The sequence below is a fragment of the Burkholderia sp. MS455 genome, assembly GCF_016899445.1.
Lineage (GTDB): Bacteria > Pseudomonadota > Gammaproteobacteria > Burkholderiales > Burkholderiaceae > Burkholderia > Burkholderia pyrrocinia_C.
Map to the genome: position 1 here is coordinate 2851744 of NZ_CP041778.1, position 56799 is coordinate 2908542.

General features: G+C 67.5%; 49 protein-coding genes and 2 pseudogenes (2 of these 51 cut by a window edge). 26 read left to right on the top strand and 25 right to left on the bottom strand.

The window, feature by feature from the left end:
- The 4 genes in view from FPJ27_RS17110 to FPJ27_RS17125 are tightly spaced (at most 30 nt apart) and all read left to right on the top strand, a layout consistent with a single transcriptional unit that may run on beyond the window.
- Positions 1-689 carry the 3' portion of a DUF2827 domain-containing protein gene (locus FPJ27_RS17110; protein WP_204421906.1) on the top strand. 457 nt of this gene lie to the left of the window's left edge, so only the last 689 of its 1146 coding nucleotides appear in the window; its start codon lies off the left edge, out of view; it ends in the stop codon at positions 687-689.
- Between the two features lie 14 nt (positions 690-703).
- On the top strand, positions 704-1858 hold the full coding sequence (locus tag FPJ27_RS17115) for a DUF2827 domain-containing protein (protein ID WP_072443686.1): 1155 nt from the start codon (positions 704-706) through the stop codon (positions 1856-1858).
- A gap of 25 nt (positions 1859-1883) precedes the next feature.
- The gene (locus FPJ27_RS17120; RefSeq protein ID WP_204421907.1) at positions 1884-2351 is read left to right on the top strand and encodes a DUF4019 domain-containing protein; all 468 of its coding nucleotides are present in this window, start codon (positions 1884-1886) and stop codon (positions 2349-2351) included.
- A 30-nt stretch (positions 2352-2381) separates the two neighbouring features.
- A complete protein-coding gene (locus tag FPJ27_RS17125) occupies positions 2382-3518 on the top strand; it encodes a DUF2827 family protein (protein WP_204421908.1) in 1137 nt (378 codons plus the stop codon).
- A 172-nt stretch (positions 3519-3690) separates the two neighbouring features.
- Here the strand turns inward: FPJ27_RS17125 and FPJ27_RS17130 are convergent, their stop codons facing one another.
- The 3 genes from FPJ27_RS17130 to FPJ27_RS17140 form a co-directional block, all read right to left on the bottom strand.
- Positions 3691-4107 (bottom strand): hypothetical protein, encoded by a 417-nt coding sequence (locus tag FPJ27_RS17130; RefSeq protein ID WP_204421909.1) that lies wholly within the window; start codon positions 4105-4107, stop codon positions 3691-3693.
- A gap of 93 nt (positions 4108-4200) precedes the next feature.
- On the bottom strand, positions 4201-5004 hold the full coding sequence (locus tag FPJ27_RS17135) for an EAL domain-containing protein (RefSeq protein ID WP_034180853.1): 804 nt from the start codon (positions 5002-5004) through the stop codon (positions 4201-4203).
- A gap of 786 nt (positions 5005-5790) precedes the next feature.
- A complete protein-coding gene (locus tag FPJ27_RS17140; protein WP_204421910.1) occupies positions 5791-6933 on the bottom strand; it encodes a DUF2827 domain-containing protein in 1143 nt (380 codons plus the stop codon).
- A 181-nt stretch (positions 6934-7114) separates the two neighbouring features.
- Between FPJ27_RS17140 and FPJ27_RS17145 the strand changes: the two are divergent.
- Positions 7115-7306 (top strand): annotated as a pseudogene (locus FPJ27_RS17145) (galactosyl transferase GMA12/MNN10 domain protein); the annotation flags it as partial.
- A gap of 72 nt (positions 7307-7378) precedes the next feature.
- Here FPJ27_RS17145 and FPJ27_RS17150 read toward each other — a convergent pair.
- The 6 genes from FPJ27_RS17150 to FPJ27_RS17175 all read right to left on the bottom strand — a co-directional run bounded on the left by FPJ27_RS17150 (position 7379) and on the right by FPJ27_RS17175 (position 15720).
- On the bottom strand, positions 7379-9493 hold the full coding sequence (locus FPJ27_RS17150; protein ID WP_204421911.1) for a phospholipase C, phosphocholine-specific: 2115 nt from the start codon (positions 9491-9493) through the stop codon (positions 7379-7381).
- A gap of 42 nt (positions 9494-9535) precedes the next feature.
- Positions 9536-9739, bottom strand: coding sequence for a hypothetical protein (locus FPJ27_RS17155; RefSeq protein ID WP_204421912.1), 204 nt, complete (start codon positions 9737-9739; stop codon positions 9536-9538).
- A 322-nt stretch (positions 9740-10061) separates the two neighbouring features.
- The gene (locus FPJ27_RS17160; protein ID WP_204421913.1) at positions 10062-12059 is read right to left on the bottom strand and encodes an acetyl/propionyl/methylcrotonyl-CoA carboxylase subunit alpha; all 1998 of its coding nucleotides are present in this window, start codon (positions 12057-12059) and stop codon (positions 10062-10064) included.
- A gap of 39 nt (positions 12060-12098) precedes the next feature.
- Positions 12099-12884 (bottom strand): enoyl-CoA hydratase/isomerase family protein, encoded by a 786-nt coding sequence (locus tag FPJ27_RS17165; protein ID WP_204421914.1) that lies wholly within the window; start codon positions 12882-12884, stop codon positions 12099-12101.
- Positions 12885-12899: 15 nt separating this feature from the next.
- Positions 12900-14507, bottom strand: coding sequence for a carboxyl transferase domain-containing protein (locus FPJ27_RS17170; RefSeq protein WP_204421915.1), 1608 nt, complete (start codon positions 14505-14507; stop codon positions 12900-12902).
- Positions 14508-14538: 31 nt separating this feature from the next.
- Positions 14539-15720: an isovaleryl-CoA dehydrogenase gene (locus FPJ27_RS17175; RefSeq protein WP_034180867.1), complete on the bottom strand. Its 1182-nt coding sequence runs from the start codon at positions 15718-15720 to the stop codon at positions 14539-14541.
- 170 nt (positions 15721-15890) lie between these two features.
- Between FPJ27_RS17175 and FPJ27_RS17180 the strand changes: the two genes are divergently transcribed.
- On the top strand, positions 15891-16637 hold the full coding sequence (locus tag FPJ27_RS17180) for a TetR/AcrR family transcriptional regulator (RefSeq protein WP_204421916.1): 747 nt from the start codon (positions 15891-15893) through the stop codon (positions 16635-16637).
- A gap of 69 nt (positions 16638-16706) precedes the next feature.
- Here FPJ27_RS17180 and FPJ27_RS17185 read toward each other — a convergent pair whose 3' ends face one another.
- Positions 16707-17195, bottom strand: a complete 489-nt coding sequence (locus FPJ27_RS17185) for a MarR family winged helix-turn-helix transcriptional regulator (protein ID WP_204421917.1) — start codon at positions 17193-17195, stop codon at positions 16707-16709.
- A gap of 198 nt (positions 17196-17393) precedes the next feature.
- Here FPJ27_RS17185 and FPJ27_RS17190 point away from each other — a divergent pair, with 198 nt between their 5' ends.
- The 5 genes from FPJ27_RS17190 to FPJ27_RS17210 all read left to right on the top strand — a co-directional run bounded on the left by FPJ27_RS17190 (position 17394) and on the right by FPJ27_RS17210 (position 23243).
- Positions 17394-18473, top strand: a complete 1080-nt coding sequence (locus FPJ27_RS17190) for an aromatic ring-hydroxylating dioxygenase subunit alpha (protein WP_204423243.1) — start codon at positions 17394-17396, stop codon at positions 18471-18473.
- A complete protein-coding gene (locus FPJ27_RS17195) occupies positions 18470-19435 on the top strand; it encodes a PDR/VanB family oxidoreductase (RefSeq protein ID WP_072443704.1) in 966 nt (321 codons plus the stop codon). The genes FPJ27_RS17190 and FPJ27_RS17195 overlap by 4 nt, the downstream gene beginning before the upstream one ends.
- A 48-nt stretch (positions 19436-19483) precedes the next feature.
- Positions 19484-20545 carry an aromatic ring-hydroxylating dioxygenase subunit alpha gene (locus FPJ27_RS17200; protein ID WP_072443705.1) on the top strand — a complete coding sequence of 354 codons (1062 nt, stop codon included), beginning with the start codon at positions 19484-19486 and terminating at the stop codon, positions 20543-20545.
- Between the two features lie 157 nt (positions 20546-20702).
- Entirely contained in the window at positions 20703-22046 is a 1344-nt protein-coding gene (locus tag FPJ27_RS17205) for an MFS transporter (RefSeq protein WP_204421918.1), read from the top strand.
- Between the two features lie 102 nt (positions 22047-22148).
- On the top strand, positions 22149-23243 hold the full coding sequence (locus FPJ27_RS17210; protein WP_204421919.1) for a porin: 1095 nt from the start codon (positions 22149-22151) through the stop codon (positions 23241-23243).
- 20 nt (positions 23244-23263) lie between these two features.
- Here FPJ27_RS17210 and FPJ27_RS17215 read toward each other — a convergent pair whose 3' ends face one another.
- Complete coding sequence (locus FPJ27_RS17215; protein ID WP_204421920.1) at positions 23264-23710, bottom strand: hypothetical protein; 447 nt, start codon at positions 23708-23710, stop codon at positions 23264-23266.
- A gap of 412 nt (positions 23711-24122) precedes the next feature.
- Between FPJ27_RS17215 and FPJ27_RS17220 the strand changes: the two genes are divergently transcribed.
- Entirely contained in the window at positions 24123-26324 is a 2202-nt protein-coding gene (locus tag FPJ27_RS17220) for a TonB-dependent siderophore receptor (protein WP_204421921.1), read from the top strand.
- A 63-nt stretch (positions 26325-26387) separates the two neighbouring features.
- On the opposite strand, the gene FPJ27_RS17225 is transcribed toward FPJ27_RS17220, so the two are convergent.
- From FPJ27_RS17225 to FPJ27_RS17235, 3 genes are read right to left on the bottom strand one after another with little or no spacing between them, the layout of a single operon-like run.
- A complete protein-coding gene (locus FPJ27_RS17225) occupies positions 26388-27419 on the bottom strand; it encodes a Zn-dependent oxidoreductase (RefSeq protein ID WP_072443811.1) in 1032 nt (343 codons plus the stop codon).
- 29 nt (positions 27420-27448) lie between these two features.
- Positions 27449-28657, bottom strand: coding sequence for a D-mannonate dehydratase ManD (manD, locus tag FPJ27_RS17230; protein ID WP_204421922.1), 1209 nt, complete (start codon positions 28655-28657; stop codon positions 27449-27451).
- 21 nt (positions 28658-28678) lie between these two features.
- Positions 28679-29407, bottom strand: coding sequence for a GntR family transcriptional regulator (locus tag FPJ27_RS17235; protein WP_072443713.1), 729 nt, complete (start codon positions 29405-29407; stop codon positions 28679-28681).
- A 158-nt stretch (positions 29408-29565) separates the two neighbouring features.
- On the opposite strand from FPJ27_RS17235, the gene FPJ27_RS17240 reads away from it, so the two are divergent.
- The 6 genes from FPJ27_RS17240 to FPJ27_RS17265 all read left to right on the top strand — a co-directional run bounded on the left by FPJ27_RS17240 (position 29566) and on the right by FPJ27_RS17265 (position 36180).
- The gene (locus FPJ27_RS17240; protein WP_072443813.1) at positions 29566-31032 is read left to right on the top strand and encodes a mannitol dehydrogenase family protein; all 1467 of its coding nucleotides are present in this window, start codon (positions 29566-29568) and stop codon (positions 31030-31032) included.
- 126 nt (positions 31033-31158) lie between these two features.
- Positions 31159-32433 carry an MFS transporter gene (locus tag FPJ27_RS17245; RefSeq protein WP_204421923.1) on the top strand — a complete coding sequence of 425 codons (1275 nt, stop codon included), beginning with the start codon at positions 31159-31161 and terminating at the stop codon, positions 32431-32433.
- A gap of 212 nt (positions 32434-32645) precedes the next feature.
- Positions 32646-33437: a transcriptional initiation protein Tat gene (locus tag FPJ27_RS17250; protein WP_204421924.1), complete on the top strand. Its 792-nt coding sequence runs from the start codon at positions 32646-32648 to the stop codon at positions 33435-33437.
- A gap of 8 nt (positions 33438-33445) precedes the next feature.
- Positions 33446-34489 carry a substrate-binding domain-containing protein gene (locus tag FPJ27_RS17255; RefSeq protein WP_204421925.1) on the top strand — a complete coding sequence of 348 codons (1044 nt, stop codon included), beginning with the start codon at positions 33446-33448 and terminating at the stop codon, positions 34487-34489.
- Positions 34490-34549: 60 nt separating this feature from the next.
- Positions 34550-35236, top strand: coding sequence for a c-type cytochrome (locus FPJ27_RS17260; RefSeq protein WP_072443719.1), 687 nt, complete (start codon positions 34550-34552; stop codon positions 35234-35236).
- On the top strand, positions 35233-36180 hold the full coding sequence (locus FPJ27_RS17265; RefSeq protein WP_072443721.1) for a c-type cytochrome: 948 nt from the start codon (positions 35233-35235) through the stop codon (positions 36178-36180). Before FPJ27_RS17260 ends, FPJ27_RS17265 begins: the two co-directional genes overlap by 4 nt.
- 25 nt (positions 36181-36205) lie before the next feature.
- On the opposite strand, the gene FPJ27_RS17270 is transcribed toward FPJ27_RS17265, so the two are convergent.
- The 3 genes and pseudogenes from FPJ27_RS17270 to FPJ27_RS17280 all read right to left on the bottom strand — a co-directional run bounded on the left by FPJ27_RS17270 (position 36206) and on the right by FPJ27_RS17280 (position 40028).
- The gene (locus FPJ27_RS17270; RefSeq protein WP_204421926.1) at positions 36206-38131 is read right to left on the bottom strand and encodes an SMP-30/gluconolaconase/LRE-like region family protein; all 1926 of its coding nucleotides are present in this window, start codon (positions 38129-38131) and stop codon (positions 36206-36208) included.
- A gap of 500 nt (positions 38132-38631) precedes the next feature.
- Positions 38632-38778: pseudogene (locus FPJ27_RS17275) on the bottom strand (aldehyde-activating protein); the annotation flags it as partial.
- A 56-nt stretch (positions 38779-38834) separates the two neighbouring features.
- Entirely contained in the window at positions 38835-40028 is a 1194-nt protein-coding gene (locus tag FPJ27_RS17280) for a porin (protein WP_204421927.1), read from the bottom strand.
- Positions 40029-40331: 303 nt separating this feature from the next.
- Here FPJ27_RS17280 and FPJ27_RS17285 point away from each other — a divergent pair, with 303 nt between their 5' ends.
- The 4 genes from FPJ27_RS17285 (at position 40332) to FPJ27_RS17300 (ending at position 43001) form a co-directional block, all read left to right on the top strand.
- Positions 40332-40964: a LysE family translocator gene (locus FPJ27_RS17285; RefSeq protein WP_072443725.1), complete on the top strand. Its 633-nt coding sequence runs from the start codon at positions 40332-40334 to the stop codon at positions 40962-40964.
- A gap of 12 nt (positions 40965-40976) precedes the next feature.
- Positions 40977-41513 (top strand): GNAT family protein, encoded by a 537-nt coding sequence (locus FPJ27_RS17290; protein WP_204421928.1) that lies wholly within the window; start codon positions 40977-40979, stop codon positions 41511-41513.
- An 88-nt stretch (positions 41514-41601) separates the two neighbouring features.
- Complete coding sequence (locus FPJ27_RS17295; RefSeq protein WP_072443729.1) at positions 41602-42336, top strand: metallophosphoesterase family protein; 735 nt, start codon at positions 41602-41604, stop codon at positions 42334-42336.
- Positions 42337-42389: 53 nt separating this feature from the next.
- Complete coding sequence (locus FPJ27_RS17300; protein ID WP_204421929.1) at positions 42390-43001, top strand: alpha/beta fold hydrolase; 612 nt, start codon at positions 42390-42392, stop codon at positions 42999-43001.
- Between the two features lie 66 nt (positions 43002-43067).
- Here the strand turns inward: FPJ27_RS17300 and FPJ27_RS17305 are convergent, their stop codons facing one another.
- A complete protein-coding gene (locus tag FPJ27_RS17305) occupies positions 43068-44390 on the bottom strand; it encodes an ATP-binding protein (protein ID WP_204421930.1) in 1323 nt (440 codons plus the stop codon).
- Positions 44387-45127 carry a response regulator gene (locus FPJ27_RS17310; protein ID WP_072443734.1) on the bottom strand — a complete coding sequence of 247 codons (741 nt, stop codon included), beginning with the start codon at positions 45125-45127 and terminating at the stop codon, positions 44387-44389. Before FPJ27_RS17310 ends, FPJ27_RS17305 begins: the two co-directional genes overlap by 4 nt.
- Positions 45128-45360: 233 nt before the next feature.
- On the opposite strand from FPJ27_RS17310, the gene FPJ27_RS17315 reads away from it, so the two are divergent.
- The gene (locus FPJ27_RS17315) at positions 45361-45942 is read left to right on the top strand and encodes a thioredoxin family protein (RefSeq protein WP_204421931.1); all 582 of its coding nucleotides are present in this window, start codon (positions 45361-45363) and stop codon (positions 45940-45942) included.
- Between the two features lie 48 nt (positions 45943-45990).
- Here the strand turns inward: FPJ27_RS17315 and FPJ27_RS17320 are convergent, their stop codons facing one another.
- The gene (locus tag FPJ27_RS17320; RefSeq protein WP_204421932.1) at positions 45991-46629 is read right to left on the bottom strand and encodes an FMN-binding negative transcriptional regulator; all 639 of its coding nucleotides are present in this window, start codon (positions 46627-46629) and stop codon (positions 45991-45993) included.
- Between the two features lie 123 nt (positions 46630-46752).
- Here FPJ27_RS17320 and FPJ27_RS17325 point away from each other — a divergent pair, with 123 nt between their 5' ends.
- Complete coding sequence (locus FPJ27_RS17325; protein ID WP_204421933.1) at positions 46753-48288, top strand: PLP-dependent aminotransferase family protein; 1536 nt, start codon at positions 46753-46755, stop codon at positions 48286-48288.
- Between the two features lie 97 nt (positions 48289-48385).
- Complete coding sequence (locus FPJ27_RS17330) at positions 48386-50611, top strand: transglycosylase domain-containing protein (RefSeq protein ID WP_204421934.1); 2226 nt, start codon at positions 48386-48388, stop codon at positions 50609-50611.
- Between the two features lie 36 nt (positions 50612-50647).
- Here the strand turns inward: FPJ27_RS17330 and add are convergent, their stop codons facing one another.
- Positions 50648-51748: an adenosine deaminase gene (gene add, locus FPJ27_RS17335; RefSeq protein WP_204421935.1), complete on the bottom strand. Its 1101-nt coding sequence runs from the start codon at positions 51746-51748 to the stop codon at positions 50648-50650.
- 46 nt (positions 51749-51794) lie between these two features.
- Positions 51795-53144 carry an NCS2 family permease gene (locus FPJ27_RS17340; RefSeq protein WP_034180898.1) on the bottom strand — a complete coding sequence of 450 codons (1350 nt, stop codon included), beginning with the start codon at positions 53142-53144 and terminating at the stop codon, positions 51795-51797.
- A 93-nt stretch (positions 53145-53237) separates the two neighbouring features.
- Here FPJ27_RS17340 and FPJ27_RS17345 point away from each other — a divergent pair, with 93 nt between their 5' ends.
- Positions 53238-54149, top strand: coding sequence for a LysR family transcriptional regulator (locus tag FPJ27_RS17345; RefSeq protein ID WP_072443746.1), 912 nt, complete (start codon positions 53238-53240; stop codon positions 54147-54149).
- Between the two features lie 27 nt (positions 54150-54176).
- Here the strand turns inward: FPJ27_RS17345 and FPJ27_RS17350 are convergent, their stop codons facing one another.
- From FPJ27_RS17350 to FPJ27_RS17360, 3 genes are all read right to left on the bottom strand, one after another.
- A complete protein-coding gene (locus tag FPJ27_RS17350; protein WP_204421936.1) occupies positions 54177-55229 on the bottom strand; it encodes a nucleoside hydrolase in 1053 nt (350 codons plus the stop codon).
- Positions 55230-55237: 8 nt separating this feature from the next.
- A complete protein-coding gene (locus FPJ27_RS17355) occupies positions 55238-56350 on the bottom strand; it encodes a porin (RefSeq protein ID WP_204421937.1) in 1113 nt (370 codons plus the stop codon).
- A gap of 161 nt (positions 56351-56511) precedes the next feature.
- Positions 56512-56799: the end of a hypothetical protein gene (locus tag FPJ27_RS17360; protein WP_204421938.1), read on the bottom strand. 1014 nt of this gene lie beyond the right edge of the window; only the last 288 of its 1302 coding nucleotides appear in the window; its start codon lies beyond the right edge, outside the window; its stop codon occupies positions 56512-56514.

The following is a 56799-nucleotide window of genomic DNA, read 5'->3' on the forward strand; positions in this document are numbered from 1 at the left end:
CGCAATACGACAAGACCGCGGCGCCGATGCTGCAGACCATCCTGCGCGCGCCGGTGCACCTGATGCCGCACATCTGGTCGCCGTACTTCCTCGATCGCCGCATCGCCGCGCTGGCGAGCGAAGGCGCGACGTTCGGCTATCGGCCCGGCCGCCGCCCGTGGCGCCTGGCGATGCTCGAGCCGAACATCTCGGTCGTCAAGTCCTGCCACTACCCGATGCTCGCGTGCGACGAGTTCTATCGAGCGCGGCCGGACGCGGTGCAACACATGTTCGTCGTCAACGCGATGCACATGAAGGAGCATCCGACCTTCGTGCACTTCGCGAACAGCCTCGATCTCGTGCGCCAGCACAAGGCGACCTTCGAACCGCGCATCGACCTGCCGGGCTTCATGGCGCGCCATGCGGACGCGGTCGTGTCGCACCACTGGGAAAACGGGCAGAACTACCTGTACTACGACGTGCTGCACGGCGGTTATCCGCTGATCCACAACTCGACGCTGCTCGGCGACGCCGGCTATTACTACCCGGACTTCGACTCGGCCGCGGGCGGCCGCGCGCTGCTCGAAGCGTGGCTGCATCACGACGAACGCCTCGACGACTACCGTGCGAAGGCCGGCCGGCTGCTGCAGTCGGTCTCGATCGACAACCCCGCGAACCTCGACGCGTTCGTCTCGCGTCTGGTCGCCTGAACCGGAGCATACGCATGTCGGACTCCAATGCCCGTCAAGCGCCCGGCGAGGGCAAACGTCTCGTCGTCGGCGTGTCGCTGTTCGTCCGCGGCGCCGGCCAGTCGCTGTGGGAAAACGGCATCTTCCAGAACTGCCTGCTGCTGATCCTGCTGCTGCGCCAGTCGCCACTCGTCGCAGAAGCCGTGATGGTGAACGGCGGCGAACAGGTCGCCGATCCGCAGATGATGCTCGGCGAATGGGACGTGCCGCTGCTGTCGATGGACGAAGCGCTGCAACGCTGCGACGTGCTGATCGAAATGAGCGCGCAGTTCGGCGCGGACTACCTGCGCGCGTTCCGCGAGCGCGGCGGCAAGGTCGTCACGATGCGGGTCGGCAACGACTACGTGATCGACATCGAACGCGCGATGTTCAACAAGCCGTCGGGCTTCCTGTTCTCGGGCGCGCCGTACGACGCGGTGTGGACGATTCCCGAATTCGAGCGCTCGTGCCTGCACTATTACCAGACGGGGCTGCGTGCACCGGTCACGATCGTCCCGCACATCTGGCACCCGATGCTGTTCGACAAGGCGCGCGCGACGCTCGGCGCCGGTTTGTCGTACGGCTATCGGCCCGGCAAGCCGCGCTGGCGCGTGACGATGTTCGAGCCGAACATCTGCATGGTGAAGACGAGCATCATCCCGATGCTGGTCACGGAAGAGGCATACCGCGCCGATCCGAAATTCCTTGAATTCGTGCGCGTGTGCAACACGATCCACATCAAGGAGCACGCAACCTTCGTCCACTTCGCGAAGAGCCTCGACATCGTGAATCATGGCATCACGACGTTCGAAAGCCGCTATGCGGTGTACGAGTTCATGGCCGCGTACGGCGATGCGGTGGTGTCGCACACGTGGGAAAACGCGCAGAACTACCTGTATTACGAACTGCTGTACGGCGACTATCCGCTGATCCACAACTCACCGTTCCTCGGCAAGGCCGGGTATTTCTATCCGGACTTCGACTGCCAGGCCGGCGGCCGCGCGCTGCTGCAGGCGTTCGCCGAACACGACGCGAACCTGGAAGCGTACCGCGAGCAGTCGAAGCACGTGCTCAGCTCGGTCAGCATCTACAACCCCGCGAACGTCGCCGCCTATACGGACGCGATCGCCACCCTCTATCGCGACGCGTGACGCGCCGCCCTTTCCGGACCCCGACATGAACGCACGCCCGCCCCTCACCCGGGCCAAATGGATGATCGGCTGCGCCGTCGCTTCGATCGCGATCGGCGCGCACGCGCAATCCGCCGGCGAATCGGCCGACACGCTGCTCCGCGATTCGGACGCAGTGTTCAGGCAGCTCGACGCCGGCCAGTACGGCGCCGTGTGGAGCGACGCCGCCGCGTTCGTGAAGGCGCGCATCAAACAGGACCAGTTCGCGGCCGACATGCAGCATGCGCGCCAGTCCGTCGGTACGGTCAACCATCGCGGCTGGGCGCAGATCACGCGCATCCGCTACACGAACGTATCGGCGATGCCCGACGGGCTCTACGCGAACGTCGACTATGCAACCACGCTGACGAACGGCGCGACCGTGTTCGAGAAGCTGAGCTTTCGCCTCGACGACGACGGCCGCTGGCGTCTGACGGGCTACGTGCCGCGCCAGTCGCAAGGCGCCGTGCAGTAAGCCGCGCGCCGCCCGCCTTACGGAGCCGCCATGAAACTCAATGTCGCGATAACGATGAACGTGCAGCGCGACGCGACGCAGTCGATCTGGTACAACGGCGCGAACCAGCATTGCGTGTACCTGTACATGCTGCTGAAGCAGTCGCCACTGATCGGCGAGGTGTGGCTCGCGCACGACGACGGCGTCACCGACTATCCGCAGGCGCTGATGATGGATGCGTTCGGCGACGCGCTGCGGCCGCTGTCGTCGGTCGTCCACCAGACCGACCTGTTGATCGAGATGAACGCGTTCGTCGACCCGTCGCACACGGACGTCGTGCGCCGTCGCAGCGGCAAGTGCGTGTCGTACCGCTTCGGCAACGACTACGTGATCGCGGTCGAGACGATCAACTTCGAGAAGAACGACTGGCGGCCGAACCCGCACCGCGTGCAGTTCGACGAGATCTGGACCAACCCGCAGCACATGCATACTTGCGCGGCCTATTTCCAGGCCGTGTATCGCGCGCCGGTGATCGAGCTGCCGCATATCTGGTCGCCGTATTTCATCGAGCGCAGCCTCGACGCCGACCCCGAACTGAAGGCCCGCTTCGGCTACCGGAATCACGGCCCGGCAAAGCGCATCGCGTTCTTCGAACCGAACCTGAACGTCGTGAAGAGTTCGATCGTGCCGATGCTCGCCGCGAACGCGTGCTACGTCGAGCATCCGGAGCTCGTCGAGCACGTGTACATGACCAACACGTTCGACAAGAAGGAGAACGTCGCCTTCAAGCATCTCGCGCTCGGGCTCGAGATGGTGCGCGACGGCAAGGCGACGGCCGACGTGCGCGCGCCGTTCGTCGCGTGGGCCGCGCATCACACCGACATCGTCGTGTCGCATCACTGGGAAAACGGCCTCAACTACCTGCTGTACGACGCGCTGTACGGCAACTACCCGCTCGTGCATAACTCGCCGTTCCTGCGCGACGTCGGCTACTACTACCCGGACTTCGAGATCTTCGACGCGGCGCGCGCGATCGCGACCGCCGCGCAAACGCACGACGCGCGGCTCGACGGCTATGCGGCGGCCGCTCGCCGCTGCCTGCACCAGGTCGACACGCTCGCCGAACACAACGTCCGCGCGTATTCCGCGCAGATCCAGCAGCTGTTCGCCGGCCGCGCGCTCGGCTGACCGCATTCGCACACGCCCCTGCCCATACGACGCGATCGACCGCGCGATGGCGCTCGTGCTCGGCGGCGTCGGAATGGATCGATCGATTTGTTGAGCGTCCGGGCGGCAGGCTGATCGCGCCCGGACGATGTCGAAGCCGGCCGCATGCCGGCCCGTACGCACTCCGGATGCGCTACACCAGCACCCGGTCGCCGCTTTGCGCGGCGAATGCGCGGCCATGCCGCCGCCCCGTGCGAGCGAGCATGGCGAAGCAACGAGCCGCCGGCCGGCTTGCGCCGCCGGATTGCTTCACGAGGCTGTCGGACACGCCGCGCGCGATCGCCGAATCGTCGCCGCACGCGCCCGCGATGACGCCCGCGTAATAGTGCCGCGCCGCCAGCTCGCGGCCGTTGGCGTCGAGCAGCGTCATCCGCTGAATACGGCGCGCGACCGCCTTCAGGCCGTCGAGATACGGTGCAACGTCGATCGGCACATCGGTCGATTCGGCACCCAGTTGCCACAGCATGTCGGCCAGCTCGGCGAGCGCGACCAGGTCGCACGCATCGGTCGCCTGCGTGCCCGTTCCGCCTCCGGTCTTCGTCTCCGCCATGCCCACGCCCCTTTTGCGATTCATCCCGGCCACGCGCCGGCCCCAACCGACTCCGGCGCGCATCACGCATGCCGCCCGCCTGTTCCCGCGCCGTCACGCGGCGGCCGGCGGCCGCCATGTAAAACGAATGCCCTGCGCCCATGCGACGCCGGCATCCACGATGATCTGCCGGTCGATCTCGTTCTCCACGCCTTCGACGACGACGTGCCGCGCGCCTTCATGGGCGAACGCGATCAGCCTGCGGAACTGGTAGCGCCCGATCGCGTTGCGCTTGATCATCGACAGGACCGACCGGTCGAGCTTCACGATGTCGGGATTGCCGACCACCAGATTGTTCAAGGCGCTGAAGCCGACGCCGAAATCGTCGATCGCGATCCGGCATCCGGCCTGCCGGAAGCGGTTCACGAACGACCGGCCCGCGACGGGATTCAGCGGCCCCGTCTCCGTGATCTCGACCACCAGACGCGCCGCGACCGACGGTTCGCGCTCGAGCCGCCTGAAAATCGCGAGCCACGCATCGTCGACGACCGCACTCGCCGCCGCGACGTTGCACCCGTAGACGGCGCCCGGATCGGCGCGCAGCCCGTCGATCGTCCGGCTCACCACGAGCCGGTCGAACCAGCGCATCAGCCCGAGCGCCTCGAGGCGCGGCAGGAACGCGACCGGCGGCAGCACGTCGCGCTCGCCCCAGCGCAACCGCGCCAGGCATTCCTGGTACAGCACGCCGCCCGACAGGTCGGATCGGCACACCGGCTCGTGCGCGAACCCGAGCCGGCTTTCCACGAAACTGCGTACCGACGCGAGGTCGGGATGATCGTCGGGGGCGCCGAACACGAGATCGATTTCGTCACGATTCGCTTCCCGATTCGCCTCCAGGCGAGCTTCGACCGCATTCATCCGGCGCTCCGGCAAATGGCGAGCCGCCGAAGACGGCTCGACCTCAACAAACATGCGGAGCGAACCGACCATGACGCGCTCCGCCGCCTACCCGGCCCATCCTGTTATGTCGATCTTTTCCGGGAGCGTACTTATCGCTTCGGCGCGCCGTCAAATTCGATATTTTCAACGATATTCAACTACTGGGAATACACCATGCACGCACGACACCGACAGTGCGACAGGTTACACAACGCGAATTACGGAAACCCAATCCGGAAACCGTTTGTCTTTTTCGTCTAAACAACTTCATCCGAATCGGTTTTCCGCGATATGCCAGCATCCAAAATCGAGAATTTCTCAATTGATCAGATAAATGCCGGTGCATGAAGCGCCGCCCGCACTCGATGCCAAGCCCACCGCCGTGGCCGGTTGCCCGGGGCCATTATCCGCAGAAAACCTGCCGCCGCGCGATCATTCGATCGCCGCAGCATGCAATTTTCCGTTTTCAAACGAAATTATTTAACTTCAAAACAGAATCAAATCACCTCGAATCAATAATACCAATTTTAATTATATGATGATTATCGATCGAACCTAATTTAACAATCTTTCCGACTTGTTAACCTATAAACTTGTTTTCGACGGACTTCCCTCGGAGCCGTCAAATTCGTGCCTTCAAAAACCGTCGACCCGAACGGGCTCGACGGTTTCTTTTTTAACGGCATCAATTCGTCAGACATTAGGGTGGGACAACCCCGATGGCGGCCGCCGGCGCAGCGGGCAAGCGCCTCGAAAAAACGGGCGTTATGCGGCCGTCGCCCCGATCAGGTTCGCGAGCAGCACGTCGTATTCGGCGACGAGCGCGGGATTCGCCGACGTGTAGCGGCCGAGGATGTCGCGCTGGCGCCGCGTGTACGCTTCCCAGTCGTCGTCATGCGTATGCAGCGCGCGCAGCAGCGCATCGGCGCCCTGCTGTACATCGTTGTCCGGATAGTAGTAGCCGAGATCGGGCGCGAGGCTCGCGTTGTGCACGAGCGGATAGCCCTGCCAGCACACGTCGAAATAGAAATAGTTGAGCGGGTTCGACCATTGATGCGACACGACGATATCGGTCAGGTCGGCCAGGAACAGCGGCGTATCGAAGCGCCCGACGAAGCTTGCCTTGCCCGCGCGCACGATGTCCAGGTAGTTCATCAGCATCACGAACTCGGGGCTGTCGTGCGCGAGGCGATCGGCGTTCGTCACGTGCGTGAAGCAGATCGCATCGGGGGCGCGGCGATACGCCTCGTCGATGATCAGCATCGGATACACGCAGAACTTCACGACGTTGTGGTTCGGCTCCATTACCGTCAGTCGCTTGCCTGGCTCGCTGCGCGGCCGGTATTCGCCGTGCTCCGGCAGCGATTGCGCGCGTGCGCTCAGGAACATCGGATCCCACACGAACGGCACGACGCGCCCCGGGCAGCGGCGCAGCGATTGCAGGAACGGCAGCGACGACGGCGCGATCTGCGGAATCGCCCACACCTCGTCGTAGCCGCGATTGATGAAGAGCGAATCCCACAGCCGCCGGCCAAACAGCATCGACTCCATTGCGTTGATGTACTCGACGCCGCAGCAATAGCTGACGAGTTTCGCACCGCGCGCTTTCAGGTAGGCCGTCTGCTCGCCGTCGATCTGCCCGCCGAGCTCGATCACCACGTCGAGCGAATCCTTCATGTCGGCGAACGCGCGGGTATCGTACACGGCGCGATCCCACGGCAGCGCGTCGGTAAGCGGCACGTCGGTCGTATTGACCAGCGTCACGCGGTAGCCGTGCGGCGACGCCATCAGCAGCTTCGCGAGAAACAGCGCGTTCTGCTTGATGCCGTTGATCCACAGGCTTTCGTCGGGGGCACGCAATCCGATCGTGATACCGATGCGCAGGCCGTTCAGGACAGGAGACGTCATCGTCGGCGGGATGGGAGGTTGGATGGGAATGGAATGAACGCAGTGTAGCGCGCGAAGCGCCGCCCACGTCAAGCTGAGGCGGCAATCGGGCATTCTAGCGAATCACCGGCGGGCGCACTGTCATGGATGGTTAGCACCGGGCTGGCGCACGCAAATCCGCGAACCGGTTATGCGATCCTCCGGCAACCAGCTGCATTTCATTCGCGCGATGGAGCGTGACGGGCAGTTGCACGGCGAAGGCGTGGCCGATTTCGCCAGCTTCAACACGCCCTGGCTGTTTCGCCGCGCGGACAGCTACATCGTGCATTACTACGGGACGTGGTCCGCGATGCGTGCGCTGATGATGGCGCACGACGACGGGCTGCTGCCCTGATGCCACCACCTCGACATCGCATGCGCATGCGCCGGCCGGCTCCAACCAGCCGACGGCGCGCGCCGGTTGCCGTCAGATCGCCGAAATCGTCGGCGCCACAGCAGCCGGATCGGTGATGCTAGCCTTGCCGGTCTCGACGTGCCCCGCGATGCGGCGCATCCAGCCCGCATTTCCCGCAACCGCGAACTGCAGGTCGTACCAGTGGCTGCTGCACGACAGATCCCAGTGCGCCTCGACGCGCTGCCCCGCTGGAATCGTCAGCGTGCGCGCCGCCCCGCCGTACGCGACATCGGTCGCCGTGACCGTCAGCGCGCTGCTGCCCGCATTCGCGAACGTCACGTAGACGTCGCCGTTCGCGGCGTCGTAGCACGCGGTTATTTCAGGCTTCGCGGCGGCGTCCGCGGCTGCGGACCCCGCAAAGCGCCGGAAATAGCCGTTCGGCCCCCAGACGCTCACCAGGTAGCTGCCGTTCGCGTCGAGCGCCCACGTATCGGTCAACTGCTTGCCCGCTTCGACCGTGTAGCGGCGCGGCATCGCGGTGGCGTCGCCCGTATAGACCCAGAAGTGCGCGCCTTGCGTGCCGGTATTCGCGAACGTCAGCGCGTAGCCTTGCGCGCCGAGCTGGCCGGTGACGTGCAGTTCGTACGGCAGCGCGCGCGCCGGCCGCGTGCCGGGCTCCTGCGCGGTCACGACCTGCTGCGCGGTGCTGGCCGGCGCGGTCTGCGACGACGCACGCGAACATTGCAGATCCGCCTGCGCGACATACGCCTGCGTGCTCGGCAAGGTCGGCAGCGTCGCATCCGGTTTCGAGAAATCGAGCGCCGACGTCAGGTCGCCGCAGATCGCGCGGCGCCACGGCGAGATGTTCGTTTCCATCACGCCGAAGCGCTTCTCGATGAATTGCAGCACCGACGTGTGATCGAAGACCTGCGAGCAGACGAAGCCGCCCTTCGACCACGGCGACACGACGAACATCGGCACGCGCGGGCCGAGGCCGTACGGCAGGTTGTCGGCGGTATACGTGCCGGTCTGCGTCGAGGTCACGACGTTGTGCCGCTCGAGCGACACGTCCACGGTGCTCATGCCGGATCCCGGCAGCGTCGGCGCCTGCGGCGGCACGACATGGTCGAAGAAGCCGTCGTTCTCGTCGTACATGACGAGCAGGACGGTCTTGCTCCACACGTCGGGATTGGACGTCAGCGCATCGAGGATCGTCGACAGGTAGTAGGCGCCGTACAGCGGCGTGAACTTCGGGTGTTCCGAATACGCGGCGGGCGGCAGCAGCCACGATACCTGCGGCAGCGCGTTCGCCTGCACGTCGGCTTTCAGTTGCGTGATCGGGCGCGTGCTCATCCCGCGCGTCTGCAGCGACGAACCGGCCGGCGCATTCACGAAGTTGTCGAAGCACGCCAGCATGTTCGTGCCGTAGTTGCCGGTGAAGTTGTCGAACCCGGTGCCCTGCTGGTAGACCTGCCACGAGATGCCGGCCTGTTCGAGCCGCTCCGGGTAGGTCGTCCAGCTGAAGGGCGGCAACTTGATCTTGTCGAACTGGTTGTCGATGTAGTCGGTGTTGTCGAGCAGCGGGCCACCGCCCGTGCCGAGCGGATCGACCATGCCCGTCATCAGGTACATGCGGTTCGGGTGCGTGTTGCCCGGGATCGAGCAGAAATAGTTGTCGCACACCGTGAACGCATCCGCGAGCGCGTAGTGGAACGGGATGTCGTCGCGGACGTGGTAACCCATCGTCATGTTGGACTTCTGTACCGCCCATTGGTCCGCGCGGCCGTTGTCGATCGCGCCGTGCGTCGTCGCCCACGTATGCGGCAGGCCGCCGATGCACTGCGCGTTCACGCCCGGGTTGGTCGTGTCGTAGCGGAACGGCGCGATCACGCTCGCCTTGTCCTCCTGCCGCGGCTGGAACCAGACCGGCTTGCCGTTCGGCAGCGTGACCGGGAAGCGGTCGTTGTAGCCGCGCACGCCGCTCAGGTGCCCGAGATAGTGGTCGAACGAGCGGTTTTCCTGCATGAACACGACGATGTGCTGGACATCCTGGATCGTGCCCGTCACGGTATTCGGCTCGATCGCAAGCGCCTTGCGAATCGATTCGGGAAGCAGTGCGGTGGCGGCGGTCGCGCCGGCGAGGCCGGCGGAGAACTTCAGAAAATCGCGTCGCGAATGAGTGGTCATGCTGGTTGCTCTCGATTGGATTTCTGGTTGGAACGACCGGTATCAGGAAGCGGGCGACGATGCGGGCGCGGTGAAACCCGGCGGGCAGCGCATCTGCGCGGTGGCGACGGCGCCGCCGCCGCAGGCGGCCTTCTGCTGTGCGACGGGCGCAGGGTCTGCATTCAGGTCGTCGCCGCAGGCGCTGAGGAGTGCTATCAGCGCGACCAGGCCGGCGACCGCGAAAGGCCGTAGGGCCGACGTTCGCATAACGTATCTCCGTGGACGTGATGAAGTGACACGGACGCGAGCCCGCGCCGGTCATATCGACGGCGAGATGCTATGTTCGACTTGTTACACGACGGTGTCGAGTGGAGATGGACGTGCGGCGGGAGGGTGTGGCGCAACGGGCCACGCGTTCGACGGAAGTATGGATTTCGCCGGCAAAACGTAATTCGATCGAAAGATTCGTGCGGCGCCGGCGTGTCGACGCAATCGAAGCAGTACCTGTCGCAACCACCTGCGTGCGGTGATTCGCGAAGCGGTTTTCACGGGCCGGCAGCCGCCGGCCCGCGCACGGCGAAAGCGTCGATCAGCCTTCCGCCATCATCAGCAACTGCGCGCCATCCGCGACCTGGTCGCCGACGCCGTACAGCACTTCCGCGATGACGCCCGCACCCGGCGCGCCGATCGTGTGCTCCATCTTCATCGCTTCCATCACGATCAGCGGCGTGCCGGCTTCGACCTTCTGGCCCGGTTCGACCAGCACCGCGATCACCTTGCCGGGCATCGGCGCGGTCAAACGCCCGCCGCCCTGTTCGGTGTCGCCCGCATGCGCGAGCAGGTTGCGCCATTCGAACGTCTCGGCCGCGCCCTGCGTGAACACATGGAACGTGTCGCCGTCCGCATACACGCGGCCGCTGCCGCGCACGCCGCCGAGCGTCACATCGAAATCGAGCGGCGTTGCGCCGCGCGTCCACGCGAACGGCTGTGGGGCCGCGTCGCCGGCCGCGATGCGCGCAACGGCGCCGTCGTCCTCGTACGCGACGGTCACGTCCGCGTCGCGGTCGACCGCATGCCATTCGAGCGTGCGACGATAACCGCCGTTCAGTCGCCAGTCCGGCAGCGCGCCCCATGGCGATGCACCCGGTGCGGCCGCGCCGCGTTCGCGCGCGAGCAGCGCCGCGCAAGCGAGCGCGAGCGTCGCGCGCGGCGGCTGTTGCGGTGCGAACAGCGCGTCGTGGTTGCGCTCGATCAGGCCCGTATCGAGATCGGCCGTCGCGAACGGCTCGCACGCGACGATCCGCTGCAGGAACGCGGCGTTCGTGTGCAGGCCGACCACCTCGCACGCGCGCAGCGCGCGCAGCATCAGGCCCAGCGCTGCCGTGCGGTCCGCGCCATGGACGATCAGCTTCGCGATCATCGGATCGTAGAACGGCGTGATCGCATCGCCTTCGCGCACGCCGCTGTCGATACGCACCGCTGCGCCGATGTCGAACTCGACGCCCTCCGGCAGCCGCAGGTGCTTCAGCGTACCCGTGGACGGCAGGAAGCCGCGTGCAGGGTTCTCCGCGTAAAGGCGCGCCTCGAGTGCGTGACCCTGCACGCGCAGTTCATCCTGCACCAACGGCAGCGGCTCGCCGGACGCGACGCGCAGTTGCCATTCGACGAGATCGAGCCCGGTGACCATCTCGGTGACCGGATGCTCGACCTGCAGGCGCGTGTTCATTTCCATGAAGTAGAACGCGTCGCCCGTCATGATGAATTCGACGGTGCCCGCGCCGACATAACCGACCGCGCGCGCGGCCGCGACGGCCGCCTCGCCCATCGCGCGGCGCACGTCGTCGTGCAGGCCCGGCGCCGGCGCTTCCTCGAGCACCTTCTGGTGACGGCGCTGCACCGAGCAGTCGCGGTCGAACAGGTAGACGGTATTGCCGTGCGTGTCGCCGAACACCTGCACCTCGACGTGGCGCGGGCGCGTCAGGTATTTCTCGATCAGCACGCGGTCGTTGCCGAAGCTGCTCGCGGCCTCGCGCTGGCACGACGCGAGCGCCGCCGGGAAATCGTCGGAGCGCTCGACCACGCGCATCCCCTTGCCGCCTCCGCCCGCGCTGGCCTTCAGCAGCACCGGATAGCCGATCTCGTCGGCTTCGCGATGCAGGTTGCCCGCGTCCTGGTCGTCGCCGTGATAGCCGGGCACGAGCGGCACGGCGGCCGCGTGCATCAGCGCCTTCGCGGCGGCCTTCGACCCCATCGCCGCGATCGCGTCGACCGGCGGCCCGATGAACGCGATGCCGGCCGCTTCGCACGCATGCGCGAAATCCTCGTTCTCCGACAGGAAGCCGTAGCCGGGGTGGATCGCCTGCGCGCCGGTCGCGCGCGCGGCTTCGATGATGCGCTCGATGCGCAGATAGCTGTCCGCGGCCGCCGAGCCGCCGATATGCACGGCTTCGTCGCATGCGGCCACGTGCTTCGCGTTCGCATCGGCGTCGGAATAGACGGCGACGCTCGCGATCCCGAGACGTTTGCACGTCGCGGCGACGCGGCACGCGATTTCGCCGCGGTTGGCGATCAGAATCTTGTCGAACATGGCTTCGGTTTCGTCCGGAAAGGGTGGATCACGACGACGTCATTCACGCCACGACGGCGTGCGTTTCTCGAGGAAGGCCGCGATCCCTTCGCGCGCTTCCGCACCCGCGCGGGTCCGCGCGATCCAGTCGGCGGTCTGCTCGATCAGCGTCGCGTCGAGCGCGCGGCCGGCCACATCGGCGACGAGCCGCTTGCACGCGCGCACCGCGTCGGGGCCGTTCGCGACGAGCGTCGCGGCCAGCTTCGCGACCGTTTCGTCGAGCGCGTCGGCCGGCACCGCGTCGTGAACGAAGCCGAGCGACGCGGCGCGCGCGCTGTCGAATACCTCGGCCGTCGTGAAGTAGCGGCGCGCCGCACGCTCGCCCATCGCGCGCACGACGTACGGTGCGATCGTCGCGGGAATCAGTCCGAGCCGCGCTTCCGACAGGCAGAACTTCACGCCGTCGGCGGCGATCGCGATATCGGCCGCCGCGACGAGGCCCACGCCGCCCGCATACGCGTCGCCATGCACGCGTGCGATCACCGGCTTGCCGCAGCGATGGATCGCCTCGAGCATCCGCGCGAGCTTGCGCGCATCGGCACGGTTCTCGTCGTCCGAGTACCCGGCCATCTTCTTCATCCAGTTCAGGTCCGCGCCCGCGCAGAACGCGGTGCCTTCCGCCGCGAGCACGATCGCGCGTACGCCTTCGTGCGCGTCGAGCCATTCGAACGCGGTGGTCAGCTCGGCGATCGTCGTCTCGTTGAACGCGTTGCGCACGTCGGGACGCGCGAGCGTGACGGTCGCGACGCGGTTTGCTTCGTTAACCTTGATGGTTTCGTATCGCATCGTCCGCTCTCCTCGTTACATCCGGAACACGCCGAAGCGCGTATCGTCGATCGGCGCGTTCATCGATGCGGCAAGACCGAGACCGAGCACGTCGCGCGTCTGCGCGGGATCGATCACGCCGTCGTCCCACAGCCGCGCGCTCGCGTAGTACGGATGGCCCTGGCGCTCGTACTGGTCGCGGATCGGCTGCTTGAATGCTTCCTCTTCGTCGGTCGACCACTCGCCGCCCTTCGCCTCGATGCCGTCGCGGCGAACGGTCGCGAGCACCGACGCGGCCTGCTCGCCACCCATCACCGAGATGCGCGCGTTCGGCCACATCCACAGGAAACGCGGCCCGAATGCGCGGCCGCACATCCCGTAATTGCCGGCACCGAACGAGCCGCCGATGATCACCGTGAACTTCGGCACCTTCGCGTTCGACACGGCCGTCACCATCTTCGCGCCATGCCGCGCGATGCCTTCGTTCTCGTACTTGCGCCCGACCATGAAGCCCGTGATGTTCTGCAGGAACACGAGCGGGATCTTGCGCTGGCAGCACAGCTCGATGAAATGCGCGCCCTTCACTGCCGATTCGGAAAACAGGATGCCGTTGTTCGCGACAATCCCGACCGGATGGCCCCAGATGTGCGCGAAGCCCGTGACGAGCGTCGTGCCGAAGCGCGCCTTGAATTCGTCGAACTCGGAATCGTCGACGATGCGCGCGATCACCTCGCGCACGTCGAACGGCTTGCGCGTATCGACGGGGATCACGCCGTACAGGCTCTTCGCGTCGTAACGCGGCGGCTTCGGCTCGCGCAGCGCCACTGGCGGCGCGATCTTCGGTGCGAGATGATCGACGATGATGCGCGCGATCGACAGCGCATGCGCGTCGTTCTGCGCGAGGTGGTCGGCCACGCCCGACAGGCGCGTGTGCACGTCGCCGCCGCCGAGATCCTCGGCACTCACTTCCTCGCCGGTCGCGGCCTTCACGAGCGGCGGCCCGCCGAGGAAAATCGTGCCTTGGTCCTTCACGATGATCGACTCGTCGCTCATCGCGGGTACATACGCGCCGCCCGCCGTGCACGAGCCCATCACGACGGCGATCTGCGCGATGCCCGCGGCCGACATCGTCGCCTGGTTGAAGAAGATGCGGCCGAAGTGGTCGCGATCGGGAAACACGTCGTCCTGGTTCGGCAGGTTCGCGCCGCCCGAATCGACGAGGTACACGCACGGCAGCCGGTTTTCCGCGGCGATTTCCTGCGCGCGCACGTGCTTCTTCACGGTCATCGGGTAGTAGGTGCCGCCCTTGACCGTCGCGTCGTTGCACACGATCACGCACTCGCGGCCCGCGATCCGGCCGATCCCGGTGATGACGCCCGCGCCCGGCGCGTCGTCGTTGTACATGCCGTTCGCCGCGAGCTGCGACAGCTCGAGGAACGGTGCACCCGGATCGAGCAGTTGCGCGATGCGCTCGCGCGGCAGCAGCTTGCCGCGCGACAGGTGCTTGTCGCGCGCGGCCTGGCCGCCACCCTGCGCGAGCTGTTCGATCTTCGCGCGCAGGTCGGCGACGACCGCCTCGAGCGCCGCGGTGTTCGCGCGGAAGTCTTCCGAACGCGGGTTCAGTCTGGATTCGATGATCGGCATCGACGGGGCTCCGTTCGCGTGACGTGGGGCGTTACATCGTTTCCGCGAACAGCTCGCGGCCGATCAGCATCCGGCGGATCTCGCTCGTGCCGGCGCCGATTTCATACAGCTTCGCATCGCGCCACAGCCGGCCGACCGGGTATTCGTTGATGTAGCCGTTGCCGCCGAGGATCTGGATCGCCTCGCCGGCCATCCACGTCGCCTTCTCGGCCGTATAGAGGATCACGCCCGCGCAGTCCTTGCGCACCTGGCGAATGTGGTCGCTGCCCGCCGAGTCGAGATGGCGGCCGACCGCGTACAGATACGCGCGGCACGCCTGGAACGTGGTGTACATGTCGGCGACCTTGCCCTGGATCAGCTGGAATTCGCCGATCGCCTGGCCGAACTGCTTGCGGTCGTGGATATACGGCACGACCGCGTCGAGGCATGCGGCCATGATGCCCGTCGGGCCGCCCGACAGCACCGCGCGCTCGTAGTCGAGGCCGCTCATCAGCACCTTCACGCCGCCGTTGAGCTGGCCGAGGATGTTCTCTTCCGGCACCTCGACGTCCTGGAATACCAGCTCGCCCGTGTGCGAGCCGCGCATGCCGAGCTTGTCGAGCTTCTGCGCGACCGAGAAGCCCTTCATCCCCTTCTCTACGATGAACGCGGTGATGCCGCGCGCATTCGCTTCGACGTCCGTCTTCGCGTAGACGACGAGCGTGTCGCAATCGGGGCCGTTGGTGATCCACATCTTCGTGCCGTTCAGCACGTAGCGGTCGCCGCGCTTGTCGGCGCGCAGCTTCATGCTGACGACGTCGGAGCCGGCATTCGGTTCGCTCATCGCGAGCGCGCCGATGTGTTCGCCCGACACGAGCTTCGGCAGGTATTTCTGCTTTTGCGCTTCGGTGCCGTTGCGGTGAATCTGGTTCACGCACAGGTTCGAATGCGCGCCGTACGACAGGCCGATCGACGCCGATGCGCGCGAAATCTCTTCCATCGCGACCATGTGCGCGGTGTAGCCCATGTTCGCGCCGCCGTACTCCTCGGCGACCGTCATGCCGAGCACGCCGAGATCGCCGAACTTCTTCCACAGATCCATCGGAAACTGGTCGGTGCGGTCGACCTCCGCCGCGCGCGGCGTGATTTCCTTCGCCGCGAACGTCGCGACGGCATCGCGCAGCATCTCGATGTCTTCACCGAGCATGAATTGCACGCCGGGCAGGTTGATCATGTCTCCTCCGTCTCCAGAAAGTGTGTCGCACGCACCGATTTCTGAGTTTCGCTCAAATCGAATGAATGCGTCGATTCATTGACCAATACAGCGTAAATTTTGCACAGTTTCGCGCCTCGCCCGGTTCGGCGTCAATAGTTTTTTGAGTGACACTCAGATATCATGCCGACATGACAGCCGCTACCGCCGACACCATGACCGCCACCGTCAAAGCCGACCGCGCCGACACGCCGCGCGCGCCCGCCGGGCGCAAATCCCAGCAGCGCGTGCAGGACATCCTGCGCGCCGGTCGTGAAGTGTTTGCCGAAAAAGGCTACGAGCATGCGACGGCCGCCGAGATCGCGCAGCGCGTGGGGGTATCCGAGGCGACGGTGTTCAGCTACTTCCGCGGCAAGCGTGAACTGTGCGCGCGCGTCATCGCGGATTGGTACGACGAAATCATCGCCGCGTTCGAGCACGGGATGCCGCAGGATGCGTCGGTGCAGCAGCAGTTCGCGTTCATCGTGCGCACCCACCTGCGGCTGATGCTCGTAAACGGCACGGGGCTGTGCGCGCTGGTGCTGTCGGAAGGCCGTGCGAAGCAGCATGCGCTGAGCGACGAGCTCACCGCGCTGCAGCGCCGCTATACGGCGCCGCTGATGGACGTGCTCGCGCGCGGCCAGGCGGCCGGGCAGGTCCGCGCGGACCTGCCGCTGAGCCTGCTGCGCTCGATGGTGTTCGGGCCGATCGAGCACGTGCTGTGGGACGCGATCCTCGGGCACCGCAAGCTCGATACGGAAACGATGGCCACGCAGCTGGTCGACATGCTGTGGGCCGCCGTGCAGCCGCCCGCGCCGGAACAGGCGGCGCTCGTGCGCTTCAGGAACGAGGTCGCGGAAGCGGTGCGGCGGCTGGAAGGGGAAGCGTCACGCCCGTAATGCAGGCAGGCGGCGCGAAGCTGCTGCCGCCTTGCCGCATCTGCTCTTCCATCGCGCGGAAATCAGCCGCTACGACTCCTCGCCAACCCGCAGCGGCGCGCGGCTCTGCTCGTTGTTCAAATGGACGAACTTGCGCAACAGGCGCATCAGTTCCTGCGAATCGTCCTCGCCCATGCCGTCGAGCAGGCCGGCACGCAGTTCCTGCACCGACGGAATCAGGTGCGTCAGCAGTTCGACGCCGGCCGGCGTCAGCAGCAAGCGCCGCTGACGCCGCGGCAGCACTTCGCGGACGATCAATCCTTTCGCTTCGAGCCGGACCGCGAGATCCGCGGTCGTCGACGTGTCGAGCGCCACCCGCTGCGCGAGCGTCACCTGATCGAGCCCCGGACACTCGTACAGCATCCGCAGGACCGCGTACTGCACCGGTGTCACGTCCCGGCCCAGCTTCTCGTAGAACATCGCAACCGCGATCTGATGCGCGCGCCGGATCAGGTGCCCGGGTTCGTCGTACAGATCGAGCGGGAAAGCCGGTGCGTCGGCGGGATTCGTTTTTTTCATGAATGAGTCGATGACGTAGGCGGCGCACGCTGTTGCGTGCGCTCATGGCATGGCGCTGCCTCGCGCCATTTCCCGGGAAAACCAGTATACCGCTCGCCTTGCCCCGGCCAATCTCGATGAGTACACTGAATCTCATTCAGCACACTGAATGAAGAACTGCCGCGTACCAGCGGCACCGCCCCGAAGGAGACGATGAACGTGTTTCTCAAGAACGCTTGGTATGTGGCGTGCACGCCCGATGAAATCGACGGCAAGCCGCTGGGCCGCAGGATTTGCAACGAATCGATGGTGTTTTACCGCGCGGCGAACGGCCAGGTCGCCGCGCTCGAGGACTTCTGCCCGCACCGCGGCGCGCCGCTGTCGCTGGGATTCGTGCGGGACGGCGTGCTCGTGTGCGGCTATCACGGGCTGGAAATGGGCTGCAACGGCAAGACAGCCGGCATGCCGGGCCAGCGCGTCGGCGGATTCCCGCCGATCCGCAGCTTCCCGGTAGTCGAGCGGTACGGATTCGTCTGGGTCTGGCCGGGCGATGCGTCCGAAGCCGATCCCGGCAAGCTGCCCGCGCTGTCGTGGGCCGAAGATCCGGCCTGGGCGCACGGCGGCGGCCTGTATCACATCCGTTGCGACTACCGGCTGATGATCGACAACCTGATGGATCTCACGCACGAGACCTACGTGCATGCGACGAGCATCGGCCAGAAGGAAATCGACGAAGCGCCGCCGAAGACGACCAGCCACGGCGACGAAGTCGTCACGAGCCGCTTCATGCAGAACGTGATGCCGCCGCCGTTCTGGAAGATGGCGCTGCGCGGCAACGGCCTCGCCGACGACGTGCCGGTCGACCGCTGGCAGATCTGCCGCTTCACGCCGCCGAGCCACGTGATGATCGAAGTGGGCGTCGCGCATGCGGGCCACGGCGGCTACGACGCGCCGGCCGACCTGAAGGCGTCGTCGATCGTGGTCGACTTCATCACGCCCGAGACGGACACCTCGATCTGGTACTTCTGGGGGATGGCGCGCAACTTCCGGCCCGACGATCACGCGCTGACCGCCGAGATCCGCGAAGGCCAGGGCAAGATCTTCGCCGAGGATCTCGAGATGCTCGAGCGCCAGCAGCTCAACCTCGAGAAGTGGCCGGACCGCAAGCTGCTCAAGCTCAACATCGACGCCGGCGGCGTGCTGTCGCGCAAGGTGATCGAACGGCTGCTCGCCGCTGAAAGCGCGTCGAACCCGCAGCGGCCCGCGATTCCGCTCGCGCACATCAAGGACGCGTCATGAGCGCCGCGACGCTGACGGTCCGGGTGGCCCGCAAGTGGCAGGAAGCGCGCGACATCTGCGGCTTCGAATTCGTCAGCGACGACGGTTCGCCACTGCCGCGCTTCGACGCCGGCGCTCATATCGACGTGCATTTGCCGGGCGGGCTCGTGCGCCAGTACTCGCTGTGCAATCACCCGGAGCACGGCGATCGCTATCAGATCGCCGTGCTGCGCGATGCCGGGGGCCGCGGCGGGTCGCGCGCCATTCACGACGAAGTCCGGCAAGGCGATACCGTGCGGATCGGCATGCCGCGCAATCAATTCCCGCTCGCCCCCGACGCACCGCACCACCTGTTGCTCGCGGGCGGGATCGGCGTCACGCCGATTCTCTGCATGGCGGAACGGCTGTTCTCGTCCGGCATGCCATTCGACATGCACTACTGCGCGCGCTCGACCGATCGCATGGCCTTCGTCGAGCGGATCAACGCAGCCGGGTTCAATGACCGCGCCCGCTTCCATGTCGACGACGGCGCCCCCGCGCAACGCTTCGACCTGGCCTCCGTGCTCGCCGCCGCGCCTGACGGCACGCACCTGTACGTATGCGGCCCGCGCGGCTTCATGGATGCGGTGCTGAACGCTGCGCGCGAGCGCAACTGGGCCGACGAGCGGCTGCACTACGAGTTCTTCGGCGGCGCGGTTGCGACGTCCGGCGCGGATCGCGCGTTCCAGGTCCGGATCGCGAGCAGCGGCAAGGTGATCGACGTGCCGGCCGAATGCACGGTCATCGCGGCGCTGGCGGCCAACGGCGTCGACGTGCTGACGTCGTGCGAGCAAGGCGTATGCGGGACCTGCGTGACGCGCGTGCTGCAAGGCGAGCCCGATCACCGCGATTCGTATCTGACGGAAGCGGAACAAGCGGCCGGCGACCAGTTCATGCCGTGCTGTTCGCGATCCCGAACCGACCTGCTGGTACTCGATCTGTAGACGGACCGCCCGACACGCGGCGGCCAACAACAATACCGGAGACGATCAATGGAGCAAGATGCCCGACCACCGATCAATACTGCCAAGTTCCCTATCGACCGATGGTGGGTCGCCGCGCTGTCATCCGAACTGACGGACAAACCCGTCGCCCGCACCCTGCTCGGCCGCCCGGTCGTCCTGTTCCGGTTGCCGTCCGGGGAAGTCGGCGCGCTGGAGGATCGCTGCTGCCACAAGTCGCTGCCGCTGTCGTGCGGCTCGCTCGAAGCGCGCGGCCTGCGCTGCGGCTACCACGGGCTGCTGTTCGACCGCGGCGGCACATGCGTGGAGATTCCCGGCCAGGACCGGATTCCGGCGAAAGCGTGCGTAACGTCGTATCCGGTGCAGGAACAGGACGCCATCGTGTGGATCTGGATCGGTGCCGACGCGCACGCCCAGCCGACCTGCGCGCCGCCGCGCTACGCGTTCCACACGGATCCGCAGTACCGGTTCGGCGGCGGCAACTACCATTACGACGCACCGTATCAGCTGATTCACGACAACCTGATGGACCTGAGCCACCTCGGCTATGTCCATCTGAAAACGATCGGCGGCAACGCGCCGCTGCACATGGGCGCGGAAACCCGCGTCAGCACCGACGGCGACACGGTGACGCTGGTCCGCCGGATGCCGGATTCCGCCCCGCCACCGACCTACACCGCCGCCTGGCCGTTCGCGGGCCGCGTCGATCGCTGGCAGGAAATCGAATTCCACGTGTCGCACATCCGGATCTGGACCGGCGCGATGGACGCCGGCACCGGCGACCTGCTCGATCCGGCGCGCGGCGGCTTTCACATGCGCGGCTTCCACGGCATCACGCCCGAGACGGACACCACGACGCACTACTTCTGGACCGTCGCGACCAATCCGCAACACGATGTCGAACGCGTCGCGCAAACGGTCATCGAGCAATCCGCGGCGACGTTCGATGAGGACAAGACCGTGATCGAAGCGCAATACCGGAATCAGATGCGGTTTCCGGGCCGCCACCAGATCGACATTCACGTCGACGCGGGGCCCAATCGCGCACGGCGCGTGATCGAGCGGCTGCTGCTGCAACCCGAACCCGCGTAACCATCGCGCCGGCGCGCGAGCGACGCCTGCCGGTCGCGGCGGGCGTTCCCTGGTTGCCCGTCAACCCACGCCTTCGCTTTCGTCCCATTCGCTACTGCCGGCTTCGATTTCATCCTATTCAATTAGTCATACTATTTTTTTATGAAGGATCTCTGACGTGAGCGCAAATATCCGCAATACGCTCGACGAATCGCCGATGAGCGCGTTCCAGACGACGGCTGTCGCAGCCTGCGTCGTGCTGAACATGCTCGACGGGTTCGACGTGCTGGCCATCGCGTTTGCCGCGCCGCACCTGGCGGCCGAATGGAAACTGAGCGGCAAGGAAATCGGCCTGCTGCTGAGTGCCGGTCTGGCCGGCATGGGCATCGGCTCGGTGCTGATCGCGCCGCTGGCCGACCGGGTCGGCCGCCGCCGCATCATCCTGCTCTGCCTCGCCGTGATCTCGACCGGGATGCTCGCCTGCGCGGCCACGCACGGCACGCTGCAACTCGCGGTCGCGCGTGCCTATACGGGGCTCGGCATCGGCGGCATGCTGGCGAGCCTGACCGTCATCAGCGGCGAGTATGCATCGAACAAATGGCGCAGCGCCGCGATCGGCATGCAGTCGACCGGCTACGCGATCGGCGCCACCGCCGGCGGAGTCATCGCCGGCTATCTGCTGTCGGTGTGGGGATGGCGCAGCGTGTTCGCGTTCGGCGGCATCCTGACCTTGATGTCGATCCCGATGGTGCTCGCGCTGCTGCCGGAATCGCTCGACTTCCTGCTGGCGAGGCGTCCGGACAACGCGCTGCAGAAAATCAACCGCATCCTCGCGAGAATGAAGCGCGCGCCGATCGACACGCTGCCGGCTGCGACTGCGTCCATCGACACGGCGAACCCCGCGTCGAGCTGGACGGCCGTGCTGCGCGCACCGCTCACGCGCCGCACGATCGCGCTGTGGATCGCGTTCTTTCTCGTGATGGGCAGCTTCTACTTCGTCGTGAGCTGGACGCCGAAGCTGCTGGTCCAGGCCGGACTGTCGGCGTCGCAGGGCGTGACCGGCGGCGTGCTGCTCAATCTCGGCGGCATTGCGGGCGCCTCGCTCTTCAGCCTGCTGTCGACGCGGTTCGGCCTGCGCAACCTGCTGGGCGCGACGCTGCTGCTGGGCGGCGCACTGATGGTCGTGTTCGGTGCGAACACGGGCTCCCTCGGCATCGGGATGACCGTCGCGGTGCTCCTCGGTGCCGTGATCAATGCGTGCGTGGCCGGCATGTATGCGCTGTCGCCGACGCCGTATCCCGCCGAAATCCGCACGACCGGCATCGGCCTCGCGGTCGGCATCGGCCGCCTCGGCGCGATCCTGTCGCCGATGACGGTCGGTGCGCTGCTGGACGACGGCTGGACCGTGCCTCATCTCTATCTCGCGTTCCTCATGCCGATGGTCGGCGCAGCGATCGCCGTCGCCGTGGCGGGCGCGCGTGCCGCGGCACCGCACCGGCAACGCGATCCGGCGATGTCGTAACGCGCGACGCCCGCAGTCTTGCCGACACCCGTCGGTATCCCGGACATGTCCCGGGCACTAAAAAAATCGATAAGCATATCTACATACTGTTTGGAGACAGTCATGAAAACGAAACTGGGCGCCGCACTCGCGACGGCGATGGCGCTGGCCGGACCGGCCTGCGCACAAAGCAGCGTCACGCTGTACGGGATCATCGATACCGGCGTGTCCTACTACAACAACGCCGCGCACGGCGGGTCGTTCACCGGGATGCCGACGCTGACCGGCGAGGTGCCGTCCCGCTGGGGCCTGAAAGGCACGGAGGATCTCGGCGGCGGCTACCAGGCCTTCTTCGTGCTCGAAAACGGCTTCCAGCCCGGCACCGGCGCGCCGAACTACGGCGGGCGCCTGTTCGGGCGGCAGGCGAACGTGGGCGTGAACAGCCCCTTCGGCGCGCTGACCCTCGGCCGCCAGATGAACATGTCGATGATCGTGCTGACCAATGCCGACGTGATCGGTCCGTCGATTCATTCGATGGCGGATTTCGACTCTTATCTGCCGAACGCGCGCAGCGACAATGCAATCGGCTACAAGGGCACGTTCCACGGCGTGACGCTCGGCGCCACCTACAGTTTCGGCCGCGACGCGGCCGGGCCGGCAGGACCGTCGGCGACGGGCTGCGCCGGACAGGTGCCCGGCGACATCGTCGCCTGTCGTCAATACACGGCGATGCTCGCCTATGATGCGAGCAATTTCGGGCTGGCCGCATCGCACGACGTGATGCGCGGCGGCGGCGGCGCGCTCGCGCCGCTGAACAATCCGGCGTACACCGACACGCGCGACATCGTCGCCGGCTACGTAAAGTTCGGCCCCGCGAAACTGGGCGCCGGGTGGATCCGCCGCAACCTCGCGGCGGCCGAACACCTGCAGGCCGACATCGTGTTCGCCGGCGGCACGTACTACGCGACGCCCTACCTCGCACTCGACCTGCAGGGTGTACGCTACCTGCAGCGTCGCGAAAACAGCGAAGGCGGCACGAACGCCACGCTGCTCGTCGGCCGCGCGAGCTATTTCCTGTCGAAGCGGACGACCGTTTATACGTCGGCGGGCTACATGTTCAACAGCACGCTGGCCGCGAACGCGGTCGCCGCCGGCGGGACGGTCGGCACCGGGATGAATCAACTCGGCGTGATGGCCGGCATCCAGCAGAAGTTCTGAACGCCGGCCCCCGCACTACCTCAATCGGCGAGCCGGCAATGCAAGAGCTTCAACCCCGGCAGCACCGGCGCGTCGATATAGCCCTCGTTCACGCAGCTGAAGCGGAAATTCGCGGACGCCGTGAACGGCTTGATCTCGCCGCCGGGAAATTTCGGCTTCAGCGCGGCCTGGTCGGCCACATCGAAATGCGTGTCGAACTGCCCGCCGTCGGTCGTCAGCGCGCCGAAGTACGTGCCGCCCGGATCGCTGCCCATCCGGATCACGGCGCCGACGAACGCGAGGCGCTTGCCGTCGTATTTCGTCTTCGCGGCGGCCATGTCCTGCGTATAGGCCTCGATCACGGCACTGTAATGCGCGTCGATCGCGGGCTCGTCCGCCGGTGCGGCGCAGGCGTTCTGGTGAACGCCCGCCAGCATCGCGCACGCCGCAAGCGCGGCCGCCGCGAACGGCGCGGAAATCTTTTTCATTGGGTGGTCTCCCGTCAGGCTTGGCGGTTGAAGTGATTGAAAGCGGCGCGGTGCCGGCTGCCCGGCATAACGCCAGATGAATTCGCTTCCGTTTTAATCGTTCGAATGGCGGAACACGGCTGCGATCACTTCACCACCCGCAAGGTCGAGTGCGGTACGTTGCGTCGCGCCGAACGCGACGTGACAGGAAGATGACATGGTGCGGCCCCCGGCTCTCATTGAATTTCACTGCGTTTGATTTTGGCCGCTACGGTAGCAGACGGCCGACGGCCCGGCAACCAAGGCCCGCCCGCCGCCGACCGCGTCATTACAATTGCAAATAATTCTCATTACATATATCATCCGCATCCCGGTTGCGGCGCAGTGCTGCGGCCCGCGACACGACCCTTAGCACGCCGTCCTGCATCGATTCATGCCATCCCGTCGAACAACCCGCCGCGCCCGGACCCTTCGTCCGTGGCGCACGAGCCTGCCTGCCCTGATCACTCTTTGCGTCGCAAGCGGCGCGCATGCCGAGGCCGCCGAACGCGCCGACGCCGAATCCGTTGCGTCGACATCCGCGTCCACACCCGCATCGACGCCCTCGACGCCCGCCGAACACGAACTGCCGGCCATCAGCGTCAACGCATCGGCGGCCGTCGATCCGACGCTCGGCTATCAGCCGCGCACCAGCAGCATCGCGGGCGGCAGCGACCGCCCGCTCAAGGAGATTCCGCAATCGGTCGCGGTGGTCAGCAGCAGCGTGATGCAGGACCAGCAGGCGCGCTCGCTCGACGACGTGCTCGGCAACATCAGCGGCGTCACGCAGACGAACACGCTCGGCGGCACGCGCGACGCGTTCACCAAGCGCGGCTTCGGATCGAACAACGACGGCTCGGTGCTCGTCGACGGCGTGCGCACGCCGGTGCTGCACAGCTATCTCGCGACGATCGACCGCGTCGAAGTGCTGAAGGGCCCTGCTTCGCTGCTCTACGGAATGCAGGATCCGGGCGGCGTGATCAACCTCGTCACGCGCAAGCCGGAAGACACGTTCGGCGGCTCGATCTCCGCGTCGCGCACGAGCCACGGCGGCAGCAGCGCGCTGTTCGATCTCACGGGCCCGCTCGGCAAGCCGGGCCAGGTCGCCGGCGGCACGCTCGCGTTCCGGCTGACCGGCGAATACGATACGAGCCGCTACTGGCGCAGCTTCGGCCGCCAGCGCGACGCGCTGATCGCGCCCGCGCTGTCGTGGCACGACGCGAACACGTCGGTCGACGTCAGCTACCAGTACGTCGACTACACGACGCCGTTCGATCGCGGCACCGTGCTCGTGAACGGCCAGCTCGACGATGCGCTGCGCTATCGCCGCTACGAGGAAGCGTGGTCGCAGAGCAGCGGCATCCAGGAAACGCTGCGTGCGCGCATCGAGCACCGCTTCTCCGACGCGTGGCGCGTGCGCGCGACCTACGGCTGGGGCCGCGACCGCTACGACCAGTACATTACCCGCGGCAACTCGTTCAACAGCACGACGGGCGCAATGACGCGCTCGTCCGATGCAAACCTCGGGCGCAACGATTCCGACCAGATCGCGACGCTCGGCCTGCTCGGCAACGTGACGCTTGCCGGGATGAACCACGCGATCTACATCGGCGGCGAATACGAGCGGCAGCGCAGCTTCCGCGGCGACACGATCCGCGGCAAGGCAACGACGGGCTTCAATCTCTACGATCCCGTGTACGGCCTGCTCGCACCGGGCGGCATGCCCAACCCGAAGCAAAGCGATTCGCGTTCAGTGGTGCATGCGTATTCGATGGTCGTGCAGGACTCGGTGAAGCTCACCGAGCGTCTCACCGCGGTCGGCGGGCTGCGCTGGGAAAACTGGCAGCAGGAATCGGGGATGGGGCGGCCGTTCGTGTTCGCCGACCGCTCGCGCGGCAATGTCTGGCTGCCGCAGTTCGGGCTCGCGTATGCGCTCACGCCGGCGCTGACCGCGTATGCGAACGTGAGCCGTTCGTTCAAGCCGAACGTCGCAACGAACGTCGCCGCGCCGCTCGCGCCGGAATACGGCCGCGTGCTCGAGGCCGGGCTCAAGTTCAGCCTGAAGCCCGCGATCACGGGCACGCTCGCGGTCTACCAGATCGACAAGCGCAACGTCGCGGTCACGAACGGCGACATCACGTCGACGATCGGCACCGCGCGCTCGCGCGGGATCGAACTCGACGTCGCGGGGCAGATCACGCGCCACCTGAGCGTGATCGGCAGCTATGCGTATACGAACGCGACCGATCGCGACAGCAATACGCCGCTCGTCAACGTCGCGCGCCACACGGGCAGCCTGTTCGCGGTGTACGACACGGCGATCGCGAACCTGCCCGGCCGCTGGCGCTTCGGCGGCGGCGCACGCCTTGTCGGCGCACGCTCCGGCGACACCGCGAACAGTTTCACGCTGCCCGGCTACGTGACCGTCGACGCGTTCGCGGCCTACGAAACGACGATCGGCAAGTTCCCGACACGCTTCCAGCTCAACGTGAAGAACCTGCTCGACAAGACCTACTACCCGTCGAGCAACAACAACCTGATCGTTGCGGTCGGCGAGCCGCGGCTCGTCACGCTGACGACGACGGTGTCGTTCTGACGCACGACACGACGCGCGCGACACGCACGCCGGGCACCGGCCGCCCGGCGGCGCGAACCGGTATCAGCCGCCCGCGAAATCGAGCAGGATCTTGCAGCTCTCGGCAGGCCGCTGCTCGGCCATCTCGAACGCCTGCGCAACGTCGCGGAAACCCACCTTGTGGGTGACGATATGCTCCGGCTGGATCAGCCCGCGGCCGATCCAGTCGATCACCTGCGGGAACATTGCGCAATTCAGCCGCGACGCGGCGAGCGTGAGTTCCTTCTTCGTCAGTTCCGCCTGCACGATCGCCGACGGTTCCGACGAGAAGCCGAGCACGCCGATCCGGCCCGCCGGCGCGGCGATCCGCACCGCCTCCTCGAGAATCGACGGATGGCAGACCGCGTCGAAGATCAGCGTCGGGCCACCGTCGACGCCGCGCTGCGCCAGCGCGTCCGGTAACGACTCGACGCTCGTGTTGATGATCTCGTCCTCCGCCGCGCCGCACTTTCGCGCAAGCTGCAGGCGCGCGTCGAGCCGGTCGGTGATGAACGCGCGGATGCCGTACACGCGCTTGAGCACCTGCAGGATCGTCAGCCCGACGGTGCCGGCGCCGTAGATCAGCGCGACATCGCCCGGCAGCACCCCGGTGCGCGACGTCGCGTTCGCGGCCACCGCGAACGGCTCGACGATCGCCGCGCAGGTGTCGGCGATCTCCGCCGGAATCCGGTATGCGTTGCCGGCCGGCACGCAGGTGTACTGGCTGAAGCCGCCGTCGCGATGCACGCCGAGCACGGTCAGGTGCCGGCAGACATTGCGCCGGCCGATCGTGCACGCATGGCAATGCCCGCAACTGATCACGGGATCGACCGCGACGGTCTCGCCGAGCCGCGCCGCGTCGACGCCCTCGCCGACCGACTCGATCGTCCCGACGAATTCGTGGCCGATGATGCGCGGATACGACACGAACGGATTCTTGCCGTGAAAGATGTGCAGGTCCGACCCGCAGATGCCCGCATAGCGGACCTTCACGCGCACTTCGCCGGCGGCGGGCACGGGCAGCGGCACCTCGCGCACACCCATGCTGTTCGGACGATCGACAACGACGCTCAACATTTCGGTTCTCTCCTTCGGTTCTTCGCCGCTCACCAGTTCCACATCGACCCATCGCGCAGCCGCGCGACCGGCAGGTACGCGCGCTCGTACGGGTACTTCGCGGCCAGCGTCTCGTCGATGTCGACGCCGAGGCCCGGCACGTCGTCCATCACGAGATAACCGTCCTCGAAACGGTAGCTGTGCGGAAACACTTCATCGGTCAGCGGGCTGTGCGGCATCAGTTCCTGGATGCCGAAGTTCGGCGCCCACAGCCCGAAGTTCACGGCCGCCGCCATGCAGACCGGCGACAGGTCGGTCGCACCATGAAAGCCCGTGCGCACCTGGTACATCGCCGCGTAGTCGGCGATCCGGCGCACGTGCGTGATCCCGCCCGCATGCACGATCGTCGCGCGGATGTAGTCGATCAGCTGATCGCGGATCAGGTCCTTGCAATCCCAGAGCGAGTTGAACACTTCGCCGACCGCGAGCGGCGTCGTCGTGTGCTGTCGGATCAGGCGGAATGCGTCCTGGTTCTCGGCGGGCGTCGCGTCTTCCAGCCAGAAGAGACGATGCGGCTCGAGATCGCGGCCGAGCCGCGCGGCCTCGATCGGCGTAAGCCGGTGATGGGCGTCGTGCAGCAGGTGCGGCGCATCGCCGACCGCGTCGCGCACCTTGCGAAACAGGTCCGGCGTATGGCGCAGATAAAGCGCGGTATCCCACGGCTCTTCAGGCGGCAGGCCTTTTTCGGCGGGTTCGTACGCACCCGCAGTCTTGCCGACGCCGTACACCTTGTCGAGCCCCGGCACGCCCGACTGCACGCGGATCGCACGGAAGCCTGCCTCGATATGCGCGCGCACCGCATCGACCGCTTCCTCATGATCGCGCCCGTTCGCGTGGCCGTACACCATCAGGCCGTCGCGACTCTTGCCGCCGAGCAGCTGGTAAACCGGCATGCCCGCGAGCTTGCCCAAGATGTCCCACAACGCCATGTCGATCGCGGCAATCGCCGTCATCGTCACGGGCCCGCGCCGCCAGTACGCGCCGCGATACAGGTATTGCCAGATGTCCTCGATGTTGCGCGGGTCGCGGCCGACGAGGCAGGGAAATACATGGTCTTCCAGGTACGCGCGCACGGCGAGCTCGCGCCCGTTGAGCGTCGCGTCGCCGAGACCGTAGACGCCTTCGTCGGTCACGATCTTCACCGTCACGAAGTTCCGGCCCGGACACGTGACGATGGTCTGCAAGCGTTCGATTTTCACTGCGCTCCTCCAGCGGGCGATTCAGTCGACAAAGTAATGAGGTGCGCGGCTGCGCACGTCCGGCAGATGCGAGCCGATCCGGTCGACGTGCGTCGCGACCGATGCGCCGAGCAGCGCCATGTTGCGCGACGCGATATGCGCGAGGATCTGCTCGTGCTCCTGCAGCGCGCGGCGTGCATGATCCTCGACGCGATCGAGCAGCAGCCAGCGCACGCGGTCGAACTGGCGCTTCATCGGCTGCAGCATTTCCCACACGTGCGGCCGGCCCGCGAACGCGAACATCCGGCCGTGCATCGCTTCGTCCAGTTCGAAGAACGCCTCGACATCGTGCGCGGCCACCGCAGCGCGCTGCGCGTCGATGATCCGCGACAGCTCCGCGAGTTGTTCCGCCGTGATTTTCTGCGCGAGCTCGACGTGGTTCGCGCATTCGAGCGTGCTGCGCGCGAACCGCCCTTCCTCGAGGATCGATACCGGAATCGGCGCGACGAACGTGCCGACCTTCCGGTGGATCTGCACGAGCCGCTCGTCGGCCAGTTGCGCGAATGCCTCGCGCACGGGCGTGCGGCTGACCTTGATCGTCGTCGAGATCACGGCCTCCGACAGCGCGGTGTGCGGCGGCAGCGCGCCCCGCACGATCGCGTGGCGCAGCAGCACGTGCACCTGCTCCGTATAAGACCGGCTCTCGTCCAGCGAGAACCCCTGCAACGCCGTGACGACGACGTCTTCCTCAAATGCCGCCGTTTCGCTCATGTTTGCCGATGCATCTGACTCGATTTCGATAACTACCATGGTACACAACCCAAGGAAATTGATCTAACTGGCGTTTACACCAATAACATCCGGTAAAAACCCGCAATAACCTTCACTCATCCCGACATCTACCATGGTACAACCCGTTGCCGATCGACATGCCACCCGCACCCGACTTCCTGCGCACCGCGCCGCCCGGCACGCGCCGCCCCCGCTATGACCGGCGCGCGGTCCGCACGGGCATCGTCCACCTCGGCCTCGGCGCGTTCCATCGCGCGCATCAGGCGCTCCATACGGAAACGGTGCTCGAACAGGGCGATCTCCGCTGGGGGATCGTCGGCGTCGAGTTGCGGCGGCGCCATACCGTCGACCTGCTCGCCGCGCAGGACCACCTGTACACGGTGACCGAACGCGACGGCGGCGGCGTGCGCACCCGGATCGTCGGCGCCGTGCACGGCGCGCTGTTCGCACCGGAATCGCTGCCCGCGCTGCTCGCGCTGATCGCCGATCCGCGCGTGTCGATCGTCAGCCTGACCGTGACCGAGAAGGGCTATTGCCGCCGGCCCGGCGGCGGCCTCGATGACGACGATCCCGCGATCCGCGCAGACCTCGCCGCGCCCGACACGCCGCGCACCGCGCTCGGCGTAATCGCCGCCGGTCTCCGGCAGCGGCCGGCCGGCGCGCCGCTCACCGTCGTCTGCTGCGACAACATGACGTCGAACGGCGACACGCTGCGCGCGCTGCTGCTCGACTACGCGGCATGCGTCGACGACGGCGCGCTCGCGCGGCGCATCCGCGACGACGTCGCATTCCCGAACAGCATGGTCGACCGGATCGTGCCGGCCGCGACGCCCGAATCGCTCGACTGGGCGCAAGCGCATCTCGGCGCGCGCGACGCGGCCGCGATCGTCTGCGAACCGTTCTCGCAATGGGTGATCGAGGATCGCTTCGCCGGCCCGCGCCCGCGCTGGGAAGACGCCGGCGCGCGCCTCGTCGCGGACGTGCGGCCATACGAAACGATGAAGCTGCGGCTGCTGAACGGCTCGCATTCGGCGATCGCGTATGCAGGGCAGTTGCGCGGCCGCGCGACGGTGTCGGACGCAATGGCCGATCCGGCGATCGCGACATTCGTCGACGGCGTGATGACGCACGACCTGCTCGCGAGCGTCGACGTGCCGTCCGGCTTCGACGCGCACGACTATTGCGCGACGCTCGTGCAGCGCTTCCGTAATCCGACGCTCGCGCACCGCACCGAACAGATCGCGATGGACGGCACGCAGAAGGTGCCGCTGCGCTGGCTGCCCGCGCTCGCCGAAAGCGCTGCGGCGGGCGTCGAGCGCCCGTATCTTGAGCGTGCGCTTGCGCTATGGCTGTACTACCTGACCACCGCGCACGACGCTTGCGGCCGACCGTTGACGATCAGCGACCCGGGCGCGGCCGCGCTCGCCGAGACGCTCGGCGCGGCCAACGACGCGAACGGTGCGGTGCGCGCGGCGCTCGCCAGTGCCGCGCTCGCCGGCCCGGCCGCGTGGCCCGACGCGCTGGTCGCGCGCGTCGGCGCGCATCTGTCGACGCTGCGTGCGCACGGCGCCGATGCGCTGCTCGCGCCGCTGCACGTGCGCTGAACGCCCGCACGGCCGGTTGGCCGCCGCCGCGAACCGCGTGACGCCCCTGCCCGTCGATGTCCGTGTCGACGCGGCGAACGATGGAAAAGACATGACGGCCGGCCCACCGGCACGAAGGAGACAGACATGAAGCAGAAGTCGCAGGCATGGTTCACGGTATTCCTGCTGTTCATCGTGTATGGCATCAACTATCTCGACCGCGTCGCGCTGTCGATCGTCGCGCCGATCGTGCAGACCGATCTCGGCATCGACGCCGCGCAGATGGGTATCGTATTCAGCACGTTCTTCGTCGGCTACGCGCTGTTCAATTTCATCGGCGGGCTCGCGTCCGACCGGCTCGGGCCGAAGCTCGTGTACGTGCTGGCGGTCGGCCTCTGGTCGATCTTCTGCGGGATGACCGCGCTGACCGTCGGCTTCGTGAGCCTGCTGATCGTGCGGCTGCTGTTCGGCATGGCCGAAGGCCCGCTGTGCTCGGCCGCGAACAAGATGGTCAACAACTGGCTGCCGCGCGACGGCGCCGCGACCGCGATGGGGCTGCTCAGTGCGGGCTCGCCGCTCGGCGGCGCGATCGCCGGGCCGATCGTCGGCCTGCTGGCCGCGCAGTTCGGCTGGCGGCCGGCATTCTGGATCGTCTGCGCGATCGGGCTCGCGTGGGTCGTGCTGTGGATGGTGTCGACGTCGGACCGTCCGGCCACGCCGGTGAACGAGGCACCGAACGTGCCTGCCGCCGCCCGCGCGGATGACGACGACGCATCGGCACCCGCGCGTACGCTGTCGCACTATGTGCGCCAGCCGCGCATCCTCGCGACGGCGGTCGCGTTCTTCAGCTACAACTACGTGCTGTTCTTCTTCCTGAGCTGGTTCCCGAGCTATCTCGTGCGCGCGCATCATCTGAACATCAAGGAGATGAGCATCGCCACCGTCGTGCCCTGGCTCGTCGGCACGGTCGGCCTCGCATGCGGCGGCGCGATCTCGGACGCGCTCTACCGGCTCACCGGCAACCTGCTGCTGTCGCGCCGGATCGTGCTCGTCACCTGCCTGCTCGGCGCGGGCGCATGCGTGGCGATCGCGGGCACCGTGCAGTCGACGCAAGGCGCGGTCGCGCTGATGTCCGTGTCGCTGTTCTTCCTGTACGTCACCGGCGCGATCTACTGGGCGATCGTGCAGGATGTCGTGCACCCGACGCGCGTCGGCGGCGTGAGCGGCTTCCTGCACTGCATGGGCAGCCTGTCGGGCGTGATCGGGCCGGCCGTGACCGGCTTCATCGTCGAACGCAGCGGTTCGTTCGCGTCGGCGTTCGTGCTGGCAGGCGCGATTGCGCTGGTGGGCGCCGTGCTGGCAGGCGTATTCGTGCGCAACGGCCGGCCGTCTGCAGTCTTGCGCGAACGCACGGCGCACTGACGCTGCCGCGCGACGATTCACAACGCGACGCCGCGCACCGCGGCGTCGCCCTCCCGCCTCCCGCCCGATCATCAGCCCCCCGAATATCTCCCATCCGATATCGCGATTTCCGGTATCGATCGTGCGCCTCTAGACTGGCTACGCGATGGCGACACCGCGCCGCCTCACGGCACGCGACACGCCCCCACAAAAACGATCCTGGGAGATAAGCCATGTCCGACCGGCATGCGCGCCGAGGCGCGCTCAAGACACTCGGCCTCGCGGCCGGCACCGCACTGCTCGCCGCCACGCGCCGCGCTCACGCGGCGGCACCCGAAACCGGCGCGCTGCTGCCCGGCGCCGCCGCGCGCCTCGCCGACCTCACGCGCCGCCTAGCGGCCGTGCCGAGGCGGCGCGACTTCAAGACGGTGCCGATGATCCTCGAACGTCCCGACCAGTGGGATCACGCGGCGCTCGCCGAAGTGATCGGCTATCGCGGCGGCCCGAAGCAGGTGTGGGACAACACCGAGCTCGGCGGCCCGTGGCTGAACCTGATGCGCAATTCGCTGAACGCGCAGATCTGGTCGTACGGTCATCCGGATTTCCTCGTCGTGTCGGCCACGCACGGCAGCGCGCATCTCGCGCTGTTCGACCAGATCGCGTGGGACAAATACGGCCTCGCGAAACTGGCCGGCGCCGCATTCCCGACCAACACGCTGCTCGACGCGAAGCCTGCGCAATCGAAAGGCGCGCAGGATCACGCGTTGCCCGACGGCGCATTCTCGTCGCACGACAACAGCATCGCCGCGCTGCGGCAGCGCGGCGTCGTGTTCCTGTCGTGCCACAACGCGATCTGGGAGCTCGCGGAACGGCTCGACGGCGCGAACGCGAATCCCGACAAGCTGCCGCTCGACGCACTCGCGGCCGACCTGACCAACCACGTGATCCCGTCGGCGATCGTCACGCCGGGCGCGGTCGGCACGCTGCCCGAGCTGCAGCAGGCCGGTTTCACGTACGCGAAATGAGGCTCTCGATGACCTCGATCCCCCCGCAATCGCCGTCGCGCCGCCGGCGGCGCACGCTGCGCGCCGCGCTGGCAGCCTGGCTGTGCTGCGCGTCCGCACTGTCGCTCGCCGACACCGCCACGACCATCTTTCCGCCCTGGCAGGACGGCCGCAACAACGACGCGCTTCATCGTGGCCTCGAATTCACGGTGCCGCAGGTCGACGTGCTCGCCGATTTCCACGGCGACCTCGCCGCACCGAAGCTCGTGCTGTTCGTCGGCGGCAACTATTTCTTCGCGATGGCGCCGCTCGTCGCGAAGTTCGAGGAAGATCATCCCGAATACCGCGGCCGCATCTACTGGGAAACGATCCCGCCCGGCCTGCTCGTGAAGCAGATCCACGCGGGCGGCACGATCACGGTCGGCAACATGACGTGGACGGTCAAGCCCGACGCGTATTTCGCGGGGCTCGGCAAGATCGACGGGCTGATCGCGGACGGCACGCTCGCGGGCCCCGCGGTGCCGTACGTGACGAACCAGTTGACGATCATGGTGCGCGCCGGCAATCCGAAGCGCATCGCGTCGCTGAACGATCTCGCGCGGCCCGACGTGAAGCTCGCGATGCCGAACCCGGAATTCGAAGGCGTCGCGCGGCAGATCCGCGCGTCGCTCGTGAAGGCCGGCGGCGACGCGCTTGCGCGCACCGTCTACGACGACAAGGTGCGCGCCGGCACGACCGAACTCACGCACATCCACCATCGGGAAACCGCGCTGTTCCTGATGCAGGGGCGCGCGGACGCCGGCGTGCTGTGGCAATCCGAAGCGGCATTCCAGGAACAGGTCGGGCATCCGCTGATGCACATCGACATTCCGGCCGCGCAGAATACGACGGCGATCTATGCGGGTGCGATGGTGAAGGACGCGCCGCATCCGGAAGCAGCGCGCGCGTGGCTCGCGTTCATCCGGTCGCCGGAAGCGTTCCGGATTTTCCAGCGCTACGGCTTCGGCCGCTACGATGCGACGACACCGGTGCAGCACCTCGCGCCGGCGGATGACCGGCCCGACGCAGGCTGACCGCGTGCCCGCGCCGGCCATACGGCGGCGCGCACGCGACATACGACAAGGAGGGGACACGTGAACGATACGGTCGACACACGGCGACGCCGGCTCACACCGCTGCTGCTTGCCGCAGCGGCACTGCTGGCCGGCCGTGCGCACGCGGACGACGCGACGCTCGGCAAGACGCTCGCGACACAGGGCTCGGCGACGGGCGTCGCCGCCTGCATCGGCTGCCACGGCAGCCACGGCGAAGGCAATGCGGCGGCCGGCTTCCCGCGCCTCGCGGGCACCAACGCCGCGTATCTGTCCGCGCAGCTTGCCGCGTTCGCGGACGGCAGCCGCCAGAACCCGGTCATGCAACCGCTCTCGAAACTGCTGACGCCGCACGAACGCGACGCGATATCCGCGTACTTCGCGAGCCTGCCCGCGCCGGCCGGTGTCTTCACCGCCGACGACGCGTCGATCGATCCCGCGAACACCGGCGCGTGGCTTGCGACGCGCGGGCGCTGGTCGCAGGGCCTGCCCGCGTGCGCGCAATGCCACGGCCCCGGCGGCCTCGGCGTCGGCACCGCGTTTCCGCCGCTCGCGGGACAGCCTGCCGCGTATATCGCCGGCCAGTTGAACGGCTGGAAACACGGCACGCGCCCGCCCGGGCCGATGGCGCTGATGCCGATGATCGCCGGCAAGCTGTCCGATGCTGACATCGACGCGGTGGCCGCCTACTATGCGCACGGCGGCGCCGCTCAAGGAGACAAGCGATGATCGACCGCACGACGCTGATCCGCCGCGCCCGCGCCACGCTGCTCGGCGCGGCCTGGATACCCGCGCTCGCGTTCGCGGCGGCGCCGCAGGATGCACCGGCCGCCGCTTCCGCACCCGTGACCGCACCGGCACCGGCCGCAACCGCGGCAGCGGTCAAGCCGTTCACACCGCCCGCCGAATCCGCGATGCCCGCCGACGACTTCGGCAAGACCGTGAAGCTCGGCGAGCAGATCTTCCTGCACACGCCCGAGTTCGCGGGCAAGTACGTCGGCAACAAGCTGACCTGCGCGAGCTGCCACCTCGACGCGGGCCGCCGGCCCGATTCGAGCCCGATGTGGGCGGCGTACCTGTTGTATCCGGCCTACCGCAGCAAGAACGGACACGTGAACACGTTCGCCGAGCGCCTGCAGGGCTGCTTCCGTTACAGCATGAACGGCAAGGCGCCGCCGGCCGGCGACCCGATCCTCGTCGCGCTCGAAACCTATTCGTACTGGCTAGCGAAGGGCGCGCCGGTCGGCACGAAGCTGCCGGGGCAAGGCTTCCTGAAACTGCCGCCGCCCGCGCAAAAAGCCGACTACGCGCGCGGCGCCGCCGTCTACACGCAGCACTGCGCGCTGTGCCACGGCGCGGACGGCCAGGGGCAGTCGAGCGGCGGCAAGCCGGCCTTCCCGGCGCTGTGGGGCGCGCGCTCGTTCAACTGGGGAGCGGGGATGGGCGACATCCGCAATGCGGCCGGGTTCATCAAGGCCAACATGCCGCTCGGGCTCGGCGGCACGCTGACCGATCAGGAAGCGTGGGATGTCGCAACCTTCATGGACAGCCACGAACGTCCGCAGGACCCGCGCTTCACCGGCTCCGTGCAGGACACGCGCGCGAAGTTCCACGATTCGCCCGACTCGATGTACGGGCTCGGCGTGAACGGCCGCGTGCTCGGCGCGCCATGACGCCGCGCCGCACCGGCCGGCGCGGTCACGGACGCCAGCGATACACGACGATGCTCGACCCGTTGTAGTTGTCCTTGGTAATCACGTACTCGCCGGTCGAGCGCAGGTATGCACGCACGCCGTACATCGAGTCGACGTCGTTGCCGACGTCCATCGCCGACGTGTTCGAATTCGTCAGCGTGGTGACGAGCGCACCGGTGTTCAGGTCGAACACGTCGATGTTCGGCACCGTGTGCACGTAGCCGACGAACAGGTAGTGGCCGGCCGCCGCGATCGATTTCGGATTCGCGCTCGTCAGGTTGATTACCGGATTCGGCGCGCTCGTGTTGCCGTTCTTCCAGCCGTGATAGACCTCGATGTGCCCGTTCATCGCGGTCCAGTCCCAGTTGCCCGCGAGGCCCTGCGCGAGGATCATCGTGTCGCTGTCCGCCTGGTAGATGATTCGCGTGACAGGCGACACGGTGCTTGGCACGGGCGTCGTCGTCGGCTTGCCCCAGGATGGCTTGCCGGTCGCGTCGAAGCCCGTCATCGGGTAGCGGGAAATCGCGTTGGATCCGTCCAGCCCTGCCCACACGTCGCCGTTGTCGTCGATCGCGAAACCGGCCGTCACCTGCAGCGTCGTGTTGAACGGCTTGCCGGGCAGCGAGCCGGCCGGAATCGCGATATAGCCGCTCGCCGTGTTGAAGTAATAGAAGTTGAAGTTGCCCGGGTTCTGGCCCGACGCGACGAGAATCCGTTTGCCGCCGACCATCACGAGCTGGCCGAAGTGCTGGCCGCGCTGATAGTCTTTCATGTCGAGGCGCGGGTCCTTCGGATAGGTGAACGGGTCGACCGTGTTCGCGACGAACGTGCCGCCCGCCGAACCCGTGTACACGTTGTTGCCGCTGTAGAAGAACGCACCGTCCGTCACCGGATCGGGCGCGGCGATCCCCTCGAAGTTCAGCGCCTGCAGCTTCCATTGCAGCGCGCCCGTCGGGCTGTACGAATGCAGGTCGGTGCTGCCGTTGCGGCCGAGATCCCAGCCGCCGCCCCATGCGTTGTTCAGCACGTACAGGTTGCCGGCCGAATCCTTGCCGAGCGCGGCGACGCGCGTGAAGCGCTTGTCGCCGACCTGCCCCTTGATGCCCGTCGTCGTGTCGAGATAACCGCCCTGCACACCGAACGTGCCGACCTGGACCGGCAGGCCGAGGAGCCCGCTGTAGACCTTGATGTTCATGTCGGGCCCTTCGTCGCCCACCATCAGCTGGCCCGTCGACGCATCGAAGTACAGCGACGCCGGCCGCGCGCCGGCCGCCATCTGGATCGTGTTCATCGCCGTGCCGGTCGCGCTGAACTGCGCGACGACGCCCGCGCTCTTGCGCGCGACCCACAGGTTGCCGGCGGCGTCGAGCGCCAGCGCGCCCGGCCCCGATACGCCGATGTCGCGCTGCCAGACGCCGTCCGTCGTATAGACGCGCACGCGGTTGCCGTAGAAGTCGCTCACGTACAGCAGGTTGCCGGCCGTCGCGAGGCCCGTGATCACGTCCGCGTACTGGACGCCCGTCCACACACTGACCGGGATGCGCAGGTCGCGCTGGTTCGTGCCGCGGTTGTAGCGGCCCACCGAGCCGCTGCCGAACGTGCGGTTGTAGCCGAGCGCGACGAACAGCGACGACGCATTGCCGGTGATCGCGCCGCCCTGGAATTCGTCGTGGATGCCGATCGTGCCGAGCGGCTGGCCGTTCTGGTAGATCGCGACGCCGCCCGCGTTCTCGTCCCAGCGCGACGCCGTGTAGATCACGCCCTCGGGCGCAACCCACATCGAGCGCGCGCCGTTGCCCACGTGGGCGGCCAGCGTACCGAACGTGTTCGCGAGCCAGTCCGTCGAGTATTGCGCCTGCGCGTGACTCGCGGGCGCCAGCACGGCGATGCACATTCCCAGCAATGCCGCGCGAATTTGTTTCATTGACATGAATAATGCTCCCGGACGATCGTGTGTCGACACTGTAAATCGCGACGCATGAAATCTTGGTGATTCTGACAAAAGCGCATTCGCCGTCATCCCGAATTATTCACCGCGTGCTTTATGCCGTCCGGCGCTTTTTCGTCAATGATGGTCAAACCCGCTCGCCACACCGCAACGGCCCGCCGGCAGCGCGATTTCGGCGCTTTTCCCCGGCATTTTCTTCCGGGTCGCTCAATGCGAATGCGTCATTTTTTCTGACATGCCCGCATTGCCTTTTCATTCCGCCGGAAAGAGGCTCGATGATTACAAATCGAAATTAAAATGAAAGAGAAAAAATATTATCCGGCGCACTCGGCGTTTCGCAAACTGGCGCATCGGGCGTGCCGCGAACGCGGCGGGCGGAAGGAAGGAAAGCTGAAGAAGGATGCCGCGGAACAAGCCGCGCGCCGACCGTGCCGGCATGCGGTCGCGATCGTTCAGTTCGCGTTGTCGAGCGTCGGGCCGTCCTAGCCGTCGAGGTATTTCGGCAGCGCATCGACGACGTCGATCACGCGCTGCCGGTAGAACGGATGCATCGTCGGCTGCAGGTCGCCCGGCAGTTGCCCGCCGTGCGCACGCGCGGTCAGGCGGTTCGGCACGACGCGCAGCGTGACGGTGACGACACCGCACCGGCTGCGAACGACGTTGCGGCCGCAACGACTGCTGCGCGTCAGAACTTCTGGCGCAACCCGAGGCTGACGATCGCCTGCGACCGCGAGTCCGACGAATGGCCGTTCGCCTTGTCGGATACCGACGCGGTCGCGGCCACCGGCCGGCCGAGGGCGTCGAGCGTCATGCCCGACGCATGCTGGTACGCGCCGAGCAGGTACACGCTGGTGCGCTTCGACAGGTCGTAGACGGCACCGAGCGTCACGTTGTGATACTGCGCGCGGTCGTCGACGCCGTCGACATCGCTGCCGCGCGTGTAGCTGTAGCCGGCGAACAGTTGCGTCTGCGGCCGCACGTTCCAGCGCGTGAACACGCCCGCGACGTTGAACGTCGCGTGGCCGGCGAACAGCGAACGGTCGCCGCTGCGGTACTGCACGTTGCTGTAGTTCACGCCGACGACGGCCGGGCCGAAGTCGTACGTCGCGCCCGTCGCGATGACCTGCTGCGACTGCGCGCTCGCATAGCCTTCGTTGATCGACGAGTTGAACAGGCCGTCGTCGGTACTCTGCCACTTGCCCGTCGTCGGGTCGGTCGCGCCCGTCTTGCTGTTGTCCGAGCGCTCGTAGCCGACGCCGACGCGCAGCGGGCCCGCCGCGTATGCCGCGCCGACGCTCCACGTGTTGCGCTGCTTCATGCTGCCCGGCTGGCCGCCGAAGCCGTACAGCGCACCGAACGTGAAGCCCGCGTAGTTGGCGCTCGTGTACTTGATCGAGCTGTCGACGCGCGCGGTCTGGTCGAGATCGTCGATGTCGCCCGGGTGCGCGCCGAACCCGCCGATGAACGACGACGGGCCGACCGGGCTCACGAAGTCGTCGAGCGACGTGTACTGGCGACCGAGCGTGACCGAGCCGTAGCGGTCGCTGCCGATGCCGACGAACGCCTGCCGGCCGAACTGCCGGCCTCCCTGGCCCGACGTGCCGTTGGCGATGTCGAAGCCGTTCTCGAGGACGAACAGCGCGCGCATCCCGCCGCCGAGATCCTCGAACCCCTTGATGCCCCAGCGGCTGCCGGACAGGTTGCCGGTCGTGAGACCGACGCTCGAATGCCCGGCGTATGCGCCCGCCGAGCCGACCCGTTCATTGCTGCGATAGGTCACGCCCGCATCGACGATGCCGTACAGCGTGACGGAGCTTTGTGCGAAAACGCTGCCCGCGAGCGAGAGCAGCAGCGGTGCTGCGATCAGTTGCTTGTTCATGGTTTTGTGTCTCCGGGCGGTGAACCCGTTGTTCTGGCTTGATGTTGCGAGTAGCGCGCGGGCGGCGAGATCCGCCGGCAGTGCGAGGCCGGCGGCGTCCGCGCGCGGCGTCGCGGCGGCCAGGCCCGCTGCGGCCGCCATGGTAGATGGAACCGATCCCAGACTAAAGCGCAATAATGAAAACAGTTTCTTGCCAAAGTCGAGATAGTCGAAAGCGCGGCCACGCGCACGACCGCCGTGCCTGTACAGCGCGGGTGCGCGCACCCGATAATCGAACGCGCGCCATCCATCGGGAGTTCCTTCATGAATGAAACGACCCTGCTGATCTTCGCCGCCGTCGCGTTCGTCGGCATCGCGACACCCGGCCCGACCGTGCTGCTCGCGCTGACCAACGGCTCTCGCTACGGCGTGCGCCGCGCCGCGTACGGTTTCGCCGGCGCGATGCTGTCCGACTTCGTGCTGATCGTCGCGGTCGCGCTCGGCCTCGGTGCGCTGCTGATGGCGTCGGCGTTCTGGTTCTCGGTGGTGAAGTGGCTCGGCGCCGCGTACCTCGCGTATGTCGGCATCCGGCTGCTGACGTCGAAGGGTTCGCTCGACGTCGCCGCCGCGCATGGCGGCGCGGCGCCCGGGCGCAACGCGTCGATCTTCGCGAAGAGCTTCCTGACCGCGGTGACGAACCCGAAGGGCTATCTGTTCTTCTCCGCGTTCCTGCCGCAGTTCCTCGATCCGTCCGCGCCGCTCGCGCCGCAATACGTCGCGCTCGCGGTCACGTTCGCGCTGCTCGACGGCGCGGTGATGTTCGGCTATGCGCTGCTCGGCGCACGCGCGGTGCGGCTGCTGAAGCGCTCGGGCGCGCTGTGGCTCGAGCGCACGTGCGGCGCGATGCTGCTCGCGCTTGCCGGGTCGCTGGCGCTTTACCGGCGTCATGCCGCGTAGGGGCGGGTTCCGATGAGGGTCGATGCACCGCCTCGCTCCGGCTTTCCGGGCCTGTCGCTCAGGCAGCTCGAACGCGCGGATCTCGACGCGTGGTACGCGTACCTGTCGAACCCCGACGTGATCCGCCACACGAGCTGGAACCTGCGCTCGCGCGACGATCTGCTGCCGCTGTTCGACGACATCGAATCGGCCGGCCCCGATTCGATCCGGCGTCTTGCGATCGTCGACACCGCATCGGGCGCGCTCGCCGGGACGATCGGGCTGCATACGGTGTCCACCGCGAACCGCTCGGCGGAAATCGCGTACGACCTTGCGCCGGCGCACTGGGGGCGCGGAATCGCGAGTGCAGTGTGTGAAGCCGTCACAGCGTGGGCATTCGCCGACGGCGGTTTCATGCGCGTCCAGGGCGTCGTGCTGACCAGCAACGCCGGCTCCGCGCGCGTGCTGCAGAAGTGCGGCTACCGCTACGAAGGGCTGCTGCGCGCGTACCGGATGGTGCGCGGCACGCCGGGCGATTTCGCGATGTACGCGCGGCTCGAGACCGACTGACGCGCCGCACCGGGCTACACCGCGGGCGCGATTGGACGGCCCGCGCCGAATTGGCGACAATCGCCGTTCCCTGCCTCGACGGTCCGCCATGAAAATCGCTGCGCTCTCCGACATCCACGGCAATCTCGCCGCGCTCGACGCTGTGCTCGACGACGTCCGCCGCCGCGGCGCCGACGTGATCGTCAATCTCGGCGACATCGTGTCGGGCGCGCTCCATCCGGCCGAAACGGCCGACCGCCTGATCGCACTCGACCTGCCGACCGTCAAGGGCAATCACGAACGGCAACTGCTCAGCGGCGATCGCGCGTCGATGGGGCTGTCGGATCGCTGGGCGCGCGACACGCTGCGCGCCGACCATCTCGACTGGATTGCCGCGCTGCCCGAACGCGTGACGCTCGACGACGACGTGCTGATGGTGCACGGCACGCCGGCCAGCGACCTCGTCTATTTCCTCGAAACGGTCACGCCCGACGGCTGCCGCGCGGCCACGCCCGACGAAATCGCGCAGCGCGCGGGCGACGCGCCGGCATCGCTGATCCTGTGCGGCCACACGCACGTGCCGCGCACCGCGAAGCTCGCCGACGGCCGGCTGATCGTCAACCCGGGCAGCGTCGGGCTGCAGGCGTACGCGGACGACCTGCCGCATCCGCACCGGATCGAAACCGGCTCGCCGCATGCGCGCTACGCGATGGTGTCGCGCACGCCGGCCGGCTGGAACGTCGAATTCCATGCGGTCGAGTACGACTGGCACACGGCCGCCGCCACCGCGGCATCGCGCGGGCGCGACGACTGGACCGTCGCGCTGCGCACCGGCCGGTGCTGACGCGACCGCGCCTCCCCGTCACCCCGCTTCGTTCATCGGAAAACCGACTCGCCATGCCCGTTCCATCGCAACTGCTCTTCCTGCCAGGCGCATCGGGCAGCACCGCTTTCTGGCAACCGCTGGCTGGCCTGCTGACGTATCCGGCCGAGCGGCGGATCGTCGGTTATCCAGGCTTCGGCGATACGCCGCGCGATCCGTCCGTCGACGATTTCGACAGCCTCGTGCGTCATGTGCTTGAAACGATCGACCGGCCGACCGCCGTGATCGCGCAATCGATGAGCGGCGTAATCGCGATGCGTGCGGCGCTCGACAAACCCGAACTCGTCACGCACCTGGTGCTGACGGTCACGTCCGGCGGCCTCGACATGCAGGGGCTCGGCGCGCAGGACTGGCGTGCCGGCTTCGCCGAAGCGAACCCGCGGTTGCCCGACTGGTTCATGACATTGCGCGCCGACCTGTCGCAGCACATCGGCCGCATCGCACAGCCGACGCTGCTGCTGTGGGGCGACGACGATCCGATCAGCCCCGTCGCGGCCGGCCGGCGCCTGCTCGAACGGTTGCCCGATGCGCAGTTGCACGTCGTGCCGGGCGGCCGGCACGATCTTGCGGCCGTGCATGCGCATGCGCTCGCACCGCTCGTCGACGCACATCTGCAGCGCGTGTGACGTCGCGTGCTTCAGCCGTAACCCAAACCGGAACCTGAAGACGCGCCGCTCGCGCGCCGCCTCCCGTCACCCCGCATTCCTCAGCGTCAGCCTCGCCTCCAGCCCGCCGCCGTCCGGCCGGTTGTTCAGCGTGAGCGTGCCGCCCATCGCGAGCGCCAGTTGTCGTGCGATCGCAAGACCGAGCCCCGTGCCACCCGTCTCGCGGTTGCGCGACGTCTCCACACGCCGGAACGGCTCGAACACCGCGTCGAGCTGATCGTCCGGAATGCCGGGCCCGCGGTCGAGCACGGCGATGACCGCGCCGCCGTCCGGCGCGGCATGCACGTCGATCTCGGCCGCGCCCGCGAACTTCAACGCGTTGTCGACGAGGTTGCCGACGATGCGTCGCAGCGCCTTCGGCCGCGTGACGAGCGCAAGCGGCGCACGGCTGTGCAGCGCGACGTCCTGCCCCGCATCCGTGTAGTCGCACACGATGCTGTCGAGCAGCGCATCGAGATCGATGCGGCGCGCGGCTTCCTCGGTGCCGTGCAGTGTCCGCGCATACGCGACGCCCTCCTTCACCAGATGCTCCATCTCGATCAGGTCCTGGCGCAGCTTCGTGCCCTGCACGTCGTCGTCCATCACGTCGACGCGCAGCCGCATCCGCGTGATCGGCGTCTGCAAGTCGTGCGAGATCGACGCGAGGATCTGCATGCGTTCGGCCATGTACTGCGCGATGCGATCCTGCATCGCGTTGAACGCACGCGCGGCGCGCGCGACCTCGGACGGCCCGCCTTCGTCCAGGCGTTCGCCCTTCAGGTCGGGGCCGAGCGCGTCGGCGGCCTGCGCGAGCTGCTTGAGCGGGCGCGTCGCGAGCCGCACCGCGAGCCAGCAGCATGCGGCCAGCACCGCGAGCTGCAGCACGAGCACGACCGGCAGCCAGCCCGACAGCGGCACCGTCGACATCGGATGAATGTCGATCGTCAGCGGCGACCCGTCGGTCAGCCGCAGGTGCACCTGCAGATGTTCGCGGTCGCCGGGGATCGCGTTCGCGGTCAGCGGATAGTCGCCGCCGATGCCGTCGGAAATCGACCGCTCGACGCGCGCCGACAGCCGCGCCTCCGGCGGGGTGCCCGTTTCGCCGGGCCCGAGGATGAACGTATAGCTGCGCCGCGCGAGGCGCGGCAGCCACGCGGTGCGCTCGGCGGGCGGCAGGTGGTCGAGCAGCGCGACCGAGCTCGCGACCTCGCGCTCGATGTAGCCCATCATCAGGTTGGTGGTCGCCTGGTCGCGCTCGGTCACCGTGAGCCAGAACGACAGCGTCTGCGCGAGCGCGAGGCCCACGCACAGGATCAGCGCGAGCCGCGCGAACAGCGAGCGCGGCCAGTGCCACAGCGTGCGCGCGCTCATGACGTACCGTCGACGGCGGTCACGGCCGACGAGAACACATAGCCCTCGTTGCGCAGCGTCTTGATGTAGCGCGGTTCGCGCGCGCCGTCGCGCAGCCGCTGGCGCAGCCGGCTCACGAGCAGGTCGATCGACCGGTCGAACGGATCGGACTGCCGCCCCTGCGTGAGGTTGAGCAACTGGTCGCGCGTGAGCACGCGCTGCGGATTGTCGAGGAACACGCGCAGCAGCCGGTATTCGGCGCCGCTCAGCGCGACCAGCGTGCCTTCGGCGTCGAGCAGGTGACGCCCCGTCGTGTCGAGCCGCCATTCGCCGAACGCGAGCAGCTCGGCCGTTTCCGTCACCTGCATGCCGGGCGGCAGCATGCGCGCGCGGCGCAGCACCGAGCGAATCCGCGCGAGCAGCTCGCGCACCGCGAACGGCTTCGCCAGGTAGTCGTCGGCGCCCATCTCGAGGCCGATGATGCGGTCGGTTTCCTCGCCGCGCGCGGTCAGCATCAGCACGGGCACCGTGCGAAATTTGCCGGCGCGCAGGTCGCGGCACAGCGTGAGGCCGTCCTCGCCCGGCAGCATCAGGTCGAGCACGATCAGGTCGGGCGCGCCGTCGTCCAGCGCGTTGCGCATCTCGCGGCCGTTCGCGGCCAGCGACACGCGCATGCCGTTCTTCTCCAGGTAGCCCGCGATCAGTTCGCGGATCGCGCGATCGTCGTCGACGATCAGCACGTGGTCGATCTTGTCCATGAGTCGGTGTCGCTGTCGGTGTCGGGTGGTTCGGGCTGGCGATGTCCGCATTTATACCGCACGGCGGACACGCGTTTGTATCCCAATGTATCGCGCGGCCGCGACGACACACAACATTGCACACGCGCGGCTCGCCGGACACATCCCGGATACGTCGGCGCAGCCTAATGGGGCCTGTCGAAACACGTCCGGCCGCCGCGCCCGAGCGGCGGCCTCCCGATCAGGAGAACGCCATGCTGCCCCGCCTCAAGACCGCCGCCCTCGTCATCGCCCTCGCCGCCACGGCCGGGCTCGCCGCCTTCGCCGGCACTCGCGCCGACGCGGGCATGACGACCTCGCTGGCCGGCACGCCGGCACCCGATTTCACCGGCATCGACCGCTGGCACAACAGCGCGCCGCTCAAGCTCGACCAGTTGCGCGGCAAGGTCGTGCTGGTCGATTTCTGGACGTACTCGTGCATCAACTGCATTCATACGATTCCGTACGTGAACGACTGGTACCGGAAGTATCGCGACCAGGGGCTCGTGGTGGTCGGCGTGCATACGCCCGAATATCCGTTCGAGCGCGACGCGGGCAACGTCGCCGATGCGATCAAGCGCTTCGGCATCCGGTATCCGGTCGCGCAGGACAACCGCTACGACACGTGGCGCGCGTACGGCAACCAGTACTGGCCCGCGCTGTACCTGATCGATGCGAACGGGAAGGTCGTCTATACGCGCTATGGCGAAGGCGGGTACGACAAGACCGAGGCCGCGATTCGCGGTGCGCTCGCGCAGGCGGGGGAAGGGATGACGGGAACGACGCGCACGCAGTAACCGGGCCGGCGCACGGGCACGGCACCAGCCCGCGCGTGCGTCATGCGCTCACTTGCGCTTCGCGTCGGCCGCCGCCAGCATCGCTTCGCCGATCGCGAGCTTCCCGTCCGCGATCAGCGCGTCGCCGGCGCCGCGGATATCGGCTTCGGCCTTGTTCTGCCCGAGCTTGCGCTTGCCGACGAACCGCGTGATCTCGATCTGCAGCCCGACGATCGCCTGCAGCATCGTGTCGAGATAATCGGCCGGCGCGTCGCCCATCTTCCACGGCACCGGCTGCGACGCTTCGTGCGTGCGCGTCAGCCGCGCGACCACGCCGCGCACGAACTTCTCGTCGTCGCGCACCGTGATGCGGCCGTGCGCATGCACGACCACGTAGTTCCAGGTCGGCACCTGCCGGTGCGCGACGTGCTTGCTTGGGTACCAGTTCGGCGAGATGTACGCGTCGCCGGCGCGGAAGATCACGAGCACCTCGTCGCCGTTCGCGACGTCCTGCCAGACCGGATTCGCGCGCGCGACGTGCGCGTGCAGCTCGCCAAGCCCGCCGTCGCCGGGCAGCAGCTCGAACGGGAGGTGGTTCGCGTCGAGCCCGTTCTTCCCGTGCGTGATCAGGCTGCCGAACGGATGCTGCACGATCAGCTCGCGCAGCGCATCGGGGTTGGGCTCGTTGAAATCGGCGGGGACGTACATGTCGGCTCCACGGTCATGCGGCGGTTGAAATGGCTCGGGCGCGGGCCCGTCATGCGCAGATTGTTACCCCAAACTGGTTTATGCTGTAGAGCCGGTTTGGAACATTTTCAGAAGACCAGAATCATGGCAAGAACGGCCCGGAACGTCGAAATCCCGTCGCTCGGCGCGCTCGATCGCGCGGCCGGCGACCTGAGCCGCCAGCTCGCGCAGGCGCTGCGCGACGCCGTGCGCCGCGGCGACGTCCGTCCGGGCGATACGCTGCCGTCCACGCGGCTGCTGGCGGCCGCGCTGCAAGTCGCGCGCGGCACCGTCGTCGACGCGTATGCGCAGCTCGTCGCCGAAGGCTTCCTCGAATCGCGCGGCGGCGCGGGCACGCGCGTCGCGCACGCGCTCGCCGGGCCGCCGCCCGTCGACGAACCCGAACTGCCCGCCCAACGCGGACGCCCGGCGCGCACCGGGCTGCCCGAACCGGCAGCCACCTTCGCGCGGATCGCCCGCGAATTCCTTCCGCTGCCGGCCATGCCGTTCGCGATCTCGGTACCGATCGGCCTCACCGCGCCCGACGACATCTGGCGCCGGCTCGGCAACCGCCTGCGCGCACGCGGCGCCGGCGCGCCGTCCGGCTATGCCGATCCGCAAGGCGCGCTGCCGCTGCGCGAAGCGATCGCCGACTACGTGCGCCGGTCGCGCTCGGTGCGCTGCACGGCCGACCAGGTCGTGATCACGAGCGGCACGCAGCAGGGTCTGCATCTCGCGAGCCAAGTGCTGCTCGGCGAGAACGACCAGGCGTGGGTCGAGAATCCGGCCTATCGCGGCATCACCGCGCTGCTCGAAAGCACCGGGCGGCGCGACGCGATGGTCCGCGTGCCGGTCGACGCCGACGGCATCGACGTCGACGCGGGCATCCGCCTGGCACCGCATGCGCGTGCCGCATTCGTCACGCCGTCGCACCAGTACCCGCTCGGCATGCCGCTGAGCATGGCGCGGCGCAACGCGCTGCTTGCATGGGCACGCGCGCAGCGCGCGTGGGTGGTCGAGGACGACTACGACAGCGAGCTGCGCTACGAAGGCTATCCGTTCCCGTCGCTGCAGGGGCTCGCGCCCGACCGCGTGATCTATCTCGGCACGTTCAGCAAGATCCTGTTTCCGTCGCTGCGGCTCGGCTACGTGATCGCCCCCGACGATCTCGTGCCCGCGTTCTGCGGCGCGCGCGTGCTGATGGATCGCCATGCGCCGACGGCAGACCAGCACGTGCTGGCCGCGTTCATCGCGGAAGGCCATCTCGACCGCCACATCCGCCGCGTGCGCGGCGTATACGCGGAACAGCGCGCGCTGCTGATCGACACGCTCGGCGCGCGGCTGCCGCGCGAACGCGCATGGGTGCAGCCGGGCGACCAGGGGATGCACGTCGTGCTGTGGCTCGCCGAAGGGATCGACGATCTCGACGTGGTCGCGCGCGCCGCGCGGGCCGGCGTCGCGGTGCGCGCGGTGTCGCCGATGTTCGCACCGGGCACGGCCCGCCCTGGGCTCGTGCTCGGCTTCGGCGGTTTCGGCCGCGCGCAGATGGAGGCGGCCGCGCAGCGGCTCGCGGACGTGGTTTCGTCGGAAGAATCGCGGCCGCGCACGCCGCAAAAGGTTGTCCGCGGGCAACAAACGTAATCGTCTGTAACTCCTGCAAGCAAAAGGCCGTTTCGGCCGCCGGCACGCGTGCTCCATTTGCTAGGATCGCGCCTCTTCCGTCCACGCCCCTGCCGCCGTGAATCGCTTCGTACCGTTTCTTCGAAACGCGTGGCTCCGCTGCCGCGCCCGCGTCGCGCCGCTCGCCGCCGCCGGCCTTGCGCGCACCCGCGTGCTGTGCGCAGGCGCCTTGCATCGCCTGCGTCATCCGACGCGGCGCGGCGTGGCGCTGACGCTCGCCGCGATACCGGTGCTGGGCCTGCTGGTCCTGCTTGCGTTCGTCCCGTTCACGCCGAGCATCGGCGACATCCGCAAGGCGCGCATCGACCGCCCCGCGCGCGTGCTGTCGGCCGACGGCGAGCTGATCGCCGAGTTCCGGCCCGTCAACCGCGAATGGGTGCCGCTCAAGCAGATCTCGCCGCACATGGTCGACGCGCTGATCGCGACCGAGGATCACCGCTTCTACGCGCATCACGGCATCGACTGGCGCCGCACGATCGCGGCCGGGCTGCATACGTTCTCGGGCGCGCGCCAGGGCGGCTCGACGATCACCCAACAGCTCGCGCGCAACCTGTATCCGGACGAAGTCGGCCGTTCGCTGACGCTCACGCGCAAGGTGAAAGAGCTGATCACCGCGTTCAAGATCGAGACGGTGTACAGCAAGGATCAGATCCTCGAAACCTACCTGAATACCGTGCCGTTCCTGTACAACGCGTTCGGTGTCGAAATGGCCGCGCGTACGTACTTCGGCAAATCGGCGAACCAGCTCGACATCGCCGAAAGCGCGACGCTCGTCGGGATGCTGAAGGGCAACAGCTACTACAACCCGGTGCTGAATCCGGAACGCGCGGTTCAGCGGCGCAACATCGTGCTCGACCGGATGGCGACGATGGGCATGCTGTCGCCGCGGCAGCTCGCGAAATTGCAGCGCCAGCCGCTGCGCGTCGACTTCGAGCCGCAGACGGCGCAGCCCGGCCTCGCGCCGCACTTCGCGGTGCAGCTTCGCAAGTGGCTGATCGCGTGGGCCGACCGCAACAATTACGACCTCTACTCGGACGGCCTCGTCGTGCGCACGACGCTCGATGCGCGGCTGCAGGACATGGCGACGCAAGCGCTGACGCAGCAGACCGAGCGGCTGCAGGCGATCGCCGACAGCGCATGGCGCGGCCCGTCCGGCTGCGGGCTGCGCAACGACCTGTTTCGCGGCTTCATCCGCCAGACACCCGACTATCGCAACGCCCGCGACGCGGGGCTCGCCGATGCGGCGGCGCTGAAGCAGCTCGGCGCGAATCGCGAGTTCATGCATGCGCTGTGCGAACGCAAGACGCAGGTACAGGCCGGCTTCGTCGCGATCGATCCGCGCAACGGCGCGATCAGGGCATGGGTCGGCAGTCCCGATTTCGGCAGCGAGCCGTTCGATCACGTCGCGCAGGCGCGGCGCCAGCCGGGCTCGACGTTCAAGCCGTTCGTCTATGGCGCCGCGTTCGCGGACGGCATGCGGCCGGGCGATACGTTCATCGACCGCCCGGTCGCGATTCCCGTGGACGGCCGCGCGGTGTGGCGCCCGACCGACGAGGAGCCGCCGACGGGCGAGCCGATGACGCTGCGCGACGCGCTCGCGCTGTCGCGCAATCGCATTACCGCGCAGGTGATGCAGCAGGAAGGCGCCGCGAAGGTCGCGCAGCTCGCGCGCGCGATGGGCGTGCGCGACAGTCCGCTCGACGCGGTGCCGTCGCTCGCGCTCGGCACGAGCCCGGTCACGCTGAAGGAGATGGTGTCCGCATACGGCACGATCGCGAACCGAGGCGTGTACGTCGCGCCGCAGACGATCACGCGCATCGAGGATCGCGACGGCAAGGTGCTCGCCGCATTCGGCAGCGCACCGCCCGAACGCGCGTTGCCGGCGCCTGCCGCGCAGACGCTCGTCGACGTGATGCGCGATGTCGTCGACCGCGGCACCGGCGCCGACATCCGCTCGCGCTACGGGATTCGCGTGGATGTCGCCGGCAAAACGGGCACGACTCAGGACAACACGGACGGCTGGTTCATCCTGATGCATCCGCAACTGGTGGCCGGCGCATGGGTCGGCTTCGACGACGGCAGCGTGACGCTTCGCAGCGACTACTGGGGCGCGGGCGCGCACAGCGCGCTGCCGATCGTCGGCAGTTTCTACGATGCGGCGCTGCGCGCGCGTGCGATCGATCCGCGTGCGCAGTTCTCGCCCGACTTCCGGCCGCGCAGCGCGCCGGCGCCGAGGCGGCGCCCGCATCCCGGCCTGTTCGACTGGCTGAAGTTGTTCCGCTGAGCGTGCCGTCGGCGGAACATATACATACAACTGCGCTTAGCCCGCCGCGAGCGTGGCCGCCAGTGCATCGAACTCCGGCGCCCACACCGCACGCCACGTGGCCTTCGTCGCGTCGTCCACCCACGCGCCGTCGATCCCGTTCAGCATGAACTGCTTCAGCTCGGCAACGGTGAAGCCGAAATGGCTGAACATCAGCTCCCACGCCTCGCTTGGATCGACCTTGTGCAGCGTCGGATCATCGGTGTTCGGATGGATCTTCAGCCCGAGGCCCGGCATCTTGCGCATCGGATGCCGTTCCGCCCATTGCTCCGGCGGCAGCGTGCGCAGATAGTACGAATTCGTCGGCACGACGGTGAAGACGATCCCGCGTTCCGCATAGCGCGCACACAGCTCGGGGTTGTCGACGATCGTATAGCCGTGATCGACACGATCGACCTGCAGCAGGTCGACGGCCGTCTCGACGTTGCGCCACGGCATCCCGAACTCGCCCGCATGCGCGGTCGTGCGGAAACCGGCCGCACGCGCGTTGCGGTACGCCTTCCAGAACAGTTCCGGCGGCCGGTCGTTCTCGCGATAGTCGATCCCGAGCCCCGCCACTTCGTCCGCGCGATTCGCCTTCATCCATTCGACGATCGCCACTGCCTCGTCGGGATCCTGCTCGCGGTCGATGCTCGGGATCAGGCGTGCGCCGATCCCGAAATCACGCGCGGCATCGCGGATCGCCGTCACGATCGCGGCCTGCGCGTCCGCATACGCGATGCCCGATACGCGTACCGTGCCGGTCGGATTCCAGAAGAATTCCGCATGCCGCACGTTGTGTGCGGCCGCATCCTCCAGATACTCGTATGCAATCCTTCGCAGATCGTCAGGTTGCGTGAGCAGATACTTGTCGAGCGCGCGCAGCACGTGCAGCACGCCGACCGGCTTGTCGCCGCGCGCATAGAACGCGTCGATCTCCGCGCGCTCGATCGGCGCGCCGCTGCGTTCCGCGAGCGCGACGAACGTGTCGTGCCGCACCGCGCCGAGCAGGTGACAATGCAGCTCGACCTTCGGCAGCGCGTGGAAGAAGGCCCGATGGGCCGGCGTGATCTCGATGCCCGTGCGCGCGGCCGGGACGTTGCCTGGTGTTCCCTTCATGTCAGTCTCTTTTGGGGTAATGCCGATACGTCGCGAAAGCCGTCTCTCAGTGCGGCTTCACGACGGTCCAGAAGTAATAACCGAGCGGAATCGCGAGCACGACGAGCCCCCACGACACGTCGCGCCAGCGGCCGGCCAGCAGCTTGACGAGCACGTAGCACAGCAGCCCGCCCGCGATGCCGGTGCCGAAGCTGTTCGACATCAGCGTGAGCAGCACCATCGACATCACGGGCAGCGCATCGGTGAAGTCGTCGAAATGCGTATGGCGGATCGTCGCGAACATCGACAGCCCGATCAGGATCAGCGCGGGCGCGGTCGCCTCCTTCGGGATCGCGAGCGCGACCGGCACGAACAGCAGCATCGCGGCGAACAGCACGGCCGCGGCCAGCGACGACAGCCCGCTGCGGCCGCCGGCCTCGACGCCCGCCGCCGATTCGATCAGCGCGGTCAGCGCGGGGATGCCGAACACGGGCCCGATCGTCGCGGCGAGCGAATCGACGAGGAACGGCCGGTTGATGTCCGGCAGGTTGCCGTGTTCGTCGAGCAGGTTCGCCTTCGCGCCGACCGCGAGCGCGGTGCCGAGCGTCGAGAAGAATTCCGCCGCGAAGAACGCGAACAGATACGGCGCGGCCGCCAGGCTCAACGCGCTGCCGATATCGAGCTTGAACGCGATCGGCGCGATGCTGTGCGGCAGCGACACGAACGACGCGGGCAGGTGCGTGACGCCGAGCGGCACGCCGGCCGCAGCCGCGGCGAGGATCGCGATCAGGATCGCGCCGGGCACCTTGCGCGCCTGCAGCACGACCGCAACCGCCAGGCCGATCAGCGCGACGAGCGCGCCCGGTCGCGAGAAGTCGCCGAGCGCAAACGCATTGGTCTTCGCGTTCGCGACGACCATCCCCGCATTGCGCAGCCCGAGCATCGTCACGAACAGCCCGATCGATGCGCCGAGCCCAAGCTTGATCTGCACCGGAATCAGCCGCACCACGACGCCGCGCGCGCCGAGGATCGTCAGCAGGAAGAACAGCACGCCCGACACGCACGCGATGCCGAGGCCCGTCTGCCAGCCGACGTGTTCCGTCGTCGCGAGCGTCACGCCGACGATCACCGAGCCGCCGATGCCGGGGCCGACGAGGAACGGCAGGTTCGCGTAGAGCCCCATCAGCGTCGTGAACAGCACGAACACGACGATCGTCGCGGTCGTCGCCGCGCCGCGCTCCATGCCGCCCGTGGCGAGCAGCGACGGGATCACGACGAGCAGATACGCGGCCGCGAGAAACGACGTAACGCCCGCGATCGTCTCGGTGCGCACGCTCGTGCCGCGCGCGGCGAGCGCGAAGCGGCGTTCGAGCCAGTTGGCCGGCGCTCGCGCCGGCATCGTGTCAGTCGCTGACATGGTGGTTCTCCTGTGATTCAGAATATTGTCCTGTGCCGATTCATGCAGCGCGGTCTTATACTGCCGCGTACCGCATCCCGACCGTTATTGCCGATGTCGTCCGACCGCTCGTCGCTGCTGCCCGCGCTCACGCTGCGGCAGGTCCAGCACTTCGTCGTGCTCGCCCATGCACGCAGCTTCACGCAGGCCGCGCAGGCGCTGTCGCTCACGCAGCCCGCGCTCACCGCGTCGATCCGCCAGATCGAGTTCCTGCTCGGCGGACGCCTGTTCGCGCGTTCCGCGCACCGGCTCACGCTGACGTCCGCAGGCGTTGCCGTGCTGCCGCTCGCCGAACGCCTGCTCAACCAGGCGCGCGGCACCTTCGACGACATGACGCGGCTCATCGGCGAACGCATCCAGACCGTGCGGATCGCGTTCATCCCGTCGGTCGCGGGTCGCCTGCTGCCCGCGCTCAACGCATTGCGCGGCACGCATCCGACGCTGCGCTTCACGCTAACCGACCTGCCGAACAGCGCACTCGTCGAAGCCGTGCGCGACGGCGTCGCCGATCTCGGCATCGGCGTGCGCGAACCGGACAGCGACGACGGCACGCTGCGCTACCGGCTACTGTTCGAGGACGAGATCGTGATCGTCGTGCGGCACGACGATCCGCTTGCCCGCGCGAAAAGCGTCACGTGGGCGAAGCTCGTCGATCGCGAGCTGGCCGTGTTCGTACGCGGCAGCGTCAGCGAATCGCTGCACCGCACCGGCGGCGCCGAGAAGCTGCGCCTGAACGTCACGTACCGGATGGAATACACCGAGCCGCTCTACGCGCTCGCGCGCAACGGCCTCGCGACCGCCGTGCTGCCGAGCCTCTACACGATGCATCTGCACGATCCCGATCTCGTCGCGCTGCGCGTCGACAAACCGCGCGTCACGCGCGCGATCTCGCTGATCTCGCTCGCCGCCGACGATCGCGGCCCGCACGTGCGCGCGTGCCGCGAGTGGATTGCGAAGCACATCTGATTCCGTTCGTCGCGCGACGTCACGCGCTCAGGGCAGCTTCGCGATGCGCTCGACGAGCGCTGCGTAGAAGCGGTCCGCGTCGACCTCGTTGATCCACGTCGCGTTCGCCGCACGGCCGCTGCGCCCGTTCCAGTCGACGATCGTCTCGCCGAGCGTCCACTGCCCGGTCGTCTCGACGACGACATTCACCTTGCGTCCGTTGAACATCGTCGGATCGACGAGATAGCCGACCGCGGTCGGGTCGTACATCGGCGCGTCGTCGATACCGCGCCGTTTCTTGTTGTACGCGAGCTCGGCCGTCATGATGTCCGCGACGATCGCGCCGCAGCGGTTGCCGAGCGCGCGGAACGGCGCGACGCGCGCCGGCGTGATCGGTGCCTTCACCGCGACGTCGCGCGGCAGCACGACGATCGGCACGCCGCTGCCGAACACCACTTCCGCCGCCTGCGGATCGACGTAGATATTGAACTCGGCGGCCGGCGTGATGTTGCCGCGCTCGAAGAACGCGCCGCCCATCAGCACGATCTCGCGCAGTGCGCCGCGAATCTGCGGCGCTTCGACCAGCGCGGTCGCGATGTTCGTCAGCGGGCCGAGCGCGCACAGCGTCACGCTGTTGGGCGCCGCGCGGCTCAGCGTATCGACGAGGTACGACACCGCGTGGCCGGTCGCAAGCGGCGCGCGCGGCTCGTGCAGTTCGACGCCTTCGAGCCCCGTCTTGCCGTGCACGTTCGCGGCCGTCACGAGCTCGCGCACGAGCGGGCGCGGGCAGCCCGCATAGACGGGCAGCGTCTTCGTGCGTCCGGCCCAGTCGCGGATGATCCGCGCATTGCGTTCGGTCAGGTCGAGCGGCACGTTGCCCGCGACGGCGGTCAGCGCGCGCACGTCGAGCCGATCCTGCGCGCCGAGCGCGAACAGGATCGCGATGGCGTCGTCCTGCCCCGGGTCGGTATCGATGATCACCGTGCGGCGCGCGGCGTCGCCGCCGGCGGCGAACGCGCCCGTTTCGGGCAGCAGCGCGGTGCCGGCCAGCGCGGCGGACAGTTTCAGGAAGGTGCGGCGCGATGCGATCGGATGGGTCATGGTCGGATTCAGAAAACGTGCCGGACGCCGAGCGTCGCCATCATCTGGCGCGTGCCGGTCGAGCGCGCGCACGCGAAGATCTGCGCATGGTCCGCGTCGCCGGCCGCCTGCTGCGCGATCACCGTCAGCGCGACGTCGGTGCGTTTCGACAGGAAGTAGTCGGCCTGCAGGTTCACCTGGTGCCATTTCGGACGCTTGTCGATCACGTCGTACTTGCCGTTCGTGAACGCATACGCAGCGCCGAGAAAAAGCTGCGGCGTCATCGTGTAGACGATGTTCACGCCGAGGTTCTGCAGGTGCAGGTGCGAATTGTCGAGGTAATCGTAGCGCACGTCAGTAAACATCGCCGCGAACTGCGCGCGGCCGATCGTGTAGAAGCCGCCCGTGCCCGCGATCCGCTGCCGGCTCGCGTACGCCGCCGGCGTCATCGCGCTTTTGCTGAAGATCAGCAACGGCGACGCATAGTCGTTCGCGATCGCGCCGTCCTGGTTCGTGCCGCTGTACGGATGGTTGTACTGCGCGTAGACCGCGCTCCAGCGCAGCGGGCCGCGCTCGTAGCCGAGCCCGAAGCTGTATGCGCTGTTGTTCGCGAAGCCCGTCGCGTTGCTGAAGCCGTACAGCGCGGTGAATTTCAGGCCGTAGTAGACGGGGCTCACGTACTTCACCGAGTTCTGCACGCGGATGTCGTTGTAGCCGTTGTCGTTGTCGCCGATGTTCACGCCGTTGCTCGCGATGATCACGGGCCCGATGTAGTCGTGGATCGCGTCGTACTGGCGGCCGAACGTCAGCGAGCCGTACGTGCGGTCGGCAAGGCCGACGTAGGCCATGCGCCCGAACTCGCGGCCATTCTGCGCGGCCGTGCCCGTCATCACGTTGAAGCCGTTCTCGAGCTGGAAGATCGCGGACAGCCCCTGCCCGAGATCCTCCTTGCCCTTCAACCCCCAGCGCGGGTTCTGGTTCGTGCCGGACAGCGCCTGCCAGGCGTTCTTGCCGCCCTGGTTCGTCGCGAACCCGACGCCGGCCGAGATCAGACCGTACAGCGTGATGCTGCTTTGCGCACCGGCATGGGTCGCGAAGGCGCCGAGCATCGCGAGCGGAGCGAGCTTGTAAAGAGTTTTCATGCGGGTCGTGTGATCGGTGGTGGTCCAGGCGCGGCAGGGTTCCGCGAAACTGGCCTCGACTATACGAACCCGGATCGGATAATAAAAGTTTGCTTTTCTTATGTATCAATAAAACGGATTTATTCTCATCGTCGCACCTCCCGCGCCCGCCGGAGCGGTTGTCAATCGGCGGTATCGCCGCCCTTCGGCAGCTTCGACCACGCGTTGCGCCCCGGCAGCGGCGACCACACCGGGCGCGTCTTGCGTGCGCTGTCGATCACGACCAGGTAGCGGCCCGCGATCGGCGTGATGTCGCGATCGCGCCGCAACACCCACAGCGACCTGCCGGCCTCGACGCGCGCCTGGTAGTCGTCGTCGAGCAGGCCGTGCCGGTCGAAGAACAGGTTCAGCGACGCGGGAATCCGCACGCATCCCTTCGAGTGCCGGATGCCGAGCAGCGGTTCGAGGCG

What these genes read in the sequence shown, in the direction of transcription:
- FPJ27_RS17115 (WP_072443686.1), top strand. Translation starts at nt 704, where the DNA reads ATGTCGGACTCCAATGCCCGTCAAGCGCCCGGCGAGGGCAAACGTCTC.
- FPJ27_RS17120 (WP_204421907.1), top strand. Translation starts at nt 1,884, where the DNA reads ATGAACGCACGCCCGCCCCTCACCCGGGCCAAATGGATGATCGGCTGC.
- FPJ27_RS17125 (WP_204421908.1), top strand. Translation starts at nt 2,382, where the DNA reads ATGAAACTCAATGTCGCGATAACGATGAACGTGCAGCGCGACGCGACG.
- FPJ27_RS17130 (WP_204421909.1), bottom strand. Translation starts at nt 4,107, where the DNA reads ATGGCGGAGACGAAGACCGGAGGCGGAACGGGCACGCAGGCGACCGAT.
- FPJ27_RS17135 (WP_034180853.1), bottom strand. Translation starts at nt 5,004, where the DNA reads ATGAATGCGGTCGAAGCTCGCCTGGAGGCGAATCGGGAAGCGAATCGT.
- FPJ27_RS17140 (WP_204421910.1), bottom strand. Translation starts at nt 6,933, where the DNA reads ATGACGTCTCCTGTCCTGAACGGCCTGCGCATCGGTATCACGATCGGA.
- FPJ27_RS17150 (WP_204421911.1), bottom strand. Translation starts at nt 9,493, where the DNA reads ATGACCACTCATTCGCGACGCGATTTTCTGAAGTTCTCCGCCGGCCTC.
- FPJ27_RS17155 (WP_204421912.1), bottom strand. Translation starts at nt 9,739, where the DNA reads ATGCGAACGTCGGCCCTACGGCCTTTCGCGGTCGCCGGCCTGGTCGCG.
- FPJ27_RS17160 (WP_204421913.1), bottom strand. Translation starts at nt 12,059, where the DNA reads ATGTTCGACAAGATTCTGATCGCCAACCGCGGCGAAATCGCGTGCCGC.
- FPJ27_RS17165 (WP_204421914.1), bottom strand. Translation starts at nt 12,884, where the DNA reads ATGCGATACGAAACCATCAAGGTTAACGAAGCAAACCGCGTCGCGACC.
- FPJ27_RS17170 (WP_204421915.1), bottom strand. Translation starts at nt 14,507, where the DNA reads ATGCCGATCATCGAATCCAGACTGAACCCGCGTTCGGAAGACTTCCGC.
- FPJ27_RS17175 (WP_034180867.1), bottom strand. Translation starts at nt 15,720, where the DNA reads ATGATCAACCTGCCCGGCGTGCAATTCATGCTCGGTGAAGACATCGAG.
- FPJ27_RS17180 (WP_204421916.1), top strand. Translation starts at nt 15,891, where the DNA reads ATGACAGCCGCTACCGCCGACACCATGACCGCCACCGTCAAAGCCGAC.
- FPJ27_RS17185 (WP_204421917.1), bottom strand. Translation starts at nt 17,195, where the DNA reads ATGAAAAAAACGAATCCCGCCGACGCACCGGCTTTCCCGCTCGATCTG.
- FPJ27_RS17195 (WP_072443704.1), top strand. Translation starts at nt 18,470, where the DNA reads ATGAGCGCCGCGACGCTGACGGTCCGGGTGGCCCGCAAGTGGCAGGAA.
- FPJ27_RS17200 (WP_072443705.1), top strand. Translation starts at nt 19,484, where the DNA reads ATGGAGCAAGATGCCCGACCACCGATCAATACTGCCAAGTTCCCTATC.
- FPJ27_RS17210 (WP_204421919.1), top strand. Translation starts at nt 22,149, where the DNA reads ATGAAAACGAAACTGGGCGCCGCACTCGCGACGGCGATGGCGCTGGCC.
- FPJ27_RS17215 (WP_204421920.1), bottom strand. Translation starts at nt 23,710, where the DNA reads ATGAAAAAGATTTCCGCGCCGTTCGCGGCGGCCGCGCTTGCGGCGTGC.
- FPJ27_RS17220 (WP_204421921.1), top strand. Translation starts at nt 24,123, where the DNA reads ATGCCATCCCGTCGAACAACCCGCCGCGCCCGGACCCTTCGTCCGTGG.
- FPJ27_RS17225 (WP_072443811.1), bottom strand. Translation starts at nt 27,419, where the DNA reads ATGTTGAGCGTCGTTGTCGATCGTCCGAACAGCATGGGTGTGCGCGAG.
- FPJ27_RS17235 (WP_072443713.1), bottom strand. Translation starts at nt 29,407, where the DNA reads ATGAGCGAAACGGCGGCATTTGAGGAAGACGTCGTCGTCACGGCGTTG.
- FPJ27_RS17240 (WP_072443813.1), top strand. Translation starts at nt 29,566, where the DNA reads ATGCCACCCGCACCCGACTTCCTGCGCACCGCGCCGCCCGGCACGCGC.
- FPJ27_RS17245 (WP_204421923.1), top strand. Translation starts at nt 31,159, where the DNA reads ATGAAGCAGAAGTCGCAGGCATGGTTCACGGTATTCCTGCTGTTCATC.
- FPJ27_RS17250 (WP_204421924.1), top strand. Translation starts at nt 32,646, where the DNA reads ATGTCCGACCGGCATGCGCGCCGAGGCGCGCTCAAGACACTCGGCCTC.
- FPJ27_RS17255 (WP_204421925.1), top strand. Translation starts at nt 33,446, where the DNA reads ATGACCTCGATCCCCCCGCAATCGCCGTCGCGCCGCCGGCGGCGCACG.
- FPJ27_RS17265 (WP_072443721.1), top strand. Translation starts at nt 35,233, where the DNA reads ATGATCGACCGCACGACGCTGATCCGCCGCGCCCGCGCCACGCTGCTC.
- FPJ27_RS17270 (WP_204421926.1), bottom strand. Translation starts at nt 38,131, where the DNA reads ATGTCAATGAAACAAATTCGCGCGGCATTGCTGGGAATGTGCATCGCC.
- FPJ27_RS17280 (WP_204421927.1), bottom strand. Translation starts at nt 40,028, where the DNA reads ATGAACAAGCAACTGATCGCAGCACCGCTGCTGCTCTCGCTCGCGGGC.
- FPJ27_RS17285 (WP_072443725.1), top strand. Translation starts at nt 40,332, where the DNA reads ATGAATGAAACGACCCTGCTGATCTTCGCCGCCGTCGCGTTCGTCGGC.
- FPJ27_RS17290 (WP_204421928.1), top strand. Translation starts at nt 40,977, where the DNA reads ATGAGGGTCGATGCACCGCCTCGCTCCGGCTTTCCGGGCCTGTCGCTC.
- FPJ27_RS17295 (WP_072443729.1), top strand. Translation starts at nt 41,602, where the DNA reads ATGAAAATCGCTGCGCTCTCCGACATCCACGGCAATCTCGCCGCGCTC.
- FPJ27_RS17300 (WP_204421929.1), top strand. Translation starts at nt 42,390, where the DNA reads ATGCCCGTTCCATCGCAACTGCTCTTCCTGCCAGGCGCATCGGGCAGC.
- FPJ27_RS17305 (WP_204421930.1), bottom strand. Translation starts at nt 44,390, where the DNA reads ATGAGCGCGCGCACGCTGTGGCACTGGCCGCGCTCGCTGTTCGCGCGG.
- FPJ27_RS17310 (WP_072443734.1), bottom strand. Translation starts at nt 45,127, where the DNA reads ATGGACAAGATCGACCACGTGCTGATCGTCGACGACGATCGCGCGATC.
- FPJ27_RS17315 (WP_204421931.1), top strand. Translation starts at nt 45,361, where the DNA reads ATGCTGCCCCGCCTCAAGACCGCCGCCCTCGTCATCGCCCTCGCCGCC.
- FPJ27_RS17320 (WP_204421932.1), bottom strand. Translation starts at nt 46,629, where the DNA reads ATGTACGTCCCCGCCGATTTCAACGAGCCCAACCCCGATGCGCTGCGC.
- FPJ27_RS17325 (WP_204421933.1), top strand. Translation starts at nt 46,753, where the DNA reads ATGGCAAGAACGGCCCGGAACGTCGAAATCCCGTCGCTCGGCGCGCTC.
- add (WP_204421935.1), bottom strand. Translation starts at nt 51,748, where the DNA reads ATGAAGGGAACACCAGGCAACGTCCCGGCCGCGCGCACGGGCATCGAG.
- FPJ27_RS17340 (WP_034180898.1), bottom strand. Translation starts at nt 53,144, where the DNA reads ATGTCAGCGACTGACACGATGCCGGCGCGAGCGCCGGCCAACTGGCTC.
- FPJ27_RS17345 (WP_072443746.1), top strand. Translation starts at nt 53,238, where the DNA reads ATGTCGTCCGACCGCTCGTCGCTGCTGCCCGCGCTCACGCTGCGGCAG.
- FPJ27_RS17350 (WP_204421936.1), bottom strand. Translation starts at nt 55,229, where the DNA reads ATGACCCATCCGATCGCATCGCGCCGCACCTTCCTGAAACTGTCCGCC.
- FPJ27_RS17355 (WP_204421937.1), bottom strand. Translation starts at nt 56,350, where the DNA reads ATGAAAACTCTTTACAAGCTCGCTCCGCTCGCGATGCTCGGCGCCTTC.